Origin of the sequence: Corynebacterium sp. LK2537 (assembly GCF_040946485.1) — a bacterium.
Lineage (GTDB): Bacteria > Actinomycetota > Actinomycetes > Mycobacteriales > Mycobacteriaceae > Corynebacterium.
Window position 1 is genome coordinate 1 of sequence record NZ_JAYWLQ010000001.1, and the last position, 55,576, is coordinate 55,576.

The window sequence follows — 55,576 nt, forward strand, 5'->3', positions numbered from 1 at the left end:
GATGGTACTGCAACCGGGAGGTTGTGGGAGAGTAGGTTACCGCCGACACCAAACGAAAAAATAACTCAATAAGTAAAGGCGCTCGGTAGGGCAGTCACCCGATGACTGTCTTACCGGGCGCTTTTTCATGCCCGCACCAGGCTTGCCGGTTCTTGGCCCACGTGGTGTTAGTTCACCCCGGGTGCGGGTTCATAACTGAGCGCCCGGGCCTAGTAGAATGGGCGGGTATTAGTTTGCTGTCGCGATGGTAGAAATGGATTTAGGTATGTCAGACAACGAAGGTGGCCGTAAGTCTTTTGATTCCGCCGGCGGTGAGCGTCGCGGCGGTGGCCACAAAGGCGGTCGCAAGCCCTACGGGAAGCGCTCGGAAGGCTCCCGCGATGAACGCCGTGGCAACGGCGGCAACCGGGGCGGTCGCAAGCCGGCCCACAAGGGCCGCGGGGGCAAGTCCAATTCCCAGCAGCGCCGTAGCCACCCGCAGCGCAGCGGCTTCCGCGAGGAGCGTCTGAACCAGCGTATGGCCGATCCGGATCTCCCGAACGATATCGACGTGCGGGACCTCGACCCGATGGTTCTGCAGGACCTGAAGGTGCTGTCCAAGGACAACGCGGAGGCTGTTGCCAAGCACATGATCATGGCCGCCACCTGGATGGACGACGACCCGCAGCTGGCCCTGCGCCACGCCCGGGCAGCGAAGAACCGCGCGGGGCGGGTATCCGTGGTGCGGGAGGTCAACGGCATCGCCGCATACCGCGCCCAAGAGTGGAAGGAAGGCCTCTCGGAGCTGCGTGCCGCGCGGCGTATCTCGGGCGGGCCCGGCCTGATGGCCGTGATGGCGGACTGCGAGCGCGGTCTGGGCAAGCCGGAGAAGGCTCTGGAGCTCGCGAAGGAGCCGGAGGCGAAGGAGCTGGACGACGAGTCCCGTATCGAGCTGGCCATCGTCTTGGCCGGCGCCCGCCAGGATCTGGGCCAGAACGAATCCGCCGTGGTGACCTTGTCCCGGCTGAACCCGAACAAGGACGACCGCGGGATTAGCGCCTGCCGTTTGTCCTACGCCTACGCCAACGCGCTCGAGTTGGCCGGACGCAAGGACGAGGCCAAGGACTGGTTCCAGCACACTGTCGCCATTGATGAGGGCGAGTGGACCGATGCCGCCGAGCGCGTAAAGGAAATCGGCTAGATGGCGTCCCTGTTGGAGTCCCACGACTCTTTGCTGCTTGACCTAGACGGCACGGTGTGGGAGGGCGACCGGCCCATCGGCGCCAGCGTGGATATCATCAACGCCTGCGGCCTGCCGTGCGTGTATATCACGAACAACGCCTCCCGGAGCCCCGGGGCGGTAGTCGACAAGCTGGTCGGCATGGGAATCAAGGCTGACGCGGAGCACGTCTTGACCTCGGCCCAGGCCTGCCTGAAGCTGGCCAGTGAAGAGCTGCCCGCCGGCGCGACGGTGCTCGTCATCGGCGCGGAGTCCTTCCGACAGCTGGCCCGGCAGGCGGGCTTTAACGTCGTAACTAGCGCGGACGATAATCCGCAAGCTGTCTTGCAGGGCTTCGATCCCGCTATCGGTTGGGCGGAACTGACCGAGGCGGCCCTGGCTATCCGCAACGGGGCGAAGTTCTACGCCTCCAACCTGGATACCTCGCTGCCGATGGAACGCGGTTTGGCCGTGGGCAACGGCTCCTTGGTAGCTGCGGTATCCACCGCAACCGGTGTCGAGCCGGCCTCCGCCGGCAAGCCCGCCGCGGCCATGTTCACCCAGGCCGTCCAGGGGATTGGCTCTAAGGCCCCGCTGGCGGTAGGTGACCGCTTGGACACTGACATCCAGGGCGGCAACGCCGCCGGGGTGGATACATTCCACGTCCTCACGGGGGTCTCCGGCCCGCTGGCGCTAATCGAAGCAGAAGAAGACCAGCGCCCGAACTTTATCGGCGAGTCCTTGCAGGATATCAACCTGCCGGAAGCCGAGCTGCGGCCTGGCGCCCAGGGCGGTTTCCACGCCCGCGTCGACGGCGAGGACATCATCCTGAGCGCCGGCGATCCGGGGGCCACCCCGGTGCAGGCGCTGCGTACTGTCCTCGAGGTCGCCTGGGCCATGCCGCACTCGCCGCGGTACGTGCGCCCGGTCTCCGACGCGGCCGACCAGGCCACCGGGGCGTGGTGGTAATGGCCCGTCCCATCCCACACGATCCGCGGCAGACCCAGGTCAGCCCGGAGGACGTGGACTCCAAGATCGCGGAGATCTTCAACGAACCGGCTGGGGACCTGCCGGAGGAAGTCGACCAACTCAACAACGCCCACGAGGTCCTGCGTGCGGCGCTGCAGGAGAACTAATGCCACCAGCACGCAGGAGGCTGGACGCGGAGCTCGTCCGGCGGAAAATCGCGCGTTCTCGGGAGCAGGCCGTCGAGATGATTAAAAGCGGCCGGGTCTTCGTCAACGGCTTCAAGGCGGCCAAGCCTGCCACTATCGTGGAGCCGGAGGCCTCCATCCGGGTCGAACACGCCCCCGAGGACGATTGGGCCTCGCGCGGCGCCCACAAACTGCTGGGCGCGCTGGAAGCCTTTGACGTCTCGCTGGAAGGCAAGCGCGTGCTCGACGCCGGGGCATCGACGGGCGGATTCACCGACGTCTGCCTGCGCAACGGCGCGAAGGAAGTGCTCTCCGTCGACGTTGGCTACGGCCAGTTGCTCTGGCGCCTCCAGAACGATCCGCGCGTGAGGGTCTTTGACCGGACCAATATCCGGCACCTGGATTTGGAAACCATCGGCGAGCCGGCCGATGCCATGGTCGGCGACCTCTCGTTTATCTCCCTGAAGCTGGTGCTGCCGGCTATCGTGTCCTGCCTTCAGCCCGGGGCCTTCTTGCTGCCCATGGTCAAGCCCCAGTTCGAGGTCGGCAAGGACCGCCTGGGACAGGGCGGGGTGGTGCGTTCGCCGCAGCTGCGCGCCGAGGTCACGCGCGACATCGCGCTTTTTGCTCAGGAGCTGGGCTTAAGCTGCCGCGGTGTGTGCGCCTCGCCGCTGCCGGGACCGAGCGGGAACGTGGAATACTTCCTGCATCTGGTCGCCGATGCGGCACAGACCCAGCCGGGGCAGGCAGAATTGGAATCAATGATCGACAAGGCAATCAAGGAGGGGCCGCAGTGAGCCAGGAGAATTCGGTGTCGCAGCAGCGGGAAATCCTGTTGGTGCCCCACGCCGGCCGCAGCACCAACTTGGCGGCCACGGACCGGGCGGCGCAGCTGCTGGACGAGGCCGGCATCGTCGTGCGCGTGTGCGCCCCGGCCGAGATCCTGCCCGACTTCCCGCACGTCCAGCACACCGCCGCGGCAGCCGAAGGCTGCGAGCTGGTACTGGTCTTGGGCGGCGACGGGACCTTCCTACGCGCGGCGGACATGGCCCGAGCCGTGGACGTGCCGGTGCTGGGGATCAACTTGGGCCACGTTGGCTTTCTGGCCGAATGGGAGGCCGAATCCCTGGACAAGGCCATCGAGCGCGTGGTCTCCCGGCACTACCGCATCGAAGATCGGATGACAATCGATGTCACGGTCACCGGTCCCGACGACGAGTTGATCGGCCGCAGCTGGGCCCTCAACGAGGTCAGCATGGAAAACCTCAACCGTTCCGGGGTCTTGGACGCCATCCTGGAGGTCGACGCCCGCCCGGTCATGGCCTTCGGCTGCGACGGCGTGCTGATATCCACGCCTACTGGTTCGACCGCCTACGCCTTTTCTGCCGGCGGCCCAGTGCTGTGGCCGGAGCTCGATGCCATCCTGGTGGTGCCCAACAACGCCCACGCGCTGTTTACTAAGCCACTGGTCGTCTCCCCGAAATCGACCGTGGCCGTCGAATCAGCCTCCGAAACGTCGGCGGCGTTGGTTAACATGGACGGGTTCCGCGAGATCGCCATGCCACCCGGCTCCCGCGTCGAGGTCGTCCGCGGCGAACGGCCGGTGCGCTGGGTCCGGCTCGACGATCACCCGTTCACGGACCGCCTGGTGTCCAAGCTGCGTCTTCCCGTCGAGGGCTGGCGGGGACCGCAGCGCTAAACGCCCCCACGGAAGGAGTCAGTGATAGGCGTGCTAACCGATATCACCATCGAAGATCTGGGTGTCATCCATAAGTCGAGCGCCGAGCTCGCCGATGGCCTGACAGTACTCACCGGTGAGACCGGCGCCGGTAAAACCATGGTGGTCACCGGCCTGCGCCTGCTGGCCGGCGCCCGCGCGGACGCCTCCCGGGTGCGCAGCGGGGCGAAGAAAGCCGTCGTGGAAGGCACCTTTGCTACCCCCTCCCAGCGCGCCGCCGAGATCGTGGAGGAATCCGGTGGACAGCCCGACGACAACGGCGAGTTCATCACCACCCGTACCGTCTGGGCAGCCGGCCGCTCCAAGGCCCACCTGGGCGGGCGGGCCGTTCCGGCCGCCACCCTGGCCGAGTTCACCGGCGAGGTGCTAACCATCCACGGGCAAAACGACCAGCTGCGCCTGCTCGCGCCGGAGCAGCAGCTGGCGGCCCTGGACCGCTCCGACGAGGCGCTGCCCGGCCTGCGCGAGGCCTATACCGAGAAATTCACTGCCTGGCGCAAGCTGGCCCGCGAACTCAAGCGCAAGACCGAATCCCGCCGCGAGATGGCCCAAGAGGTCGACCGCCTGCAGTTCGCCGTCGACGAGATCGATAAGGTCAGCCCGGCGGAGGGGGAAGACACCGAGCTAGTCGAGCAGATCCGGCGCCTCCAGGACGTCGACGCTCTGCGGGACGCGGCCACCACGGCGCTGGCTGGCATCGACGGCCCAGAGGGCATCGAGGACGCGGATGGCGCCGCGGCCGGCGAAGGCTACGCCGAGCAGGAGGCTGCCTCCACGCAGCTGGGTGCCGCCGCGGCGGCGCTGGCTGCCAGCTCGGATTCTCAGCTGCAGGCGCTGGGCGAGCGGATGCAGGAGATCACCGCCCAGCTGGCGGATATCTCCGGGGAGCTGGGCCTGTTCCTCGGCCAGCTGCCGGCAGACCCCAACCTGTTGGAAAAGTCCCTGGTCCGCCAGCAGGAGCTCAAACAACTCACCCGCAAATACGCGCCGGATATCCAGGGGGTAATCGCCTGGCGGGACGAGGCCGTCGCCAAGCTGGGCACCATGGATGTTTCCAGCGAGGCGCTCGAGGAGCTGAAGAAGGACGTCGCGGCGGCCGAAAAGGAAATGATTGCCGCGGCGGAAGTGCTGACCCGGGAGCGCACGCGCGCGGCGGGGGACTTAGCGGAGGCCGTGACCCAGGAGCTGCGCGGGCTGGCGATGCCCAAGGCGCGCATCGAGGTAGCCGTCCGGCCGGCCAAATACTCGCGCACCGGCGCGGACGAGGTGGAACTGGCCATGGCACCTAACGACGCCGCCGACGCCCGCCTCCTGGCTAGCTCGGCCTCCGGTGGTGAGCTCTCGCGCGTGATGCTCGCCCTCGAGGTGATCCTCTCCGCCGACACCGAGGGCGGAACGATGGTCTTCGACGAGGTGGACGCCGGGGTGGGCGGCCGCGCGGCTGTCGAGATTGGCCGCCGCCTGGCCAAGCTCGCGCGCAACCACCAGGTCATCGTGGTCACCCACCTGCCGCAGGTAGCCGCCTACGCGGACTCCCACCTGCACGTGGCCAAGGAGGTCTCCGACGAGACCGTGACCTCGGGCGTGACCAACCTGGACCGGCAGGAGCGCATAGAAGAACTCGCGCGCATGCTGGCCGGCCTCGACGACACGGCCACCGGCCGGGCCCACGCGGCGGAATTATTTGACAAAGCGCAAGCGGAAGTCGCATCTTTCCGCGCGCCTTGACCACTTTTGCCCCGGGACAGGGAACAATGCCACACATGAGTTTGTTTTCCCGCAACGACGACCTGCCGGGGCTGCACGGCGCATTGCGCGATTGCACCCCGGGCGGCAAAGGCATGAAGAAGTTCCATGCCGGTGATATTGCCGTCATTAGCGCCGCAGATATCTCCCGCCAGGAGGCCCAGGCCCTGGTGGATATTTCCCCTGCTGCCGTAATCAACCTCAACAAGTTCACCACGGGCGCCATCCCGAATTATGGCCCGCACATGCTGCTCGACGCCGAGGTCGTTCTCCTCGAGGACCTGGGCGAGGCCTTCATGTCGGAGTTCCGCGACGGTAAGAAGGCGCGGATCACCGACGACGGGACCGTGTACCTCGGCGACAAGGCGATCGGCACGGGCAAGCTCGTCGAGCGCGCCGCCGCCGAGGACGAGTTCGCCAACGCCCAGCGCGGCCTCATCGACCACATGGAGGCCTACTTCGGCAACTCCATCGAGTTCATTCACTCCGAGGGCCCGCTGCTTATCGACGGCCTCGGCGTTCCGGACGCGGGATCCGAAATGCAGGGCCGGAAGGTCGTCGTGGTCTCGGACACCGAGGGCCACCGCGGCAAGGTCAAGGACCTGCACAACTTCATTCGCGAGTACGAGCCGTACCTGATCGGCGTCGATGCGGCCGCCGACACCCTGGTGGAGCTCGGGTACAAGCCGGATCTCATCGTGGGCAACCCGGCGGGTATCGCCGCCGAGACGCTGCGCTCTGGCGCGCGCGTGATCCTGCCGGCCGAGCCGGACGGGACCGCCGAGGGCCTGGAGCGCATCCAGGACCTGGGCATCGGTGCGATGACCTTCCCGGCGGCCACCCAGTCCGCGACGGACCTGGCTCTGCTGCTGGCCGATTACCACGACGCCCAGATGATCGTGCAGGTCGGCAACGCCGTGGATCTGGACGACGTCTTTGCCGACCGACCGCACGCCACTCCGGCCGCACTCCTGTCGCGGGTCAAAGCGGGAACCCGCGTGGTGGATGCGGACGCCATCATCAACCTTTACACGGTCAACCGCGGTGGCGGGAGCGCGTGGCTGTGGGCCATCCTGGGCTTCCTGGTCGCCCTGGCGGTCATCGTGCTGGTGGTCGGACTCGGCGGCGACGCCGGCTTCACCGACAACCTCGTCGACACCTGGAATAACCTGGCGCTGACCGTCCAAGGGTGGTTCAAGTGAAAGGCTCTAGCGCAGTTCCCGGCGGCGTCATCGCCGGGCTTGGTTTCGGTGTAGCCGCCGGCGTTGCCCTGGGCGCACTGGTGTTGGCCCCGTCCATGGATACCACCCAGGCCGGAGGCGGCACTAGCGATAGCAGCGACTACGAGAAGGCAGTCCAGGACAAGGAGATCGCTCGCGCCCAGGCCAATTCTTCCGACTCGGTCGTGCGGGAATTTAGCGCGGATACGGTGCGCGACACCCTGAGCGATCGCCCGGTGCTGGTCATCAGCACCCCGGACGCCGCCGACGGCGATCTGCGCGGCCTGCAGTCCCTGCTGCACAGCGCCGGCGCACCGAAGGCCGGCCACCTCAAGCTGACCGAAGACTTCTTCACCCAGGACAAGGCCGACGAGCTCAAGTCCATCGTGGCCAACACCCTGCCTGCCGGGGCGAAGCTGAGCGAGGACAAGATCTCGCCCGGCACGCACGCCGGCCAGGCCCTGGGTGCGGCCATGCTCATGGACCCGGACGACGCCCAGCCGCTGGCCAGCGTCGATGATCGGGCACAGCTGCTGCAGGCGCTGCGCAAGGCCGGCTTCATCGACTACGAGGACGGCACCATGCGCCCGGCGCAGGCGGTGCTGCTGGTGACCGGTTCCGAGAAGGAAGGCTACGCCACGGAGACGCTGGGCACCTTTGCCGAGGCGCTCGAGGAAGTGGGCGGTAACACCGTCCTGGCCGGCCGTGTGGAGCAGGCCGCCCCGGACGGCGTGATCGGCTCGCTGCGCGGTTCCGATTCGCAGGTGTCCACCGTGGATTCGGTGGACCGTTCCTTCGCCCGGATGGCGGCGGTCCTGGCGATCGCCGAGCAGCTCGACGGCGGACACGGCGCTTACGGCTCCGCGGCCTCGGCGGAAGCCGCCGCGCCGGCCAAGCCCGAATCCAACTAGCACGAGAGGGGTACCGTGGCCCACGAATTTACAACGCTCGATTCTGAGTTCCTCCTGGATGCTCCGATCATCGCCGTCCGCAAGGACTTGGTCTCCATGCCGGACGACCACCAGGCCTACCGCGAGGTCGTCGAGCACATGGGCGCGGTCGCCATCGTGGCACTCAACGATAAGGGTCAGGTAGCGCTCATCCGGCAGTACCGCCACTCGGTGGGGCAGCGGCTGTGGGAGATCCCCGCCGGGCTGCTGGACGTCAAGGACGAGCCGGCATTCGACGGCGCCCAGCGGGAGCTGCAGGAAGAAGCCGGCCTCGCCGCCAAAGACTGGGCGGTCCTGGCCGACATAGTGACCTCTCCTGGTTTCTGCGAGGAGGCCAGCCGGATCTACCTGGCCCAGAACCTGCGCGAGGTGGAACTGCTGGACGCGGTGGGCGACGAGGAGGCCGACATGGAACGGGCCTGGGTCGACCTGGGGGAGGCCGTCGATATGGTCTTTTCCGGCCAGGTGGTCAACTCCATCGCGGTCGCCGGAATCCTCGCGGCCTTCGCCTACCAGCAGGGCGGGCGTACCCTGCGCGGGGTCGATGCCCCCTTCGAGCTGCGCCCGACTTCGATCGCGGCGCGCCGGCCCGGCCCCGATCTCAAGAAGCTGTGAGTAAGCAGCGGTGAGTGATCACCACAGCCCGCTGCGCGGGGTGGCGGATACCTGGCTCAACCACCTGGCCGTCGAGCGCGGCGCCGCGGGCAATACGCTGAGCAACTACCGCCGGGACGTCAACCGCTACCTGGAATGGCTGGAGCAGGCCGGGGTCAGCGACCTTCGGGAGGTCACCACCAGCCAGGTCGAGGCCTATATGGCGGATCTGCATCGGGGCTATGCCGGGCACAAGCCGCTGGCCGCCTCCTCGGCCAACCGCGCGCTCGTCGTGGCCCGCGGCCTGCACAAGTTCGCGGTCACCGAGGGGGAGGTGGCCGTCGACGTGGCCGCGGAGGTCTCGCCGCCGTCGACCGGCACCCACCTTCCCGAGCCCCTGTCCGTGGACGAGGTCTCCGCGCTTATCGATGCCGTGCCCCAGGGGCCGGAGGCGACCGCGCTGGATCTGCGCGACCGCGCGCTGCTGGAGATGCTCTACGGCACCGGCGCGCGCATCTCGGAGCTCATGCGCGTGGACGTCGACGAAATCTCTGGCGGCGAAGGCATCCTCAAGCTCGAGGGCAAGGGCGGCAAACAGCGCCTAGTGCCGGTCGGCTCGATGGCCCAGGCCGCCGTAGACGCCTACCTGGTGCGCGGGCGCCCGGCTCTGAGCCGCGGACTAAGCCCGGCGGTGTTTTTGAACACCCGCGGCAAGCGCCTGTCGCGCCAATCCGCGTGGGCGGTTATCCAACAGGCCGTGGGGCGGGCCGGGCTGACCAAGAAGATCTCCCCGCATACCCTGCGCCACTCCTTTGCCACGCACCTGTTGGAGGGCGGCGCGGACGTGCGCACCGTGCAAGAGCTGCTGGGGCATTCCTCGGTGACGACGACGCAGATCTACACCCACGTCAGCGCGGATTCCCTCCGCGAGGTGTGGCGGACGGCCCACCCGCGCGCGTAAAATCAATCAAACAGCCTTGACTGTGACGGTTGGGTGTCGCTGCGTTACGGTCTAAGGGTAATGTGTTAATTACAAGCGTGTAATTGCTAGTTGCGGTACCGGCGTTGCGTGGCGCGCTAGCTAGTCAAGGAAGCAGGTGTGACTGTGAGCGACGATGGTCTGTTCGATGCCTCTGAGGTCGAAGTGGGCTTGACGGGCCGGCCGGTTCGTGAGCTGCCCGAGCCCGCACCCCTTGATTCCCATGGGCCCGCGACCATCATCTCCATGTGCAACCAGAAGGGCGGGGTCGGCAAGACCACCTCGACCATCAACATGGGGGCGTGCCTCGCGGAGCTCGGCCGCCGCGTGCTCCTCGTGGACCTAGACCCGCAGGGCGCGCTCTCGGCGGGGCTGGGGCTGACCCACGACGAGATTGAAGACACGATCTACGACGTCATGCTGGATAGCCAGACCTCTATCCACTCCGCCATCAAGCACACGGCGGTCGACGGCCTGGACCTCGTGCCCGCCAATATTGACCTGTCCGCGGCGGAAATCCAGTTGGTCAACGAGGTCGGCCGCGAGCACACCTTGGCCCGCGCTCTGCGCCCGGTGCGTCGCGACTACGACTTCATCATCATCGACTGCCAGCCTTCCCTCGGCCTGCTGACCGTCAACGCGCTGGCCTGCTCCCAAGGCGTCATCATCCCGATGGAGTGCGAGTTCTTCTCCCTGCGCGGCCTGGCCCTGCTGACGGACACCGTGGAGAAGGTCTCCGACCGCATCAACTTCGATCTGGAGATCCTGGGCATCCTGGTGACCATGTTCGATCGCCGCACCAAGCACGCCCGTGAGGTCATGTCGCGGGTGGTCGAGTATTTCGGCGACAAGGTCTTCGACACGGTCATCACGCGCACCGTCCGCTTCCCGGAGACCTCCGTGGCCGGCGAGCCGATCACCACCTGGGCACCGAGCTCGCAGGCGGCCTCGCAGTACCACAACCTGGCGCTCGAGGTCATTGAGCGCACCAGCCCGTCGCGTGGCTAAGAACGAAGCCGCGGTAGCCGAGGCGCCGGCGGGGGAGCCGGTGCAGCCCGAAATCACCGGCTTCCGGATCGCACTGGATAACTTCGAGGGCCCCTTCGACCTGCTTTTGCAGCTCATCCAGTCCAAAAAGATGGAGGTCACCGACCTCGCGCTGTCTGAGGTGACCGACGAATTCGTCGAATACACCCGCGCGTTGGGGGTGGACGCGGACTTGGACGAGACCACGGAATTCCTCGTCGTCGCCGCCACGCTGTTGGATCTCAAGGCCGCGCGCCTGCTGCCGCGCGGGGAGGTCGATGACCTGGAGGACCTAGAACTCCTCGAATCCCGGGATCTGCTTTTCGCGCGCCTTTTGCAGTACAAGGCCTACAAGCAGGTCGCGGACCAGTTCGCGGAGTGGCAGCGCCACGCGCAACGGCGCTACCCGCGGGCGGTCAGTATGGAAGAGCGCTTCGCGGATCTGCTGCCCCCGGTTCGGCTCGGCCACAGCCCTGCTAGCTTTGCAGAGCTGGCGGCCAGCGTCTTCCGGCCGAAGCCGCCGGAGGAAGTGGGCATCGGGCACGTGCACCAGGTGGCGGTGTCCGTCCCGGAGCAGGCCGGCAAGATCATGGACACCCTCAAGTTGCTGGGCCAGGCCCGGTGGATGAGTTTTTCGGCCCTCACCCGGGACTGCACGGTATCCATGCAGGTGGTCGGCCGGTTCCTGGCGCTGCTCGAGCTGTATAAGGCCAGGGCCGTCGACACCGAGCAGCCGGAGTCGCTCGGTCCGCTCTCGGTGAGCTGGACCGGGCTAGACGTAGACCCCGCCGTGGTTGCCGCGGCCAACTGGGACTAGGCGGCAACCACAGCGGGGTATTAGGGGCGCTGCTGAATGAACTCGAGCACCTCGGCGGACAGCTGGCGGTCGGCGTAGACGCGCACGTCCGGCTCGTCCGGGTTGTCCTCGGTGCCGACACGGCGGCCCTCCCACATCTTCTCCAACCCGAATTTCTCGGCGATGTGCGAGGAGGCTGGGTGGTTGGTGGTCACGCGGATGGTGATTGGCGCATCCGGGTTAACCCGGCGGGCGGAGTCGATAGCTTGCTTAGTCAGCTCCGTCGCGATGCCCTGGCCCCAATGCTCCGGCAGGAGGCGGTACTTGATGTCCCAGAAGCCACCGGCGCCGTCGACGTATTCGGCGCCGCCGACGCCCAGGAACTCGCTGGGGCGGTCGCGGAAATAGGCGCTCCACGGGCCGAGCTGGTGCTCGGACCAGGAGTCGCTGGCTACTTCGGTCAGCGCGCGCGTGGTGCGGATGTCCATGTGGCGCGCGTTCGGGCGGTGGGTCCAGATGCGGCTGTCACCGTAGACCTTGTGGGCTTCTTCCACGTTGGCCGTCGACAGCGGGATCAGGAGCAGGCGGTCAGTTCGTGTGATCGTATCCATGACACCATGTTATTCACGTCACACGTAGTGTCAAGTGTGATTGGGTAAAGGTTAGATAAACTTTCTTCCCGTGCGGCCTGGGGCGCACCGGGCGTCTAGACTGTGGCGCATGGATTTGCCGATGATTTCCCAGCAGCGCTCCCGCCTGGAATCGATCTTGCTGGTGCTGGACGCGCCCGCGCCGGTAGAGCAGCTGGCCGCGGCACTGGGCGAGGAGACCACGGTAGTCAGCGACTTGCTGCGGGAGCTGGCGCAGGAGTATGACGCGCGCGGCTCCGGCATCGACGTGCGCGAGACCGCCGAAGGCTGGCGGCTGTACACCCGCCCCGCCAACGCCGCGGAGGTCGAGCGCTTCGTGCTCGACGGCGCCCAGTCCAAGCTGTCCCGGGCCGCGCTGGAGACCCTGGCCGTCGTGGCCTACCGCCAGCCGGTCACCCGCGCCCAAGTCGCCGGCGTGCGCGGCGTCAACGTCGACGGCGTGATGCGCACGCTCACCCTACGCGGGCTCATTCGGGAGCTACCGGAGGAGGACTTCGAGGGCTCCGCCCACCGCTACGAGACGACCGAACTCTTCCTCGAGCTTTTGGGCATCGACTCTCTTTCCCGCCTGCCCGACCTGGCCCCGCTTCTGCCCGACGTCGACGCCATCGACGAGGAGTACTAGGCCCGCGGCCCGCTCGCGGCGTTTAGCGTGGTCTGCGGGCGCTGGGGTAGCATGGCGGGGTACCTATTCAACTGCATATATCGAAAAGGATGCACCTGTGAATCCACCCGCTCGCCGCGATGGCACACCGGACAAGAAGGAGCGCGTCGACGAGATCATCGTCTCGAACGCGAAACCGGCACGCCATCAGCACGTATCTAAGAAAGACCGCGCCGCTACCGCGCAATCGGTAGCCGCGGAGCTCGGCGCTGACTGGCTGTATGCCGACGAAGACTCCGCGGATTCCGCCGCGCCCGCCCAGCAGGGCGAGCGCCTCCAGAAGGTCCTCGCCAAGGCCGGGGTCGCCTCCCGTCGCCACGCCGAGGTCCTCATTGAGAAGGGCCGCGTCGAAGTCAACGGCAAGAAGATCACCCGCCAGGGTGTGCGCGTGAACCCGAACGTGGACATCATCCGCGTGGACGGCACCCGCGTCAACGTCAACGAGGACATGGAATACTTCGTGCTCAACAAGCCGCGCGGGGTCCATTCCACCATGGCCGACGAGATGGGCCGTCCCTGCGTGGGCGATCTGATCTCCGAACGCGTGGCCGCCGGCCAGCGGCTTTTCCACGTCGGCCGCCTCGACGCCGACACCGAGGGTCTGCTGCTGCTGACCAACGACGGGGAGCTGGCTAACCGCCTGATGCACCCCAAGTACGAGGTGCGCAAGACCTACCTCGCCACGGTGCTGGGCGAGGGCGATAAGAAGCTGGTGCGCGCGCTCAAGGAAGGTATCGAGCTCGACGACGGGGTCGCCAACGCCGATTTCGTCCAGGTCGTGGACAAGAACCAGGGTTATTCCCTGATCCGCCTCGAGCTGCACGAGGGTCGCAAGCACATCGTGCGCCGCATGCTCAAGGCCGCCGGCTACCCGGTCCAGCGCCTGGTCCGCACCAAGATCCACACGGTGCAGCTGGGTGAGCTCAAGCCGGGCAAGATGCGCGCCCTCAACGACAGTGAACTGACCAGCCTGTACAACGAAGTGGGGATGTAGATGTTAAGCAATATGCCCAACGACGGCCTGCTGCTGGCCGTAGACGGCCCGTCCGGCACCGGCAAGTCCAGCACCTGCCGCGAGCTGGCCAAGCGGCTTGCGGCCAAGTACGTCGACACCGGCGCCATGTACCGCGTGGCGACCCTGGCGGTCCTGCGCGGCGGCGTGGACCCGGCCGATGCGCCGGCGGTCATCGAGGCCACGAAGGACCTCCCGCTGGAGGTCTCTGACGACCCGGACACGACCGCCGTCTTCCTGGGCGGGGAGGACGTCTCCGGCGAGATCCGCGGCGACGAGGTCACCCGCAACGTTTCGGCGGTCTCGGCCATCCTGGAGGTTCGCGACAACCTGGTAGCCCTGCAGCGCAAGCTGGCCCACCAGGCCCACCGCGCCATCGTGGAAGGTCGCGACATCGGCACCGTCGTGCTGGCCGACGCCCCGGCGAAGGCTTACCTGACCGCCAGCGCGCAGGTCCGCGCTCAGCGCCGCCACGACCAGAACCTGGCCGCCGGCCGCCAGTCCGACTTCGACGCGGTGCTGGCCGACGTCGAGCGCCGCGACGCCGCTGATTCCTCGCGCGCGACCTCGCCGTTGCGCCCGGCCGACGACGCCGCCGTCATTGATACCTCCGAGCTCACCCTCCCCGAGGTAGTCGAGCGTTTAGTGCAGCTAGTAGAGGAGTCCCGCCATGACTCATAACCCCAACGACAACGACACCGAGTTTTTCTACCCGCACGGGCAGACCCCGGATGCGCAGCCGGCCGAGGACGGCCTCGAGCGCGACCCCCACGAGGGGTGGGCGGCGGCCGACTTCGACGCCGAGGACTTCGACTACGACTTCGACGACTCCGAGTTCGGCGACGCCGACTATGGCGACGAGGAGGATCCGGAGACCCCGCTAACGGAAGAGGAGTGGGCCGAGATCGAGGCCGCCTACGGGATGGGCGGCCAGCAGTACGACTCGGAGGCCCTGTGCACCGTGGCCATCGTCGGCCGCCCAAACGTGGGCAAGTCCTCGCTGGTCAACCGCTTCCTGGGCCGGCGCGAGGCCGTCGTCGAGGACCACCCGGGCGTGACCCGCGACCGCGTGTCTTATATCGGCGACTGGAACGGCCAGCGCTTCCTTGTCCAGGACACGGGCGGCTGGGATCCCAACGTGAAGGGCATCCACGCGGCCATCGCCCGCCAGGCCGAGGTCGCCATGGAAACCGTCGACGTCATCGTCTTCGTGGTCGACACCAAGGTCGGCATCACGGAAACCGACTCGGTCATGGCGCGGCGCCTGCAGAAGTCCGAGGTCCCCGTCATCCTGGTGGCCAACAAGTTCGACTCGGACAACCAGTACGCCGACGTCGCGGAGTTCTACGGCCTGGGCCTGGGCGATCCGTGGCCGGTTTCGGCCCAGCACGGCCGGGGCGGCGCGGACGTGCTCGACGAGGTCCTGCGCCTGTTCCCGGAGACCCCGCGCTCGCACTCGATTACCGCCGGCCCGCGCCGCGTGGCGCTGGTGGGCAAGCCGAACGTGGGCAAGTCCTCGCTGCTGAACAAGTTCACGGGCGAGAACCGCGCGGTCGTCGACAACGTCGCGGGCACCACCGTGGACCCAGTCGACTCTCTGGTCCAGCTGGACCAGCAGCTGTGGCGGTTTATCGATACCGCCGGCCTGCGCAAGAAGGTCAAAAACGCCCAGGGGCATGAGTACTACGCCTCCCTGCGCACCCGCGGCATCATCGACGCGGCCGAGGTCTGCGTCATGCTGATCGATGCCTCGGAGGAGATCTCCGAGCAGGACCAGCGCGTGCTCAACATGGTCCTCGAGGCCGGTAAGGCCCTGGTCATCGCCTTCAACAAGTGGGATCTGATGGACGAGGACCGCCGCTACTACCTGGATCGGGAAATCGACCAGCAGCTGGCGCACCTGCCGTGGGTCACCCGCATCAACATCTCCGCGGAGACCGGGCGCGCGCTCCAGAAGCTGGAGCCGGCCATGATCGAGGCCCTAGAGAGCTGGGACCAGCGCGTGACCACCGGTCAGCTGAACAACTGGATGCGCGAGGCGATCGCGGCCAACCCGCCGCCGATGAAGAACAACCGCCTGCCGCGCGTGCTCTTCGCCACCCAGGCCTCGACCCAGCCGCCGACCATCGTGCTGTTTACCACCGGCTTCCTGGATGCCGGCTACCGCCGCTACCTGGAGCGGAAGTTCCGCGAGCGATTCGGCTTCCACGGCACCCCGGTCCGGATTGCGGTGCGCGTGCGCGAGCGCCGCAAGAAGCGCTAAGCGCGACGCAGCAGGAAAGCGTCGGTGTGGTAGCGCAGCTGCACCGCGTCCTCGTCGCGCAACCCGGTGTGCTCCCGCAGGTACCAGTTGAGGTTGTGCGTCATCCGCTGGTGGATCTTCTCCCCGTTGCGCAGCCAGTAGGCCCGGGTGTGCATGAGCTGGTGTAGCTGCGGCGGAAAGAGCTCCTGGTAAAACGTCGTGCGCAGCTCGCGCTCGATGACCCAGGGCGCGGCCAGGGCCGGCAGAAATCCCGGCTTCTGGACGTCGCCGCTGTGCATAATGCGGGCGAGCCGCAGCAGCCAGGGATCGTCGGTGACGTCCAGGGTGTTCCACACCAGCAACACGTGACCGCCGGGCCGGACGATCCGGTCGAACTCCGCGCAGGCCGCCGGCACGTCCACCCAATGCCAGGTCTGCGCCGCCGCGACGGCGTCCACGCTTGCCTCCGGCAGGGCAGTGGCCTCGGCCTTGGCACGCCACGTAGGGACGGCGAGGCGCTTATTGAGCACCCGCGCCATGTCGGCGGAAGGATCGACGGCCCAGACGCGCTCCACGCCCGGCACCGCCGCCAGCAGCTGGGTCAGCTTCCCCGTGCCGGCTCCGACATCGACAACGGTGGAGTGGCCGGCCAGCAGCTGCGCGACCTCAGTCGGATAAGACGGACGCACGTCGTGGTAGGTGCCGGCGCCGTGCCCGAAGGCCCGGGCCGTGGCCGTGCGGTGGGCGGCCCCACGGAACTCGGGGCCTTCTTTTTCCGAGGGGCGGCGGTACGACGGGAAATTGCGCGGGTCAGGCTGAGTGGACATCGCTAATAAACTTACCTGTTTCTCAACTTCCCTTATAGAATGGATGCCTATGTCTAGTCTCCCAGCTCCCGGCGACCAGCGTTGGCTGTTGAAGACTGTCTTCTCGCAGAAGCGGCGCACTATCCCGGCCGCGGTGCTGATGGCCGTGACCTTCGTGTGCAACGGACTGACCCCGGTGGTCATCGGCAAGGCCGTCGACGACGCCATCGCCCGCAGCTCGCTGATCGCCCTTGGGGTCTGGATCGCGGTGCTGGTCGGGCTCTTCGCCGTGAATGCGGCGGCGAGCTGGACCTCGCGGGGCCTGTTTAACTGGGCGATGTTGCTCATCGCGCACGAGCTGCGCATGGCGGTCACGGACCGGATCACCCACCCGCGGGGCATCGGCGGCCGCCGCCGCACTGCCGGCGAGCTGCTGTCTATCGCCTCGACGGACACCCAGCGGGTAGCGAATGCGGTGTTCATGACGGTCTTTCCCGTCGCCGAAATCGTCTCCATCATCTACGTGGCCATCATGGTGGGGGTCATCTACCTCCCGCTGGGCCTGGCCGTCCTTTTGGGAGGGCCGATTATCGTCTGGTGCTCGCTGACGGCGGCGCGCCCGCTGCGCAAGCGCTCCAGCGTCCGCCAGGCCGCCCTGGCCCAGGCGGCCGCCACGGCCACCGACGTGGTGGAGGGGCTGCGCATCATCAAGGGCATCGGCGCGGTGGATCCAGTCCGGCGCCGCTACGCGGAGGCCTCCGATAACGCCTACGACAAGACCATCTACGCCAATGCCGCCCAGTCGCGCCTGAACGCGGTGACCAACGGCATCGGCAGCCTCTACGTCATCGTCGTCGGCTGCGTGGCCGGCTGGCTGGCGCTGCAGGGGCATGTCAGCGTGGGTGAGCTCATCACCATCATCGGTTTGACCCAGTTCATCATCACCCCGATGACCATGCTGGGCCGCAATATCGCCTCGCGCTGGGCCGCCGCCCAGGCCAGCGGATCACGGATCGTCGACCTCCTAAGCCAGCCCGCGGAATTCTCCGCCGCCGACACCGCGGAACTGCCGGCGCTGAGCCCGGGCATCCACGTGGTGACCGGTGAGGTCCCGGACTACCTGGTCCGGCTGCCGCGCGAGCGCTACCTGGTCGCACCGCACCAGGCCGATATCTTCGACGGCACCGTGCGCACCAATGTTTCCGGAGACGACGAGGCCGCCGCCCGGGCCCTGTGGGTGGCCGCGGCCGAGGAGATTCCCGGTGGCATGGACCGCGCGGTGGGCGAGAACGGCGGACACCTGTCCGGAGGCCAGCGCCAACGCGTGGCCCTGGCCCGCGCCATCGCGGCGGACCCAGAAGTCCTCGTGCTTATCGAGCCGACCTCGGCGGTGGACTCGGTCACCGAGGCCACGATCGTCGAGCGCGTTGCCGCCGCCCGCGCCGGCAAACCGACGGTGGTCTACACGTCCTCACCAGCCTGGCTGGCCCAGGAGGTGAGCGCCTAATGCAGTTCCCGAACGCCACGTGTCCGCAGGTACGCCGCTGCGTGACCGAAAACGTGAAGGCCATCCCCGGGGCGGGCTGGCGGCTGATCCTGGCGCTGGTGGTCTTAAGCGCCGGCGCGGCCGCCAATATCCTCATCCCCATCTGGCTGGGCCGGATCGTCGACGTCGTCATCGCCGGCCAGCCGGAGCGCCTAGGCCAGCTGGCCGCGCAGTTGCTGTGCGCGGCGGTTGCCGCCGCCGTGCTGGCGGCGCTGGGCTTTTACCTCATTTCGCGGGTCACGGAAAAGATCATCGCGCAGCTGCGCCTGCAAATGGTCTCCACGGCCGTCGGCCTGCCCACCCACCGGGTCGAGGACGCCGGCACGGGGGACCTGGTCTCACGTTCTACCGACGACGTTGCTGAGCTATCTGCTGCCGTCACGGAAACCGCGCCGGTGCTCAGTAACTCCGCCTTTTCCATCGTCGCCACCGCCATCGCCCTAGTGACCCTGGACTGGCAGTTCCTCCTGGTCGTCGCCTGCGCCGCCCCGCTGTACTTCTTCGCCGCGCGGGCCTACCTTCGGGTCGCGCCCGGCCGCTACGTGGCCGAGCGCGAGTCCATGGCGACCCGCGCCCGTCGCGTCCTCGAGGTCATCCGCGGCAGCGCGACCGTGCGGGCCTTCCGCCTGGAAGACAAGATGCACGACAAGGTAGGGCAGGCCTCCTGGCAGGTCGTCGAGCGCGGCTATAAGGCCCGCCGCACGATGATCACCCTGCAGTTCTGGATGACCATGGTCGAGCTGGTCATGCTCTGCGCGGGGCTTATCGCCGGCTACCTAACCACCCAGTCCGCCGGCCTCAGCGTCGGCGCGGTCACCGCCGCCATGCTGATGCTCATCCGCCTGCGCGGCCCGTTGCTGGGGCTCATGCGCATTCTGGACACCGTCCAGTCCGGATACGCCTCCCTGTCACGCATCGTGGGCGTGGTCATCGATCCGCCGCGGCCGGTGACCGCCGCGGGCGCACCAAGCAGCCGCGGCGAGGTCAAGATGGATAGCGTGAGCTTCGGCTACGGCGACGGCTGGGCGGTTAAAGACGTCAGCCTGCGCGTGCAGCCGGGACAGAAGATCGCCCTAGTGGGCGCCTCCGGCGCGGGCAAGACGACCGTGGCCGCCCTGGTCGCGGGCCTGCGCGTCCCGGACGCCGGCAGCGTCACCGTCGACGGGGTAGAGGTCTCCGCGCTGTCGGACCGCGAGCGCGTGGCCCGGCTGGCGCTGATCTCCCAGGAGGTCCACGTCTTCTCCGGCACGCTGCGCGACGACCTGGCGCTGGCGGCGCCTGAGGCCAGCGATGCCGAGATGCAGGCCGCGCTTGACCGCGTCGGTTTCCCCGAGCTGGTGGACGGCCTCGATACTCAGGTCGGCGCTCGCGGGCAACAACTGGACCCGGTCGCGGCGCAGCAACTCGCCCTGGCTAGGATTCTTTTGTTAGATCCAAAGGTGGTTATCATGGACGAGGCAACCGCGGAGGCCGGCACCTCGGGCGCGGCGGTGCTCACCGACGCGGCCCAGGCGGTCACGCAATCCCGATCCGCGCTCGTCGTCGCCCACCGCCTCGATCAGGCCTGCGATGCCGACGAGATTCTCGTCATGGATGGCGGCCGGATCATCGAACGGAGCAGCCACTCGCAACTAGTCGCCCGCGGTGGGCAATACGCCCGCCTGTGGGCCGCATGGAAGAAAGGCCGGGATAAAGCGCAGTGAAACCCATCCTCCGCTCAGTAGCAGCGGTGACCGCCGGTGCCGCCTTGTTGGCCGGGTGCTCGACCGAAGGCACCCTGGACGAGGAGGCGCCCGCTACCAGCTCCCGGGCGTTTAGCGACCTGGGTATCCCGCGTTCAGCGCCGCTGGACGGGCCGGAACCCGGTAGCTTCAAGGAGATCAACCTGCCCTCGGGGCGGACCTACGTCCTCGCGGTGCCGGAAGACTACGACCCGGGCAAGAAATGGCCGCTGTTGATGTCCTTCCACGGTTGGAAAGAATCCAGCTGGAATAACTTTAAGTACACCGATTTCCGGTACGCGGAGGCCATATCCGTCTACCCGCAGGGCAAGAACGGCGCGTGGTCTCCGGCCCCTTACGCGGACACGAAGGGGACGGAGGACATCGCCTTCGTCGAGGAGATCCTCGACACCGTGCGCGCCACCTACACCATCGACGACGAGCGGATCTACGCTACCGGCATGTCCAACGGCGGCGGCTTCGTGGCGTATCTCGCCTGCCAGATGTCCGGGACCTTTAAGTCCATCGCCAGTATCTCGGCCGCCTACTACGAGGCGATCCACAAGGACTGCGCCGACGACCCCGTAGGGCGCTTGGACCTGCACGGCACCAACGATCCGGTGGTCAAGTACTACGGCGGCAAGCGCCACGGCACCCGCTACAACTCGGTGGCGGATGTCCTGGCCCACGACGAGGAGCGCAACCGCTGCAGCTCCCGCATCCGGACCGAGCGCCTTGCCAACTCGGCCCTGTTGCAGACCTGGAGCGGCTGTGAGGAACCGCTGCAGCACATCCGCATCGGCGGCGGCAAGCACGTCTGGCCCGGCGGCGCCTACGACAAGGACGCCAAGGTGGGCAAGGGCTTTGCCACCGACAAGGTGCTCGACTTCTTCGGCATCCCCGGCCGCCCCGAGGGCACGCGGGAGACCTAAGCGCCCCAAAGCCCGCGACGCCACGCAGAGTCGCACAGGGCGCGCATCGATCGCTAAAGGGCCCTAGGCGAACCTAGGGCCCTTGGGTTTTTCGCAGCGCAGTCTTCTTGCCCACGCGGTGACAGCGAAGCTCTGTCTTAGGGGAGAGGGGCTGTTTTAGGTGAACAGGCCCCAGACCGCGGCGGAGATGGTGATGATACCGAGGACCACCACGAACCAGTTGGTCCAGCGGCCACGGAAGCGCTTGAGGGCGTCGATGCGGTAGATGGCCCAGATGGGCATCAGGTAGAGGATAGCCGCGATGAACGGGCCGCCGATGCTCTCGATAAGGCCCAGGATGTCCGGGTTCAGCACGGCCGCAATCCACGTGGTGACGAAAATGAGCGCGTAAGCGATGTTGGTGATTTGCTGGTGCGTGGTGCGCTCGGCCAGGGACGGCGAGATCTTCTTGAGGATGTAGCGCGCGCCCTCCGTCGTACCCAGCACGTGGCCGAAGTAGGAGGAAATAATCGCGAGGATGGCGATGACCGGGGAGAGGTAGGCCAGCACCGGCACACCGGAGATATTCGCCAGGTAGGACAGCACCGGGATGTTCTGCTCGCGGGCCTCCTGCAGGCCGTCGGCGCCCAGGGCCAGGGTGCAGGACCAGACGAAGAACATGGTGAACACGGTCAGCATCAGGGCAGTGGCCAGCAGGACCTTGGAGGCGTTCTCGTGGGACTTGATGCCCCACTGACGCTGCATGGCCAGGGAGAACTGGGAAATGGCCGGGGAGTGGTTAAAGGAGAAAACCAGCACCGGCAGAATCATGATGATGCCGCCGATAAGCGCCAGCGAGTTGCCGGAGTCGACCTCCATGAAGCTTTGCAGGTCCCACTGCGGAATGAGGTAAATCGACACGCCCGCCAGGCACAGGATGAGCGGGTAGACGATGAACTGGGTCAGGTACAGCATGAGCTTCTCGGAGAAGGCGAAGACCAGGGTCATCGCGCCAATGAGAAGGAAGGACAGCAGCACGCGGTTGATCTGCGGCCCGTTGAACTGGTTGACGATGAACGAGTCCACCGTGTTGGTAATGGATACGCCGTAGATCAGCACGATCGGGTAGATCGCGAAGAAATACAGCACGGAAATAACCAGCCCGATCTTCTTGCCGAAGTAGTCCGTGACGACGACCGTGATGTCCTCGCCTTGGCGCGGGGAGACGCACATGATGCGGGCGAGCGCGCGGTGGGACAGGTAGGTCATGGGTGCGATGAGGATGGTCGCAATCAGCAGTGGCCAGAAGCCGAAGCTGCCCGCGTTAATCGGCAGGAAGAGGATGCCCGCGCCTACGGCGGTGCCGAAGAGCGAAAAAGCCCAGCTAGTGTTGACGGTCCGGCCGGATGCCTGGGCCGGGGCAGAAGAGGTCATGAATAGATCTCCTTGTAGGGGAGGTAAAACGGTGCAAAACGACATCAGCAGCGTAGGAGCCAATACCTTGGGAATTACGCTAACACTTGGGAATGGGCGTGTTTGGTCTTTGGAAACAGAAGGAAACTCACCCCTCAATTTGGGGGTAAATAATGTCAAGCTTTCCGAGTTCGGCAACCGCCCGTAGCCAGGGCTACACCCGAGGGTTAGGTGCAATTTCGGGCCGACAGTTATGAATTTGTTGCGGCGCACGGTGGGCGAGAGCCAAAGAAGTCTGTACGATCGGTAGCGGCCGGTCAAACGGTCCAGATAAGTGAAAATTTAAGCAGTCGAGATACTCGAAACTATTAGGAGTAAATACAATGGGTTTTATGGACAAGGCTAAGGACGCACTGAACTCTGACAAGGGCAAGGAAGCTACCTCCCAGGGCCTGAACAAGGCAGAGGACTTCGCCAAGGACAAGCTGGGCGAGGACAAGTCCGACCAGATCTCCGACGTCCGCGGCAAGGTCGAGGATCGCCTGGGCACCGGCAACGACGAGCAGAAGGGTGAGGACGAGAAGTAAATCGTCTCGCTCAACAACCGCCGTGGCAACGTGGTTCCGCGGCGGTTTTTTCATGCGCAGCCGACATGTTAACTATGTTACTTTTTGCTAACTACTGGGTGGACCCGTGGATTTAACCGCTAGGCTAGAGCTTGTGGCTATGTCTCAGGATTCATCCGAAGTCGCAGCCTTATCGAAGACCGCTATTGTCCGACAGGCGCTGCGAATCACCGCGCACCTCGGCGAAGCTCAGCTCTCGCTCGAGCGAGCGGCCTCCTACGCGGGCGTGGATCCTGCCACGGCGCAAGCGATCTTCCAGGACACCCCGGGGCTCATTCGCGAGCTCAACGACCACCTCAACTCGCGCCTGCGCGCCCTGTGCACGGAAGAGGACGCGCGGTTGCCAGAAGGAGCGTGCGCGGTCGAGCGACCGCGGGCGAACATGAACTCCTATTTCCGTTTCGGCCAAGAAGAGCCCGCCGGTTTCGCCGCGTTTATCGCCCTGCGCTGGGACGGCGAGCCGGCCATCCAGTTCGAGGAGAGCCCGAACCAGGCCGAGTGGCAGTGGTCCTACGCCGAGATGCTTCGGCGCACCCGCGCGGTATTGGTCGAATACGGCGCGCCCCGCAGCGTCGACTTGTTGAACCGCTATTCTCTGACGGCGCTGGCTGTCGTCCATGGGGCTTCCCACATGTGTGTCTTTGGCGCCGCGCGGCACCTGGCCCCGGCCGGACGCCGGCACACGATGACGCGGGTTTTCGATGTTTTCATCACCGGGCTGGAATACGAGCTCGACGGCCACACGCAGTGCTGCATCGAACCGGTTAATTTCCGTCCCTCCCAAGCTTTTTCCCCGGTGCCACCGGCCCGCCAGTTGCCGCGATCGACCGACCAGGAAAGGACTGTAGCGCGTTACCGCGGCGGGGTCGAACTGTTGGCGGCGTCCACCACGTTTGACGTCTCCATCGAAGAGGCCGCCGAACAGGCGGGTCTCGATCCGGCCGAGGCGCGCCGGCTCGTCGACGGCGACAACCGCTTCGACGCCCAGATCGAACGCTTCCTGGACCACCAGTGCCGCGAGGCAACAGAGGTATTCCTGAGCAATCTCCGCGCGGACGCCAGCCCCTTCAACCGCATCAAAGCCCTGGGCGCCGGCTACTTGGGCCTCGCGCTGTCGGACCCGGCCGGTTTCCTGGCCATGTCGTGTATCGGCTCCGGCTCCATCATCCCGTCCACCTTCGGGCTGGATGGGAAGGCCGAAAGGCTAGGTCCCACGCTGCGCTTCCTCGTGGAGCAGGTGCGCGACGCCATGCAGGACCACCCCGAAGCGGGAAATACCTGGGCGCTCTACACCTATTCCATGGCGCTGTGGTGCGCGGCCCACGGCATGGCGCACCAGTTCTCGGTCGGTTCCTTCCGGCACTTATCGCTGGAAGAAAAGCTGCGTTCCTCCAGCCACATCATGGATCTGGCGCTCATCGGCGTGGCTAAATCCATCGGCCTCGAAATCCCCGCAACCGCGTGCCATCGGCACGACTAAGAGGGCGCTAACCCGCCGGCCAGAGGGTGCCCACGCGGCTGGTCTGCACGCAGACGGGATCCGCTCCCTCCGGCAGGTCGACCGTGAGCTCGGTCCCGCCGCCAGTGACCTGAACAAAGACTTGGTGGAGCCCGGCGCGCAGCGGCACCTCGGTTCGCTCGCCGCCTAGCGACATCCCCGCGGTGGCCTCCTTGCCGGCCAGGTAGTTCAGCTCCACGACCCACTCGCGGTCCAGCAAGGGGCCGTCCAAGTCCATCGTCAGCTCATGCCCAGAACCCAGCTCCTGCCCGCACTGCTCAATGCCGGCGTGCCCGGCCCCTGGGGCGGGGCCGGGCGTGGTGTTGCGGGCGGGATGGAAATCGGCCGGGACAATATGGCCGTCGCCGCCGACGACACCTGGCTGCTCAGTCCACGCCGCGATGTTTGCACCGGGCAGGATCCTGCTCAGACGGTTGTGCGGGTAGGCGACCGGCAGCAGGACCTGGGTGTCGACCTCTTGGTCGAGCTGCGGGCTGTCACGTCCCGCCAATTCCTGTTCCAGACTGGCGAAGTACTCGCGCGCGGGCTGCTGCGACCACGCCGCCGAATAGGTCAGGGTGCTGGCCACACTCAGGCAGGCCGCGACCGCCCCCAAGGCCAGGAGCATTCTTCCCAGCCCAGTAGCTATCCGCAACCCGGGGAAGGCTAGCGCGGCGGCGATGACGAGGAGGACGCTGGCCTCCGAGAAATGTCGCAGCGTCTGCACGATTTCCAGGGCGGTGTCCTGCCCGCCGCGCCCCAGGCTCACTGCGGCTAGGCAGGCCCCGACGTAGCCGCCGCACAGCAGAAAACCGATAAGGCCGCGGCGGCTGCGGGTGCTAAGCGCCAGGATGATTGCTGCCGCGAGTGCCCCGAGGACAACCATGGCGACCGTGGGAGACGCAAAGGGCGGGCCCGGGTGCCACCTGTCCCAGGACAGGGGCCCACCGGCCGCGGCCGGCAGGAAACCGCGCAAGAAACCGTGCTGCAGGGTCTCTACCAACCCGAGGCTATCGGTGCGGGGGAAGTCCACGCGTAGGGCGTAGACGGCGGCCCAGGCTACGCCGACGCCCAGCGAGGGAAGAATACTGCGCCGGCACCCCAGGAGGAACCAGAAGGCCGCGAGGAAGGGGAGGGCCAGTAGCATGCGCTCGCTGAACAAACAGCCGACCAACACACAGAGTGCCGCGGCCCAGCCGGGCGCCCACGCCGGCCGGCGGCTGTGATCCCCGCCCGCGCGAGCACCGCCGAGCACGCACGCGGTCGCGGCGGCCATCGCCGCTTGCAGCGGGAGGAGGTTGATCGCCGCGGACAGCCAGCTCGTGGCCGGCAGGTTGAGCGGGCACAGGCAATAGAGGACGAAGGCGAGCAAGACCGGCCACCCGCCACGCAAGCGATGGACGAGGTAGCCCACCGCGCCGAGGACCGCGGCGTTGAGCAACCCCAGGACGCAGAGCGCGGCCACCCAATTGAGATCGCCGGCCGCGGCCACCAGCCGCATAATCCCGCGGGCGCCCGGCATCAGGTGCCCGTCGTGGGGCGCAAAAAGGCCGGCCTCCGGAGCCTGCGCCAGGAGGATGAAATCGTCCCAATAGAACCAACCGCGGGCGGCAACGGCCATGCGCACGATCCATCCCAGGATCCCGATGCTCAAAAGAGCCCAGAGCTGGTGGCGGCTAGTACGCATAATGACGGTCATTCTAACCGGCTGCTGTGCTGCCGCCCCGGAACGTGGCCGTCCAGCGGGCAGGAAACTGAGTCAATAATCCCGGCCGACATGACAAAGGCCCGTGCGAAAGCACGGGCCTTTGTGGTGTTTGTCGGACTAACAGGATTTGAACCTGCGACCCCTACACCCCCAGTGTAGTGCGCTACCAAACTGCGCCATAGTCCGCCGTTGCTTGTTGCAACGTTGACTAAGGTTACAACAGTGTCATTGCGCTAGTCGAATCGCCTGCACATCCGGGGTGGGCGCTGGGCAAGCTCGCGGGCCTAGTTACCGCTGGAGTATATCCAGCGCCCGTTCTGGCGGCTAAAGCTGGAGCGTTCGCGCTGCTTGCCGGTGGCCGCGCCCTTGTAGAAAGCCTCGAATTCGACGACCCCGTGATCGTCCAAGGGACCGCCGGCCACGGTGTCCAGAATGTCCAGCCGATAGAAGCGGATGGAATCATCGGCGAGGTTGAGTTCGCTGGGGCGGGTGAAAGGATCCCAGGTGGCCAGCAGGTAATCCTCGTTGCCGGTGACGAAGGCGCTAAACCTAGATCGCATGAGGGTCTCCGCGGTCGGCGCCGGCTTACCAGCGTGGTACTGCCCGCAGCATTCGCCGAAAGTCAGCCCGGTGCCGCAGGGGCAGCGGGCGTCGTCGGCTAGGGGACGGTGAAGGCTCACTTGTCCTCATCCACCAATCGGGCGTTGCCGATGAGTTTAAGGATCTCCGCCTGGCGGGCGGCGGCCAGCAGCGCCTTCTCCTGGCCGGCGTCCAAGTCGCCGAGAAGCTTGATGGAGCGGGTGAAGGTCGCCCCCTCGCCCTGGGTGACGGTCACGTGGACATCGTCGAGCTTCATGCCGCGGGCCGCGGCCTTGATGGCCTGGGCTGTGCCGGCGGCGACGGCGGACATCAGCAGGCCCTCCGGGGTAAAGCCCTGGCCCTTGCCGCCGTCGGCCTTGAGACGGTCGGAGGTCACGGAGCGCTCGTTGTGGCGCACGACCACGCCCATCTTCGTGCCGTAGGCCAGGTGTGCTTCGGCGGCATCGGCGGCCACGACTGGAGGCTGGTTATCCGGCACGATGAACTGTTCTGCCCACGCGCCGATGAGATCGGCGGCGCGCTGGGCGGCCCCCTGCTTGGTGATGAGGTGGTCGGCCTTGTCGAGGGCAACCAGGGACTTCGGGTAGCGGGTCACGCGGAAGATGTTCTGGGCGTTGTCGATGCCGACGGTCTGGTCGATGGGCGAGTGCAGCACCATGAGCGGCTTGCGCAGCTTGCTCAGGTAGTCGACCGGATTGGTCTCCGCGAGGTCCTCGAGGAAGCCGCGGGAGATCGTCAGCGTGCGCCCGCCCAGCACGACGTCGACGGCCCCGTTGGCGTCGACCTCACCGATCTTGTCGGCATAGTGGAGGACCGAGTGGGCGGGATCGAAAGGCGCGCCGATGGTGGCGACGGCGCGCAGGGACGGGATACCGGTGGCGGCAGCCGCCAGGGAGGCCGCCCCGCCGAGGGAGTGGCCCATGAGCAGTTGCGGGGCGTGGTAGTTTTCCGCCAACCATTCCGCCGCGGCCTGGATATCGGCGACGTTCTGGTGGAACGTGGTATCCGCGAAAGCGCCTTCCGACTGGCCTAGGCCGGGGAAATCGAAGCGCAGGGTGGCGATTCCGAAGTCGGTGAGCTTCTTGGAGGTGCGGGACGCGCCCGGGGTGTGGCGCGAGCCGGCGAAGCAATGGGCAAAGATGGCGAAGGCTTCCGGCGGGGTGTCGGGGAAGTCTATAGTCCCGGCCATCTTCAGGCCGGTGGACGACGGTAAGGTGACGTTCACTGATTGCATGCCTATAAGGATAACGAGGCGACTGCGCACGAGCTACTGCGGGTTTATTAGAGTTGAAGGGACCGACGTTCGAGGAGGATGCCACAAGACCATGGGCGCATTTGATTGGTTCTGGAAAGCGATGGGCGCGCAGTCTGAGCGCAACGATAAAAAGTCGAAGGCGGTAGTAACGAGCGCGGAAGATTCCGTCGCCTCGCTGCGCGAGCTGGACGACGCGGCGGTGGCACAGGCCGGCCGCGACGCCATCCGCGGTGGGGAAGTAGCCGACAAGCCGGCCTTCCTGGCCGCGCTTGCCGTAGCCGCCGAGCGCCGCCTGGGCATGTCTCCTTTTAACGTCCAGTCCCAGGCCGTGCTGCGCCTGCTGGAAGGCGACGTCATCCAGATGGCCACCGGCGAGGGCAAGACCCTGGTGGGTGCCATGGCCGCCACCGGCTTCGCGCTGACCGGCAAGCGCGTGCACGTGGTCACCGTGAACAACTACCTGGCCGGCCGCGACGCCGAGTGGATGCGCCCGCTCGTCGAGTTCTTCGGCCTTTCGGTGGCGCCGGTGACCGAGAAGATGACCTCTGACGAGCGCCGCGCCGCCTATCGCAGCGACGTCATTTATGCCCCGGTCAATGAGCTCGGCTTCGACGTGCTGCGCGACAACCAGATCACCGAACGCGAGCAGACGGTCCAGGCCCGCCCGGACGTCGCGCTCGTGGACGAGGCGGACTCCGTGCTGGTCGACGAGGCCCTGGTCCCGCTGGTGCTGGCCGGTTCCGAGCCGGGGCAGGCCCCGACCGGGCAGATCACCGACGTGGTCGGGCACCTGACCGAGAACAAGGACTATATCGTCGCTGAGGACGGCCGCACGGTCTCCCTGACCGACGAAGGGGCCCAGCGCGTCGAGAAAGCCCTGGGGATCGACTCGCTGTATTCGGAAGACAACATCGGCACCATCCTGGTCAAGGTCAACCTGGCGCTGCACGCCAAGGCGCTGCTCATCCGCGACATCCACTACCTGGTGGCCGACGGGCAGCTGCAGCTTATCGATGCCTCCCGCGGCCGCGTCGCCGATCTCCAGCGGTGGCCGGACGGCCTGCAGGCCGCGGTCGAGGCCAAGGAGGGCCTCGAGGTCTCCGAGGGCGGGCGCATCCTCGACACCATCACGCTGCAGGAGCTCATGCGTCGCTACCCGACGGTCTGCGGCATGACCGGCACGGCGGTCGAGGCCACCGACCAGCTGCGGCAGTTCTACGACCTGCGGGTCTCGGTCATCGACCGGAACAAGCCGTTGATCCGGGAGGACGAGCCCGATCGCATCTACTCGACCATCGCGGAAAAGAACCGCGCCATCGTCGGCGAAATCCAGCGCCTCCACTCCGCCGGCCAGCCGATCCTGGTCGGCACCCACGACGTCGCCGAATCGGAGGCGCTCGCCGCGGCCTTGGAGGAGCTGGGCATCCCGGTCAACGTCCTCAACGCGAAGAACGACGCGGAGGAAGCCCGGATCATCGCCGAGGCCGGCGAACGCGGCCGGGTGACCGTGTCCACCCAGATGGCCGGGCGCGGTACGGATATCCGCCTGGGCGGGGCGGACGAGGCCGACCACGACGCGGTCAGCGAGCTGGGTGGCCTAGCCGTCATCGGCACCTCGCGGCACCGCAGCTCCCGCCTGGACAACCAGCTGCGCGGCCGCGCCGGCCGCCAAGGAGACCCGGGCCGCAGCGTCATCTTCGTCTCGCTCGAGGACGACGTGGTCCGCCAGGGCGGCGAGGACGAGTCCTTGTCGGCCCGCCCGGATGCGGACGGACGCATCGAGTCCAAGCGGGTACGCGATTTCGTGGCCCACTGCCAGCGCGTGACCGAGGCGCAGCTGCTAGAAATCCACGCCCAGACCTGGAAGTACAACCAGCTGCTGGCCGACCAGCGCATCATCATCGACGAGCGCCGCGCAAAGTTGCTGGACACCCCGCAGGCCTGGGAGGAGCTTGCCCAGCGGGCGCCGGAACGGGCCGCGGAGCTTTCCGAGGCCGGCGTGAGCGAGGCGGCTCGCGTGCGGGCGGCCCGGGAGATCATGCTCTACCACCTGGATCTCGGCTGGGCGGACCACCTGGAGCACCTCGACGACGTGCGCGAGTCGATCCACCTGCGCGCGATTGCCCGCGAGACGCCCATCGATGAGTACCACCGCATCGCCGTGCGGGAATTCAAGGACCTCGCGCAGCGGGCTGTCGAGCAGGCAGTCGAGACATTCCGCACAGTCCCGGTCGACGAGGCCGGGGCGCACCTAGCGGACGCGGGTCTGGCACGCCCGAGTGCCACCTGGACATATATGGTCTCGGATAACCCCCTCGCGGGGGCAGGCAACTCCGCCTTGAGCAGCATAGGTAATCTGTTTAGGTAGAAGGCCGCTCGCGCGCCGCGCGAAGTCGCTATTATTGGAATAGTTAATTGAGAGCCACCAACCGGAGGTAAAACAATGAGTGAGAACAACGGCACCTCGGAGCCGCAGGTCGAGACTACCTCGGTCTTCCGCGCTGACCTGCTGAAGGAAATGGAAAACGGCGCGGCGGCAACCTCGGAATCCGGCGCCACCGGCGCGGACCAGCTGCCCGAGGGCCAGGCCTTGTTGGTGGTTAAGCGCGGGCCGAACGCGGGCGCCCGCTTCCTGCTGGACCAGGACACCACGACCGCCGGCCGCCACCCGGAGGCCGACATCTTCCTGGACGACGTCACGGTCTCCCGTAAGCACGCCGAGTTCCGCAAGCAGGACGGCCAGTTCGAGGTCGTCGACGTGGGATCGCTTAACGGCACCTACGTCAACCGCGAGCCGCGCAACAGCCAGGTGCTCGAGGTAGGCGACGAGATCCAGATCGGCAAGTTCCGCCTAGTTTTCATTGCTAACCAGGACTAGTACCCGGACCACCGTCGGGACTCAGTCCACACCGCGCAGGCGTTAGGCTCCCGGGCCACAGCCAGGGAGCTTCCGCAGCGCCGGCTTGTAGTGTCACGCGGAGCGGACCGCTCCCGTGGCCCAGAAGACGGCTGCGAACGCGCGGTATCAACCGTTTGTTTTAGGGAATTGGCGAGTAAGGCACAGTGAGCGCAGTACCAAAGAAGACCCAAGCAGCAGGGCAAGCTGCCAAGAAGGCGAAGACCATGTCCATCGGCGTGGTCCTGGGGAAGTTGAACCAGGAATTCCCCGAGGTCACCGTCTCCAAGATCCGTTTCTTGGAGGCAGAGGGACTTATCACGCCGCAGCGTACTGCGTCCGGCTACCGGCGCTTCACCAATGACGACGTGGAACGCCTGCGTTACATCCTGACCACGCAGCGCGACAACTACACCCCGCTGAAGGTCATCCGCCAGCAGCTCGAAGCCATGGACTCGGGCGAGGTCACCGCGATCGTCAGCGCGGGCCAGACCGAGACCCTCGTCAGCCCGGACAAGTTCCGCGCCCCGGTTGTTACCCGTCTGACCGACGGGGACGTGGCCTCGCAGGCCGGCTCCGATCAGAAGACAGTGGCTCACCTGGTCAAGCTGGGCCTGCTCGCGCCGGACGAGTCCGGCTATTTCACGGCTGACGATGTCGCGGTGGTCCAATCGGTCGAGGCGCTGCGCGCCTTCGGCCTCGACGACCGCCAGTTCAAGAGCCTGCGCAACAATGCCCGTCGCCAGGCCGATCTGATCTCCCAGGTCACTAGCCCGGTGGCCAACTCGAAATCGGACACCGCTAAGCTGCGGGCGGAAGAAATGTCGCAGCAGATGACCGCGCTGGTGGTTTCCCTGCATGCCACCTTGGTAAAAACGGATCTGCGCAAAGAGTTTTAGTCGATCGGCGCCGCGGGATTCGCGGCGTGCGGACAAGGAGGACGCGTGGCCCGGATAGCCCTAGAGTTTTTGGGCATACACATGCTCGAGCCGGAGGAATTCCTCTGTGCTCTGTTCCGCTGGAACGCGGGGGAGCGGGTCGTGCCGGTGTGGATGTCGCCGATTGATGGCGCCCGCGTGGCCGCGCACCTGGCCGGGGCGCAGAGCCGCCGGCCGGATACCCATGAGCTTCTCATCGAAGTCCTGAATGAACAGGGCGGCCTGGAATCTGCGGTGGTGACTAGCTACCACGAGGGCGTATTCATCGTGGAGCTGACTACCGGCGACGGCGCGGTGCTGGACTCGCGCATGTCGGACGCGCTCATTTTGGCCGACCACTTCGACGTTCCCATTGAGATCGAGGAAGAAGAGCTTAACCAGGTCGCAGTATTTGTGTCCGCCGAGGACCTGCATCACTACGTGGGGGTGGAGGAGACTACCCCCGGCGGCTCGACCTCGGAAAACTTTGACGAAGCCTCGGACGGGCCGGATTCGGCCTCCGGTGACGCCCAAGCCGACGCCGATTTTTCCGCGATGATGCAGCAGCTCGGCATGACGGAGGACGATTTCCGCGCCCTGGATCCGGACGACTTTATCGAGCCGGGTAGGGATTCCGCCGGTGAGAGCTCCGAAACCAGTGGGAATACTGGTGTAGGTGAGACTGAAGATACTGATGTGACTCGTGATGAAGAGGATGGCGAAGGAAACAGCGGTTCTTAAGTAACTGATGTGAAATAGGGTGCTCCCGAGTTAAGGGAACGTCTAAAGTTAAACTCGAGGTTTAAGTTTCGGCGTGTTACGCCAGATAACGCTTGACTCTTGCCTAGGCTTGACTTTAAATAAAGCATTAGGGCTTCCCCCAAACTTCAATGGAGTAATTACGTGAGCATCGAAGAAGACATCTACGCACACGAGGACAACGGAACTTACGTTCAGGAGTCCCTGTTCGACCTCGGCCCCGACGAGCAGGTCGGCTACCGCGTGCCAATTGCCTGCCAGGTCGCCGGCATCACCTACCGCCAGCTCGACTACTGGGCACGCACCAACCTGGTCAACCCGTCCATCCGCACCGCCCGCGGTTCGGGCTCCCAGCGCCTGTATTCCTTCCGGGACGTGCTGGTCCTCAAGATCGTCAAGCGCCTGCTGGACACCGGCATCTCCCTGCAGAACATCCGCCTGGCCGTGGATTCCCTCCGCGACCGCGGCGTCAACGACCTGGCGGAGCTGACCTTGGTCTCCGACGGCAAGACCGTCTACGAGTGCCGCTCTAACGACGAGGTCATCGACCTGCTCTCCGGCGGCCAGGGCGTCTTCGGCATCGCCGTCCCGGGCATCATGAAGGAGCTGTCCGGCACCATCTCCTCCTTCCCGTCCGAGCGCATCGACGTCGAAGACAACGTCGTCGGACTCGACGAGCTGGCCGCCCGCCGCCAGCGCAAGTCCTCCTAAGAAGCTCTCCTAGCCCGGCTTCATCCGGGCCACTCACTTGGCTCCCCAGCCGTCGCTCACGCGGCCGGGGAGCCTTTTGGCGTGTGCATAGAGGAATAAAGCCCCCGCCCGCCGGTAAGGCGGGGGAGGCTGCAAGTGGCAAGCGGGGAAGCGTGTTTAGTCTAAGCGCCTCGGCAGGGCGCTCGCGCTGGCTATTTCACGCCGGCGGCCGTGCCGATGGCTCGGTTGACGGCGTTGGCGTCGTCGGCGCGGTCGACCTTTTCGAAGTAGTCGGCGGCGTCTTCCAAGGCCTTATCGACCTCGCCGTCGCCCAGGTGCACCACGGAAATCTCCACGTTGCTGTCCTTGGCGGAGGCCAACTGGCTGGCGAAGTCCTCGTCGGCCAGCGCGTCGTCGGTGCCGGTGGTCACCAGCACGACGCGGGCGGGCGCATTGGATTCGCGGGCATAGTCGGCGGCGTTGTTCGCCGCGGCGACGATGGCGCTGCGGGTCTGCGGCACGCCGCCGGTGCCGAAGTTGTTGACCACGCTAGCGGTCTCGCCGGCGTCGCTAAAGCCCAAGTTCTGGCGGTATCCGACGGTAGCCGTGGCGGAAATCGGGGAGGAGTAGTTCCACAGGGACACGGCCTTGTCCTCGCCACCGACGCCCTCGGCGGCCCCGGCCACGCCGCCCGCCGCAGCGTCGAAGTACGGGGCCATCTGATCCGAGGTATCCAGCAGGAAGAGCGTGGCCTCCGGAGCATCCGGGGCAGTGGCGCCGGCGGCCGCGGCGGTGGACGCGGCCGCGCTTTCCGAAGCGGGCGCGGAGGATTCCGCGGAGCTTGGAGCCTCGCTGGCCGCGGAGGACTCAGAGGCGGCCGGCTCGTCGGTGGCGGTCTCCTCGGCGGCCTGGGTAGTTTCCTGAGCGGCCGTATCGGTCCCGTCGCCGGTGTCGTCGTTGCCGGTGAACAGGTAAAGAAGCAGGCCTAGCACCACCAAAATGACTAGGACAATGACGGCGATGAGCCATCCGGTGATAGCGAAGTTGTTCTTGTCGTTGGCATGACGGGCCATTTCGTCTTCCTCACTTGTGGTGCTTGCGGGGCCACGACGCTCAGTCCGCAGGACCAAGCGTGCTTAGCTGCCCAGTCTAGTGGCTTGGGCCTGCTCAATGAGTCCGACAAGCCGCTGGCGGATGGGTTCGGCCCGCTGGGCCAGCGCCCGCTGCCGGTGCACGTATTCTGCCTTGCCTTCCGGGGTCTCGATGGCGACGACGCCAAAACCCCAGGAACGGCAGTCGTACGGCGAGGCCTCCATGTCCAGCACGCGGGCATCGACGGCCAGATCTAGCGCGTCCAAGAAGACCTCCCCGGGGACGAGGGGCCCGAGCTTCCACGCCCACTTGTAGAGGTCCATCGTCACGTGCACGCAGCCGGCCTGGTCGTTGTTCGGCTGCTCCTGCCGGTTCAGCGGCCGGATGTTGAGCGGCCGGGCCGGGGGAGTAAAGAAGCGGAAGGCGTCGTAGTGGTTGCATTTGAGCCGGTGGGACTCCACCACCGCATTGGTGCCGTCGGCGCCCAAGCGCAGGGGCAAATCGTGCCGCGGGGAATCGGTGCGGTAGACCATCGCCCACTCGTGGAGGCCGAAGCAGTCGAAATTGACTGGGTTGCGCGCCGACTGAGTAAGCAGGCGGTGGATATAGGACACGGAGTCGCCCCGGCGGGCCCAGAACGCCTCGAGATTAAGCCCGACCGTACCCTCCGCGTCGCGGTGATAATCCCGCCATTCGGCGTGGGGCGGGTGGCCGGCCAACCGGGTACCCACCCCGGGATGCCAGGCCCGCAGGTGGCTGGGGCGGACCGGATAGTACTGGAAAAGGAAGTCGTAGACCGGATGGTAACTGCCCGGGTGGCGGAACCGCGCCATACGGTCATCCGCCCGTGCCTCATGGGCAGCGAGTAGTTCCTGCCACTGTTGCGGGGCAAGGACTTCGGCCATGGTCTACTTCCTCCTCGGGTTCTTCCTATCGGCGCCGGTGCGCTTGTTCGTCCGGGTGGAGCCGGCGGCCGTCTTCCGGCCCCGGCTGCCGCTGCCGCGGCGCGGGCGCGGCTTCTTGGTGCCGGGCTGGCGCTCAGCGGAGCTCTTGCGGGCCTTGCCCGAGCCTGCCTGCGGCTGCTGACCCGGCGGGGGCAGGGGAGTCCCAGGCGGGTTGGTGGCCCCGGTGACCTCTACCAGGCGCGGGTCGTGGGCGGGATCCGCGGAGTCGGAGAGATCGATGACCGTGGCGTCCACCCCGGCCTTGCGGAGCAGCTGGGTGATTTCGTCGCGCTGCTGCTCCATGCCCAGGGTGACCACGGTACCGGACTCGCCGCCGCGAGCGGTGCGCCCGGCCCGGTGGAGATAGGCCTTGTGCTCGGCGGGCGGATCGACGTGGACTACCAAGGATACGCCGCTGATGTCGATGCCCCGGGCGGCGATGTCGGTGGCCACCAGCACCGGCACGCTGCCGTCGCGGAAGCCCTCGATGGCGCGGGTGCGCGCGCCCTGGCCCTTGTCACCGTGCAGCGGCTGGGCGTTGATCCCGTTGCGGCGCAGCTTCTTGGTCTGGCGGTCCACGCCGTGCTTGGTGCGCATGAACATGATGGTCTTGCCGGCGCGGGCGGCGATGGTCAGGACCACGTCGTTGCGCTGGGGCCGATCGCCCACGTAAAAGGCGTAGTGCTCCATGGTGTCGACGGCGGCTTCCACCGGCGCGGTGGAGTGCTCAACCGGCGAATCTAGGAAGGTGTTGACGACTTCTTCGACGGCGGCGTCCAGGGTGGCCGAAAACAGGAGGCGCTGCCCGTCCGCCGGGGTCAGGGCTAGGAGCTTTTTCACCTGCGGCAAAAAGCCCATGTCGGCCATCTGATCGGCCTCGTCCAGCGTGGTGATCTCCACCTGGGACAGATCCAGGTAGCCCTGGTTGATGAGGTCTTGGGCGCGACCCGGGGTGGCGACCAAGACGTCGACGGGGCGGGCTAGCTGCCGGATGTGGTTGTTGATGTTGACGCCGCCGACCACGGCGAGGGTGCGGAGGTTGAGGCTGGCCGCCAGGCCGTCGAGGCGCTCCTGGATCTGGGTGGCCAGCTCCCGGGTCGGCGCTAGGATGAGCCCGCGGGGCTTGCCCGGGCGCGAGACGCCCTTGCCGCCCAGGCGGGCCAGCATCGGCAGCCCGAAGCCCAGGGTCTTGCCGGAGCCGGTCGGGGCGCGCCCTAGCAGGTCCTTGCCCGCTAGTACGTCGGGGATGGTGGCCGACTGGATAGGGAAGGGGCTGTCCATCCCCTGCTGGGCCAGGGTGTCGACGAGGGCGCGAGGTAAGCCGAGATCGGCGAAAGTAGTCATAAGGTGCTTTAGTCTAGCACCGCATGACTAAAAGACGACTAGTCCCACTGGCTCAGGCTGCGGTCACCGGACCACTCGAGGTGGTAGGTGCCCGGCTTGTCGGTGCGCTGGAAGGTGTGGGCGCCGAAGTAGTCGCGCTGGCCCTGAATCAGGGCGGCTGGTAGGCGCTCGGCGCGCAGGGAGTCGTAGTAGGACAGCGAGGAGGCGAAGACCGGTACCGGCAGGCCCAGCTGGGTCGCGGCGACGACCACTCGGCGCCAAGCGGAGATGAGCTTGCCCAGCTCGTCCTGGAAGTACGGCGCCAGGATGAGCGCCGGCAGCTGCGGGTCGGCGTCGTAGGCCTCGCGGATGCGGTCCAGGAACTTCGCGCGAATGATGCAGCCGCCACGCCAGATGGTGGCCAGGTCCCGCGGGTCGACGTCCCAGTTGTGCTCGGCGGAGCCGGCCTTGATCTCGTCGAAGCCTTGGGAATAGGCGATGAGCTTCGAGGCGTAGAGCGCGCGGCGGACGTCCTCGATGAACTCAGCGCGGTCAAGGTCCAGCGACTCGAAGGTGGCCTCGGTACCGGCCGGCAGCCCCGCGTCCTGGGCGGCGGCGCGCTGCGCGGTGGACGAGGACAGTGCGCGAGCGAAGACGGCCTCGGCGATGCCGGTGATCGGCACGCCCAGCTCCAGACCGTTGATGGCGGTCCAGCGGCCGGTGCCCTTCTGGCCGGCAGCATCCACGATGACGTCGACCAGGGGCTTACCGGTTGCCGGATCGTCCTGGGCCAGGACCTCGGCGGTGATCTCAATCAGGTAGGAATCCAGGTCGCCGGAGTTCCACTCGCGGAAGGTCTCGGCGATTTCGTGCGGGCTCAGCCCGGCGCCGTAGCGCAGCAGCTGGTAGGCCTCGCCGATGACCTGCATGTCGGCGTATTCGATGCCGTTGTGGACCATCTTGACGAAGTGGCCGGCACCATCGGGGCCGATGTGGGTCACGCACGGGGTGCCGTCGACCTCGGCGGCGATGGACTCCAGGATCGGGCCCAGGGTCTCCCAGGACTCGGCCGGCCCACCCGGCATGATGGAGGGGCCGTTCAGGGCGCCCTCCTCGCCGCCGGAGATGCCGGCGCCGACGAAGTGGCGGCCGCGGGCGGCGACTTCCTGCTCACGGCGGATGGTGTCGGTGTAGTTGGCGTTGCCGCCATCGATGATGATGTCGCCGTCATCCATGGCGCTGGCCAGCTGGTCGATGACCGCGTCGGTGGCGGCGCCGGCCTTGACCATGATTATGGCCTTGCGGGGGCGCTCCAAGGAGGCCACGAAGTCTTCAATGGTCTCGGAGGCGATGAAGCTGCCTTCACCCGCGTGCTCGTCCATGAAGGCGCGAGTCTTTTCCGGGCTGCGGTTGAACACGGCCACGGTGTTGCCATTGTGGGCGAAGTTGCGGGCGAGGTTAGACCCCATCACGGCGAGGCCAACGACACCAATCTGGGCGAGATCCTTAGATTCAGTCATGCCGCCTAGATTACCGCATAGACCATCGGCACAGCCGAAAGACTAGATTGGGAAAGCATGAGTGCTAGCGGACAACCCTTAAACCCGACTCACGAGCTAGAACAGCTGCTGTACGGGGCCCACGAAACTGCCCTGGATACCGCCCAGCTGGCCACGATCAACCGGCAGCTGACCGGCCTCGACGCCACCCTGGGGATCACCTACACGGTCATTCGCAACGGCGAGGTGCGCGCCACCATGGCAGTCGATGCCCGTCACCACCAGCCGTGGGGCGTGGCCAACGGGGGCGTGTACGCGTGCTTGACGGAATCGGTCGCCTCGGTGGCCGGCGTGGTCGCCGCGCGCCGGCCCGTCGTCGGCGTCAACAACAACACCGACTTCCTGCGCCCGGCCAGCTCCGGCACGCTGACCGCCACGGCCACGCCGCTGCACCTGGGCCGGCGCACCCAGCTGTGGGGCGTGGACATCTGCGACGAGCAGGGCCGGCTGATGGCCCGCTCCCAGCTGCGGACGATGCCGCTGGGAGGCTAGCGCCCTAGAGCCAGTTGTTGCGGCGGAACCACCAGAACATCAGCGCCACAATCCCGACCATGACCAGCAGCGCGATGGGGTAGCCGTACTCGGTGTGCAGCTCCGGCATGTGGTCGAAGTTCATACCGTAGATACCGGCGACCATCGTGGGCGCGGCGGCCATGCCGACCACGGCGGAGATGGTGCGCATGTCGGAGTTTTGCTGCATGGACACCTTCGCCACCGAGGCATCGATTAGCGAGGTCAGCCGCTCATCGAAGGAGGCGACCTCGTCGCGGACCACCAGCTCGTGGTCGTTGACGTCGCGCAGGTAGGAACGGATCTTTTTGGGGATCAGGTCCTTGTGGTCGTTGACCATGGCCTGCAGGGCCGTCGACAGCGGCGCGACGGCGTGCTTCATCTCCAGGATCTCGCGCTTGAACATGTAGATGCGGTCGATGTTGAACTGCGCGCCCGGGGTGAAGACCTCCTCCTCGACCTCATCGACCTCGGTCTCGAGCAGGGTAGTGATCTCCTTGTAGCGGTCGACCATCATGTCCAGGACCTTCCAGGCCAGCGCGATGGGGCCGAGCTCGACCAGGTCCTGCTCGTCGTTGATGCAGTGGGCCAGGTTGGGCAGCTTCGCACCGTGGCGGACGGTGATGAGGAATTCGTAGGCGACGATCATCTGGATCTCGCCGGTGGTAATGATCTGGCGCTTGTCCTTGACCTCGTTGTGGTCGCGGTAATTGACCGAGCGGGCCACCACGAAGAGCTGATCGTCGTAACGCTCCAGCTTGGGGCGCTGGTGGGCCTGGACCGTGTCCTCCACGATCAACTCGTGGATATTGAACTCGCTGGCTACCTGGGTCATCTGGCTTTCGTACGGCTCGTGCATGCCGACCCAGATGAAGCCACGCCCGTATTCGCGGAGGGCTTCTTGCGCTGAGCGCGGGGTGTACTCACCCGGCAGGGCCTCGCCATCGACGAAGACCCGGCAATGCTCGATTGCCTCTTCGACGGGGACCTTGAACTGGGTGACCTCGGGTTGCGACAGCTTTTTCTTGCGGGGCCGAAGCGGGTTGGGCACATTTGCCATGGCGGCCTCCTCCTCGTGGTCGGGCAGTAGTAGCCGCTCTGTGCGGCGAATAAAGTGTAGCGCGAAACCCCGCCCTATAATGAAACCTATGCCTACGTGGAAAGAACTGACGACAGCCAACCCCGCTCATTCCCACAACTACGCGCGGCGTTGGAAGCTGATGGAGGCCCAGGGCAAAGACATCAACGGCGAAGCACGCCTCATTGATGCCATGGCTGAGCGCGAATCCAAGATTCTCGACGCTGGTTGCGGCACCGGCCGCGTCGGCGGCGAGCTGGTCCGCCGCGGCCACGACGTCCTGGGCGTCGACGTCGACCCCGTGCTCATCGAGCACGCGGAGCACGACTTCCCGGAGGGCCGCTGGGCGGTAGGGGACCTCTCCGCCGAGGAGATCCCCGAGTCCGGCTTCGATCTGGCCGTCTCCGCGGGCAACGTCATGGGCTTTCTGGCGCCGGAGGGCCGGGAGCCGGCACTGCGCCACATCTTCGAGGCGCTGCGCCCCGGCGGCCGCCTGGTGACCGGCTTCGGCGCCGGCCGCGGTTGGGAATTCGCCGATTTCATCGCCCAGGCCGAGCAGGTCGGTTTCCGCGTGGACAACCAGTTCAGCTCCTGGGACCTCAAGCCCTTCGGCCCGAACTCGGCCTTCCTGGTCGCCGTCTTGACCCGCCCGGGCGCCGACCTCATCCAGTAGCGGTTCTACCGCCCCCGGTTAGAAGCGCCGGTCGGCTTGGTCGAAGAAGGCCAGCTCGGCCAGGCTGGCACGGTAGAAGGCGTCGAAGGCGCGCTGGCGCTGGCCCTCGGTGGCCTCCTCCAGGGCGTCCTCGACCATCTGCAGGGCACGCTGGGTGCCTTCCACGAAGTCGGGGCCCGAGTACATCTGCAGCCACGCGTGGAAGGGGTGATCCGCGCGATCCTGGGTCAGCAGGTGCCGCCCGACCTCGGCGTAGAGCCAGTAGCACGGCAGCACGGCCGCGGAGGCGACCGCGTAATCCTCGGTATAGGTCGTGGCCACCAGGAAATCCGTGTAGGCGCTGGTGACCGGGGAGGGGCGGTCGGTGGTTTCCCCGCCCAGCCAGTCACGGTGTAGCTCGGATTCGGCAACCAGGACCTCCGCCGCCCCGGCGGCCCAGAACTGGCGGTCCTGCGGGTCCCGGGCGAGCGCGCCGAGCCGCCCCAGGGCAGTAGAGTAGTGGCGCAGATAGATCGCGTCCTGGGCCACGTAGACGCTGAAATCGTCAGCGTCCAATGTGCCGTCGCCCAGGCGGCTGATAAACGGCAGATCAACTAAATCCTTCCACAACCCCAGGGTTCCGGCCCAAAGCGCCGCCGTGTGCGGTCCGGCCGCCGGGATGACCGGCTGCGGGGCGGGCTGGGAATCCGCCGCGGCATAGGCGGCGGCAAGGTCCACGGCCGGCACCGGCTCGGCGCTCGCCGCCCGGGCCAGGCGGCGCTGCCTGTGCCCGTGGTCGACCGGCCCGTGGCCGCGGCCCACCGCCAAGGCGTCGGCGTTGGCGATCGCCTCGTGCAGCCAGCGGGTGGACCACTCCAGACCCGCGGCGAGCCCCTCGCCTTGGCCCAGCCGAGTGGCCAGCGCCGAGGACAAGGAGCAGCCGGTCCCGTGCGTGTTCTTGGTCGCCACCCGCGGGCAGGACACGCGGTGGATAAGGCCGGTGCCATCGACCACGGCGTTATCCGCACGGTTGTCGCGCAGGTGCCCGCCCTTGACGATGACCGTGGTCCCGGTGCGCTGCGCCCAGCCCTGGGCCATGGCCACCGCCTGGTCCACGTCGGTGGCTTCCTCCTCGGGGCTTAGCCCGCACAGGACCGCCAGCTCCTTGAGGTTGGGCGTGACGCAATCGACCCGGCCCGCCAGATCGAGAATCGCGGCTTCGGCTTTCTTTTCCAACAGGCGATCCCCGGAGGTAGCCACCATGACGGGATCCAGGACGACCGGCGTGCTACTCAGCGTGGCGATGAATTCGCGGACGATGTCGATAGTCTCCGGGGTGCCCAGCATGCCGATCTTTACCGCGTCGATGTCCACGTCGGCGGCCACGGAGGCCAGCTGGTCGCGCAGCACCTGCGCCGGCGGGGTGAAGATGGAGTCCACACCCTGGGTATTCTGCGAGACGATCGCGGTGGTCACGGCCATGCCGTAGCCGCCCGCGGCGCTAATCGCCTTCAAATCGGCGTGCAGGCCCGCCCCGCCGGTCGGGTCGGTCCCGGCGATAGACAGGACGCGGGCAACGGGCAGCGGCTGGCTAGGCCGAGTGCCAAGTGGGTAGACGTGAGTCATGGTTGTACTCCTATCGAGCAATAAATTGAGCGCAGCATTGAGCGCAGCATTGAACGCTGGGCGTGCAAAAGCCGTGCGCAGTGCGGCAGAGGGCGGATTGACTAACGGCGAAAGGCGGCGACGAGTTCGCTCGCGGCGGAGGCCGGGTCCTCGGCGGCCATGATGGCGGAGACCACGCAGACTCCGGCGAAGGCGCTGCCTTTCAGCTCCGCGACGTTGTGGGCCTTCAGCCCGCCGATGGCTACGGCGGGCATCCCAGCCTCCTTGGCGCGGCCTGCCAGGGTTGCGGCAGCCTCGACCCCGATGCCGGCGGGCGCGTTCGCCTTGGTGGCGGTGCTAAAGACGGGCCCGATGCCGAGAACGTCCGGGCGGGCCGCTCCCGTGGCGCTGAGTGCGGCGTCGAGCTCCTCCTCGGAGCCGACGGACAGCCCCACCAGTGCATCGTCGGCCAGCAGCGAGCGGGCTTCGGCGACACTGAGATCGTCTTGGCCGACGTGCAGGTGGCAGCCGAGCTCGGCGGCCAGCTCCACGCGGTCGTTGATAAACAGCGGGATCTGGCCCAGCTCTTCCTGCAGGCGGCGGGCGTAGGGGAGCAGCTCGGCGTCGCTGGCTTCCTTGTCCCGCAGCTGCACCACGGTAGCACCGCCGCGGCAGGCGGCCACGGCGATGTCGGCGACGTTGTCCCGGCCGCCGGCTAGCCCCGGGTCGGTGACGAGGTAGAGGCTCCAGTCGATCGGGCTCATGCCAGTTCCACGGGCTGGAGGGCGCTGTAGGTGATGAGATCCTCGGGGCCTAAGTCGTAGAGGGCGTCCATCCAGGCGACGGCGAAGCTGCCGGGCGACTGGGCCTGTTGGTAGGCCAGGGAGCCGGCCACGGACACGTGGGCGTGCGCGGCGATGACCGCGGCGAGCGGCGGCTGACCGGTGCCCAAGTAGGCGGCGGTGATAGCGCCCAGGCTGCAGCCGGTGCCGATGACCCGCTGGAGTAGCGGCACGCCGCCGGCGAGCTCCCAGGCCTCTTCCTGGGTGACGAGGACGTCCTTCTCGCCGGAGATAGCCACCACGCCGCCGGTGCGCTGTGCCAGCGCCTGGGCGGCGGGCAGGGCGGCGGTCGCCGTGTCGGTGGCATCGACGCCGCGGCCGCCCTCGCCCAGCTGTGCCAGCGCAATGATCTCGGAGGCGTTGCCACGAATGGCCGCGGGCTTCGCGTCTACTACTGAGCGGGCGAATTCCGTACGGGTGGACAGGCCGCCGGCGGCAACCGGGTCGAGCACCCACGGGTTTCCGGCCTCGTTGGCACCGGCGATCGCCTCGCGCATGCCCTCGTACTGGGCCGCGGACGGGGTGCCGATATTGATGAGGATGCCGTTGGCCAGGCGCGCGAACTCGCGGGATTCCTCCGGGGTATCGCACATGGCGGGGCTGGCGCCGATCGCCAGCAGCGCATTAGCGGTGACGTTCGTGACGACGGTATTGGTCAAGCACTGGACCAGGGGATTGCGCTCGCGCACAGCGGCGAGAGCAGCGCATACTGCTTCCTTCACAACACTTTCCTTCGCTAGTTCTAACTAAGAGCAGGTTCCATGGGTATGTTCTCAGCCGGAATCAGTCCTTCCGGCACCCCAATGTTGTGCCGTCCACCCTAACAGAGCCGGACCCGGAATTTTTCTGGTTTGGAAGAAAACACCCCCAACGGGGAACGCGACCAAGGCCAGTGCAGGCTCCTCAGAACACAGCTACGAGCCGCTAGGGACAAAAAAGAACCCCGCCGCGGTACGCGCTGGTGAGAAACCAGCGCGCACTTGCGGCGGGGTTAAGGTGCGGGTGCTCGGCGGCACCGCACGCGGGGGCTCTTTAGGCCTCGGAATCCTTCGTCTTCTTGGCCAGCGCGTTGCGGGCGGTGCGCATCTGCTCGGTGATGGCGAGGTTACCGCGGTCGCGGGTAAACGCGTTGGAGATCCAGTTGATGAAGGTGACGAAGCGGTTGCGCATGCCGACCAGGTAGGTCGCGTGCAGCGCCAGCCAGCCCAACCAGGCGAAGATGCCGGTGAACTCGACCTTGCCCATCTTCACCACGGCGTTGAAGCGGGAGATGATCGCCATGGAGCCCTTGTCGAAGTAGTCGAAGGGTTCCTTCTCGTTGGCGGTGGACTCCTCGTCGACCTTGGCGTCGATGAGGCGGCCGACGTGGGTACCGCCCTGCATAGCGACCTGGGCCAGGCCCGGCAGCTTGTTCAGGTTGATCATGTCGCCGATGACGTAGACGTTGGAGTACTCGCCCACGGTCAGGTCCTCGTTGACGGAGACGCGGCCGGCGCGGTCGGTCTCGACGCCGGCCTGGTCGGCGACCATCTTGCCCAGCGGGGAAGCGGACACACCGGCGGACCAGATCTTGGTGGCGCCGGTCAGGGTGGTCTCGGAGTCATCCTTGGTGTTCTTGTAGGTGACGGTGTCCTGGTCGACGTTGGTGACCATAGCGTTCAGGCGGACGTCGACGCCGAGCTTTTCCAGCGTGCGCTGGGCCTTGCGGCCGAGGCGCTTGCCGAACGGCGGCAGCACCTGGGGAGCGCCGTCCAGCAGGTAGATCTTGGCCGAGGACGGGCCGTAGGTGGAGAAGGCGTCGGTGAAGGTACGGTTAGCCAGCTCAGCAATCTGGCCGGTCAGCTCCACACCGGTCGGGCCAGCACCGACGATGATGAAGGTCAGCAGGCGTTCGCGCTCAGCCGGATCCTCGGTGAGCTCGGCCTGCTCAAACGCGGAGACGATGCGGGAGCGCAGCTCCAGAGCGTCGTCGATGGTCTTCATGCCCGGGGCGAACTCGGCGAAGTGGTCGTTGCCAAAGTAGGACTGGCTGGAACCAGCTGCCACAACCAGGGAGTCGAAGCCGTAGGTGCGGTGGAAGTTATCGTTTTCCGCGGTCACCGTCTGGTTCTCCAGGTCAATGTTGGTGACGGTGGCGTTGACAAAGTTCGCGTTCTGCTGCCCGCGCAGCATCTGGCGGGTGGACGGGGCGATCTCGGAAGCGGAGATCATGCCGGTAGCCACCTGGTAGAGCATCGGCTGGAACAGGTGGTGGTTCTTCTTGTCGATGATGGTGATATCGACTTCCGTGCCTTTAAGCTGCTTTACGGCGTTGATGCCGCCGAAGCCAGCGCCAATAACGACGACGTGGTGACGTCCTCCATTGGGGCGGTAAGGGGTTGCTGACATGTAGATGACTACCTTCCTAAATGCTTGAACTAAGTACCTACCGTTGAACATTGTAAACGCTACTCCCCGGAACAGATAGTTTCACCCCGATATAAACCAGGGGTCTCGGCATGGCACCCGGGCCGCGGGTGGTTTCGGCATTAATCTAGGAACGATTGGACTGAACGCGAGGCCGCCTACACAGCGTTTTTGCCCCACGTGGCGCGTGGTGTCCGGGCGGCGTCAGGATTGGACTTTTGAAGGAAATGGCCTTGGAGCATACTGCGGCTATCGATGCCGAGCAATGGCCAGGCGTAGCCCGCGTGCCCAGCGGCCGCCTGCTAGGCCTGCGGGCCCGCCACGCGGAGGCAGATTTTGCCCGCGCATGCGACCGCGCTGGCCTGGTCCTCGATGCCGAGGACCCGGAAGAACTGGACCTCAAGGTCGAATACGACTCCTTGTTCGCGCGGATTGCGAGTTCCGGCTGGCTGGGCTTGGCCGAGTCCTACTTGGCCGGGGAGTGGACCACGCCCAACTCGGACAAGCTGGTGCACGTGCTTACCCGGCTGGTGCAGTGCGGTTATTCCCCGAAAACACCTACCGCGCCGGTGGCCGCGTACGAAGGCGGGGAGATCCCCCAGGAGCTGTTGGCGCTCTACGCCGGTGACAGCGTGAGCCACCAGGGCGGAATCTTCGCCACCGGCGTGCCGACCACCACCCGCCAGACGATCGACCGGCAGGGCAAGCCCGTCGATACCGAGCAGCACAACCGCCGCGGGCTGCCGGCCGGTTCTCATTTCGTCGATGTGACCACCATGACGGAGCCCCAGGCGGTCGACCGCGAGGATCTCAGGTCGGCCCAGACGCGGGCGGCGAACTGGCTACTCGATGCCACCGGCGTCCGCGCCGGCTCGCATTGCCTGGTCTTTCCTTCCTCCGGCGCGCGAGCCGCAGTGGAGGCGGCCGGGCGCAAGGCGACCGTGGATCTGCTCTCTGCCGATCCGGACAGCCTGCGGCCGCTGGAGGAGTTCTTCCTCCTCGAGGGCGCGGATGACTCCGTGCATTGCCAGCTTATCGACGCCCCGATTCCCGGTCCTCGCCAGTGGCGCGGCCGCTACGATTCGATTATCAGCGTCGAGCTTTTCGAGGCGCTGACCCCGCGGCAGCGCGCCGACTATATCGGCACCCTGGCACGGCTGCTGATCAGTGGGGGAAAGGCAGCCGTCCAGTCCTTGGTCGCCACCGAGCACATGACTCCGGCCGCCCGCTCAGCGTGCCAGGTCCTGCGCGCCTATATCTGGCCGGGCCTGGAGTACCCGACGGTCGCCGACGTGCACAAGGCCTTTGAGAAGAACGGACATCTGCGGATCATCGGGGAGACCCACACCGGTTCGCATTACCGCGAATCCATCACGCAGCAGCGCTCGTTCTTCTCCGGGCGCCTGCGGGAGGCGGCCGCGGCCGGCTTCGATCCCGTCTACCGCCGGCTCTGGATGTTCCAATTCGCCCTCCGCGAAGCCCTCCTGAAGGCGGAGATGCTCGACTCGGTCCAGTTCGTCGCCACGCACCGCAGCCGTGGCGGACAGCGCTAGCTCACGGCCACCTATTGTTTACCCTTTAACGGGGTAGGCTGTCCGCAGCTAGTTGCGCGACGGCCTTAATGGCCAGCTAGGCTAAGATAAATGAGTCAAGAACTGGATTTTTACGACCCGACAGGGGAGATCGAGGACGCCGACGGCGGCCCGGAGCTAGTGATTGAGCGGGAATTTCACCAGGGCCCGTCCGTGATCTGGGGCTACCTGACGGACACCAAGGATCTGGGTCGTTGGCACGGGGAGTGGACCAAGGAGTCCGACAGCCCCGAGGGCCACCCGTGCTACTTGGTCGACCACGTCGGCCGCACCAAGGATGTCCACATCGAGGTCACCGAGAAGGTGAAGCCGGAATACCTGCGCTTTGAGGTCAGCTTCGCCAACCGCCCGAACGCCTGGATGGATCTGCGCCTGACGGACACCCCGGATGGCTCCGAGCTCGAACTGCGCCACGGCCTGGCCGGCCTCGAGGACCGCGCGGAGTTCATCGGACCGATGTGGGAGTTCCTGCTGGACCGCCTCATGGCCGCAGTCTCCGGCGACGACCCGGACATCCTGGAATGGGAAAGCTATTACCCGAACCAGTCCGAGTACTACACGCTCGACAACAACCAGTAGGCCAACCACTTGGGCGACTGCGTGCCGCAAGCCGCCGGCACGCAATACCGCCGTTTGTAGAAATGGCGGGGAGTGGCCCCGGATCTAAAATGACATAATGTACATTATCGGACAATAACGTATATCGGGCGTTCACCAAGGCTAGCCCGGTTCGGTTCTACGGACTCGTCAACGACGGTCGCTTGTTGCGACTCTCAGTGTCACTACGCCGACAACCTCTTCGTGGCACTCGACGCCGCCAATGCTCCTGTGACGCTCGTTGGCCCGGCTAAGTCGTAAGCCATCCAAATTGGGACGCAGGGTCCTGCGGACATCTCCGTGCCTTACCGAGCCCGGGCGGCAGCCTTCTTAGCCCCTAAGCTCTCGTGGACAACCTCGGTCTCATGACCTATTCCGCAGGAGATCCGCAGATCTAGACCCCTTCACCCCTAGGGGGGGAAGTTCGCCCTATTAACGTCACTGTGACTTTAATAGCGGGAATATCAGGGGGGACGACCGATCACCCTGTCGGCGCCGGATCCCTATTTGATATCCGGGAGGCCTTCGGCATGCCTCCGGCAGATCTCCCGGGCCCCGGTATGGCGGGCGCGCTACTTTTTCTTCTTGTTCTGGTAGGCCTGCTGGAGCTGCCAGCCGGTCAGGCCAGCTAGCGCGATGGCGATGACCATGACGAGCCACATCTTCTGCGTGGCCACGAAGATGGCGAAGCCGATGACCACCACGAGGCGGAACCACAGCATCGGAATCATGCGTTCGGTCAACATTGTGGATCCTCTCGTTCTCGTGTGGCGCCCGCAACTTATGCGGCGGGCTCTGACTGTGGTCGATGTATTGGGTTAAGTGGCGAAGAGCGGAGCTTTGTCCGTAAATTACTTAGTTTGCGAAAGGAACTAATCCTGCTTCTCGAAGGAGATAAGGATGTTCACGTCGCCCTCCTCGGCCACCTTGGCGGCCAGGAACTCCGGGGTTTTCACGTTGTAGTCAAGGCGGTTGATTGGGATGGTACCGCCGATAACCAGGTGCTCGCCGTCGCGGAGGACGTCGAAGTCCTGCTTGATTTCCTGGGTAGCGTCCTTGATGGTCAGCTCCCCTTCCATGGTGACCTTCCCCTTGGTGCCGTCCTCCGGCACGCCAGACAGGTCTACCGGCGCCGTCAGCTTGAAGAAGGCCTCGGGGAACTTATCGGTCTCGAAGAGCTTGGACTTCATGTTCTGGTCGCGCACCTTCTTATCGGTGGTCAACTCCTCCATGAGCACCTTGATGGAGCCCTCGGTCACCTCCTGGTCGGTGACCTCGATCTCGCCGTCGACGGCCGTGGTCGAGCCCGAAGTCAGGCGGCGTTCTGCCGGTAGCACCTCGTTGAAGCTAAAGCCCACGGAGGTAAGATTCGGGGCCGTTCCGTCGCCAACGCGCCACTGGCCGTTGACGTCGGTGCTGGCCTCCTTCGCCCGGGAGTCATCGAGCGGCTCGGTGGTCACTCCGGGGCCAGCGATCATCGAGTAGATCAGCGGGCCCAGGCCCACGATGGTCAGCCCGATAATGAGGATTACGAAGACGCTGATCACCAGAGTCCGGTTGTAGAAAAGCTTCTTTAACATGGCGTTTTACCTTAACTCCTCTAGGTGGCGGGCCAAGGCCACCATCTCTTCGCATAACTGGCTGATTTCGCTGGCTTCGGCACCCTCCTGGACGGCGGTCTGGATATCCTGCGCCCCGCAGCGCAGCTCGAACAAGCCATCGGCAAGTTCGGCCGCGCTCTTGGGCGACATGATAATCGCGTCCTCCGGGATTGTAGTCCCCGAGACCGCGTTGCGCTGCTCGTAAGCGCGCTGCTTGCAGGCCGCGCTGCAAAACTTCCGGGGTCGCCCCCTGCCGTTTTGGTCCATTTCCTTATTGCACCACTGACAAGTGATCTTTGTGCGGGAATGAGCCGAAGTACGCATCACGGTAATCCACCTTAGCCCATTAACCCCTACCTGGGAACAATCACACCGCGTTCTTCGTTATACTGTTAGGACTGGACGCGGGAATAGTAATCTCCCCGCACCTTCATAGGTAAATTTAGTAAAGGATGATGTTGCATGGCAGATCGCGTACTCCGTGGCAGCCGAATGGGCGCCGTTAGCTACGAAACAGATCGCGACCACGACCTTGCGCCCCGCCAGATGGTGAAGTACCGCACCGAAGATGGCGACATTTACGAGGTCCCCTTTGCCGATGACGCAGAAATCCCCGAGGAGTGGATGTGCAAGAACGGCAAGGTAGGCACCTTGGTCGAGGGCGAGGGCGTGGAGTCCAAGCCGGCTAAGCCGCCGCGCACCCACTGGGACATGCTGTGCGAACGCCGCTCCCTGGACGAGCTGGACGAGCTCCTCGAAGAGCGCATCCAGCAGCTGCGCAAGCGCCGTCGTTCCGCTGCCCGCCTGCTGCGCGAGCAGCAGGAAAAGAAGGATAAGAAGTAACTCCTCGCCCGGGCGAGCACTCCCCGAGCCATAGAAAAACCGCCTGCCACTGATCCAGAAGGGTTCAGGGCCGGCGGTTTTTCTTTGCGCGTCTATTTCACGGTGGCCGCGCTATTGATGCGCTTACCCGTAGTCACGCTGAAGCAATGCAATTGGTTGTGGTCCACGGTGGCCACGACCCGGCTGCCCTTTTCCGGCGCGGTCCGCGGCTTGGCGCGCATGACTAGCTCGTTGCCCGTGGGCGAGGCGGCCTCCTCTGTCGTGGCCCCCGAGCTGAGCTCACTGCCGCCCGGGATCTGGCCGTAGAGGTAGGAATCCGCGCCGAGTTCCTCGACCAGTTCCAGGTCGAACGGGATATAGGCGCTGCGGGAGGCCTCCTCTTCGCCCTGTGCGACCAACTGCAGGGCCTCGGGACGCACGCCCAGGATGACCTGCTTCTCTCCGGCATCGGCCAGGGCCTGGGCGGCATCGTCAGGCAGTTGGATCCAGGCCTCACCGGAGGACGCGCGGCCTTGGGCGTCGACGGTGAACCGGCCCAAGTTCATGGCCGGAGAGCCGATGAAGCCGGCCACGAAGGTGGTCTGTGGGGCCTCGTAGAGCTCACGCGGGGTGCCGACCTGCTCGAGCACGCCGCCGTTGAGGACGGCGATGCGGTCGCCCATGGTCAGCGCCTCCGTCTGGTCGTGGGTGACGTAGACGGTGGTCACGCCAAGGCGGCGCTGTAGGGCCGCGATCTGAGTGCGCGTTTGCACGCGCAGCTTGGCGTCCAGGTTCGACAATGGCTCGTCCATGAGGAAGACCTGGGGGTTGCGCACGATGGCGCGGCCCATGGCCACGCGCTGGCGCTGGCCGCCCGACAGCGCCTTCGGCTTCCGGTCCAGCAGATCGACCAGGCCTAAGGTCTGGGCGGCCTCGTCGACGCGGCGGTTGATCTCTTCCTTCGACTCCCCGGCCAGCTTCAAGGCAAAGCCCATGTTGTCGCGCACGCTCATGTGCGGATAGAGCGCGTAGTTCTGAAAGACCATGGCGATATCGCGCTCGCGCGGGTCAAGGCTGGTGACGTCCTTGTCACCGATGAAGATGCTGCCCGAGGTGACCTCTTCGAGGCCCGCCAGCATGCGCAGCGTGGTCGATTTGCCGCAGCCCGATGGGCCGACCAGGACGAGGAACTCGCCGCCGGCGATCTCCAAGTCGAAGTCGTCCACGGACGGCGCTTGTGCGCCCGGGTAGGTCAAACTGGCGTGTTTAAAGCTCACGGTAGCCATGGTGTCTCCTCCATCGGCAGGTACGTGCCGAACGATCCGAGTGGAAAATAACTTTTGACTAGACTACCGCGCCCATAGCAAGCCCCGCGCTAGCCGCGCCGCATGGCCTTCCACTGGTGCTTGGCCAGGTTGCCCAGCTCCTCGCCGAAGTTGCCGAGCCAACGCAGCTTGTTGCCCGCCTTGTGCGGCAGGTCGTAGGCGCCGATCTCCTTGAGAGTCTGCTGGGCGATGCGCCCGGTCTCGTGGGCGACGTTGCCGGCCTGCTCCGCGCGGTGCTGCACGCCCCACTTGGTGACCTCGAAGAGAGAATCCTTGACGAAGGAGCCGTCGAGCTTGGACTCGCCGTACTCGCGCTCGGTGAAGGTGATCGGCACCTCGCGGACGTCGAAGCCCATCTTGACGGCGCGGAAGGCGACGTCCACCTGGAAGATGTAGCCGGCGTTCGACAGCTCGTCGAAGTCGAGGGCCTCCAGCAGTTCGCGGCGGAAGGCGCGGTAGCCGGCGGTCATGTCCGACAGACCGGCGCCCAGGGCCACCGAGATGTAGATGTTGCCCAGGCGGGACAGGTACTCGCGGGAGGCCGGCCAGTTGACGGTCTCGCCGCCCGGGATGTAGCGGGAGCCGATCACCAGGTCGGCGCCGTCATCGATAGCTTCCAGCAGCAGGTGCAGCTGCTCCGGGGCGTGGGAGCCGTCCGCGTCCATCTCGCACAGGACCTGGTAGTCGCGCTCTAGGCCCCACTCGAAGCCGGCGAGGTAGGCGCCCAGCAGGCCGCCCTTGCCCTCGCGGTGCAGCACATGAAGGTTCTCATCCTTAGCGGCCAGCTCATCGGCCAGGTCGCCAGTGCCGTCCGGGGAGTTATCGTCCACAACCAAGACGTGGACGTCCGGGGTGGCGGAACGCACGCGGCCGGTGATGAGCGGGAGGTTTTCCAGCTCGTTGAAGGTGGGGATGATGACCAGCGTCGACGCTGAGTTAGCGGTCACGAGTGGGAGACTCCTTCTATTTCTTGGCCCGCGTGGAGCGGGTGTTCTTCTTCGCCCTTGCGGCCGTGGGGCTCGCGGCGGCCGACCGCCGGGATCCGGCAGAGATCAGGGCAGCCAGCGCTAATACTCCACCAATAATAACCATGGCCAGTTCCAGGATCGAACCAAAGCGTACCGCAAGCGTCTCGCCGCTGCGCAGTGGCAGGTCCTCGACCAGGTATTTGGCCTCGAAGATATTCGACTCCTGGCTGACCTTCCCGTCCGGGTGAACGATGGCGGAGACACCGGAGGTCGCCGGGACCACCACCGCGCGGTCGGTTTCCAGCGCCCGCATGCGGCTCATGGCTAGCTGCTGGTAGGTCATGTCGGAAAAACCGAAAGTGGCGTTGTTGGTCGGGGTGGTTAGAATCTGCGCGCCGGACTGCACCGCGGTGCGGAAAGCCTGGTCGAAGATGACTTCGTAACAGGTTGCCACGCCGACTGCGACTCCGGCCATGCTCACCACGCCGTTGCCGTTGCCGGGTTTGAAGTCGCCGGCGAGCTCGACGTAGTCGGACAGCTTGGCGAAGAAATCCCGCATGGGCATGGTCTCGCCGAATGGCTGCAGGTACTTCTTATAGTGCCGGTCGCCGGAGTGCCCGCCGGGCTCGAAGACCTGCATGGTGTTGCGGGCGCCAACCTCGTCGTAGGTCAAGGTGCCGACCATAATCGGTACGCCGACGGCCTCGACCGCGCCCTCGATGGCAGCACGCGCTTCCTCGTCCGTGAAGGGGTTGACGTCGGAGGAATTCTCCGGCCAGATGACCAGGTCCGGCTCGTGGCCGTCGTCGGCCAGCTGCTTGGTTACCCGCACGTGGTTGTTGGGGACCGCGCGGCGCTGGGCGTTAAAATCCAGGCCCATCCGCGGAACGTTGCCCTGCACGGCCGCCACGGTCACCCGCCCGGTCTCTTCGCCGGCCATGCCGCGGGTCCAGCCGGCAACGAAGCTGGCGGCAACAACCGCCACGATGACGCCTAGGGCCGTGAAACGAACGGCGTGGCGCCGCGACCAGACCGCCACGAGGCTCGTGCCAATCAGGCTGGCCGCCACCGTCACCAGCGCGGGTCCGCCCCACTGCACCAACTGCGCCAGCGGCCCGTTGACCTGCCCCCACGCCAGGCGCACCCAGGCAAAGCCGCCGAAGGGCACGGACGAGCGGACGAATTCCACCGCCAAGTACACGAAGGGGAAGGCGAGGAATCCGAAGCGCCAGCGAGCTACCGCTGCCCCACACAGCCCGGTCAGGATGGCATAGAGGCTCAGCGCCGCCGCCAGGGCCAGGTAGGGCGTGTTACCTACCAGCTCCCCGATCCACGGCAGCAGCAGCGCGTAGGTGGCGAAACCGTGGACGAACCCCAGCCCCGCGCCCAAGCGCAGCGAGACGCGCTCCCCGCGCCATGGGGACAGGCTGAAATAGAACAACGCGATGCCCACGCAGGCCATGGGCCACCAATTCAGCGGGGCATAACCGGTATAGACCACCGCCCCCGACCCGGCTGCCAGCAGCCACCGGGCGAGCAGTCGCCACACTAGCGCTTATCCCCCGGCTGCGAGCCGTCCTCGTCGCCTGTATTCCCCGAATCCGGCTCTCCAACGTCGGACGGGTTAGCGTTTTCGGACCAGCGGCGGATCTCTTCTTCCTCGAGCACGGTCGGCTCGTGCGACGCGCCGGCGCCGCCCGCGGGCCCGCCGAAGCTGCCGTAGCTGTCATGCTGCTGCGACATCGGGCTGCGGTCATACAGGCGCACGCCGAAGTTCTCCACCGAACGCAGCAGGCGGAAGGCGATGAAGCCGCGCAGCAGCGCCCGGGTCGGCGGGAACAGGAAGAGCAGGCCCACCAGCGTGGTGAAAAATCCCGGCAGGGTGAGCAGGATGCCGCCGACCATGGTCAGGCCGACGTTGCCGGCGGTCTTGCCCGGGGTATCGTCCTGCATAACGGCGGTGCCGTCCTCTTGGCGCACCACCTTGGAGCTCATGATCCGGCGGGCCTCCCAACCGGCGATCGACATCCCGAAGAACATCGTGGCGAACAAAGCGACCAGCGCCCAGCCCACGCCAATGAGCGAGACCACAGCCCAAAACGTCAGGGTTTCTAAAACCAGGTAGGCAACAAACAGCAGAAACGGCATAATTCCCTAGCCTACCTGCCTGACTGGACAATGTGGAACAGGCGCGAAGGCGGCGATGAGACTCACCCACGGCGGCGGCAATTAGACTACTGCCTATGGCATTGCTGAATTTCTCCCACTCAGGTTCCGCGCCGTCCGCTGATACCCTCATCCCCGGCGGGCTTACCCGCTCGGACGACTGGTTTGCGCTCGGGAAAACGGCCTACGACTTTGCCGACGGCAAGGTTTACCTGGGTGCGTGGAGCCGCGTGGCCCTGCACGGCATCCAGGATCAGGAGGCCGTAGCGCACGGCCTGGGCCAGCTGTCGTGGCCGGGCAGCGCGCATCAAATTCTGGCTTCTCCCCTGTCTGATGCCGCCCGCGAATTCGCCCGCGGGCTCGCCGACCGCTTGGCCGAGGACGGGGCCGTTGGTCCGCCCGGTAGCGCCCGCGTGGCCATCGGCGCTGGGGACGAGCCGTTGCAGGTTGTGCCGGCCCGCTTCCGGGTAGCCTTAGCCGGGTCTTCCTTTACCGTCTTCCGCGGCGCTGAGGAACTGGCCAGCCACGCTGCCCAGGAGGATGCCTGGGAGCACGTCCGGGAGCTTCTTCAGCAAGAAGCCGCCGACGCCGCCGATATGGCTGGCGGGGCCGGCACGGGTGATGCCAACACGGATACCGGCTCGGTCGGGCCCATCGGTTGGCTGGGCGATCACCGCGACGACGGCCTCGTGGATCTGGGCACTGCCCTGCCCGAGGGTGTTTTGCCGGCCGAGTACGCCACGCTGCTGGGCCACCTGGGCGTGCCGATTACCGTCACGCCCTTCGGCGGGCTCGTCCTGCACGGCCTGGCCGAGGGCGACGCCGACGTCGTGCTGCGCGTCCTGGCTCCCCGCGGGTTCATCTTCGACGCCAGCGCGGTCAGCCCGGAGGGCATCATCAGCCCCATGGACTAGCGCGGCATGTGCCGCCAGATGGGGCGCGGTACCAGGGCCATCACCCACGCCAGGAGGCGCAGCGTGCCGGGGATCCACAGTGTCCGACTGGTCAAGGCGCCACCGGCTGCGGCCTTGTCCGCCTCCCCACCGATGGCGTCGACGACGTAGCGCGCCACCACGTCGGGGGTTACGGACAGCGGCGCGGGTTTCATGCCCTCGGTCATGGAGCCGATGACGAAGCCGGGCCGGGCCGTGATCAGCGCCAAGGGCCCGCCGTGCAGTC

General features: G+C 66.2%; 55 protein-coding genes, 1 tRNA gene and 1 riboswitch (1 of these 57 cut by a window edge). Of the genes, 32 read left to right on the forward strand and 24 right to left on the reverse strand.

Features of this window, described 5'->3' with window-relative positions:
• The first annotated feature begins 265 nt into the window (after positions 1-265).
• The 12 genes from VVS03_RS00005 to VVS03_RS00060 all read left to right on the forward strand — a co-directional run bounded on the left by VVS03_RS00005 (position 266) and on the right by VVS03_RS00060 (position 11,422).
• Positions 266-1,180, forward strand: coding sequence for a hypothetical protein (locus tag VVS03_RS00005; protein ID WP_368534053.1), 915 nt, complete (start codon positions 266-268; stop codon positions 1,178-1,180).
• Complete coding sequence (locus VVS03_RS00010) at positions 1,181-2,167, forward strand: HAD-IIA family hydrolase (RefSeq protein WP_368534052.1); 987 nt, start codon at positions 1,181-1,183, stop codon at positions 2,165-2,167.
• The gene (locus VVS03_RS00015) at positions 2,167-2,334 is read left to right on the forward strand and encodes a hypothetical protein (protein ID WP_290226144.1); all 168 of its coding nucleotides are present in this window, start codon (positions 2,167-2,169) and stop codon (positions 2,332-2,334) included. Before VVS03_RS00010 ends, VVS03_RS00015 begins: the two co-directional genes overlap by 1 nt.
• Positions 2,334-3,149 (forward strand): TlyA family RNA methyltransferase, encoded by an 816-nt coding sequence (locus VVS03_RS00020; RefSeq protein ID WP_368534051.1) that lies wholly within the window; start codon positions 2,334-2,336, stop codon positions 3,147-3,149. Before VVS03_RS00015 ends, VVS03_RS00020 begins: the two co-directional genes overlap by 1 nt.
• Before the next feature lie 14 nt (positions 3,150-3,163).
• The gene (locus VVS03_RS00025; protein ID WP_409338389.1) at positions 3,164-4,051 is read left to right on the forward strand and encodes an NAD kinase; all 888 of its coding nucleotides are present in this window, start codon (positions 3,164-3,166) and stop codon (positions 4,049-4,051) included.
• Between the two features lie 30 nt (positions 4,052-4,081).
• Positions 4,082-5,818: a DNA repair protein RecN gene (gene recN / locus VVS03_RS00030; RefSeq protein ID WP_368534049.1), complete on the forward strand. Its 1,737-nt coding sequence runs from the start codon at positions 4,082-4,084 to the stop codon at positions 5,816-5,818.
• 26 nt (positions 5,819-5,844) lie between these two features.
• A complete protein-coding gene (gene steA / locus VVS03_RS00035; RefSeq protein WP_368534048.1) occupies positions 5,845-7,038 on the forward strand; it encodes a putative cytokinetic ring protein SteA in 1,194 nt (397 codons plus the stop codon).
• Positions 7,035-7,967 carry a copper transporter gene (locus VVS03_RS00040; protein WP_368534047.1) on the forward strand — a complete coding sequence of 311 codons (933 nt, stop codon included), beginning with the start codon at positions 7,035-7,037 and terminating at the stop codon, positions 7,965-7,967. Before steA ends, VVS03_RS00040 begins: the two co-directional genes overlap by 4 nt.
• Before the next feature lie 15 nt (positions 7,968-7,982).
• Positions 7,983-8,621: an NUDIX domain-containing protein gene (locus VVS03_RS00045; RefSeq protein ID WP_368534046.1), complete on the forward strand. Its 639-nt coding sequence runs from the start codon at positions 7,983-7,985 to the stop codon at positions 8,619-8,621.
• 10 nt (positions 8,622-8,631) lie between these two features.
• Entirely contained in the window at positions 8,632-9,561 is a 930-nt protein-coding gene (gene xerD / locus VVS03_RS00050; RefSeq protein WP_368534045.1) for a site-specific tyrosine recombinase XerD, read from the forward strand.
• 144 nt (positions 9,562-9,705) lie between these two features.
• A complete protein-coding gene (locus VVS03_RS00055) occupies positions 9,706-10,587 on the forward strand; it encodes a ParA family protein (protein WP_368519434.1) in 882 nt (293 codons plus the stop codon).
• Positions 10,588-10,627: 40 nt separating this feature from the next.
• On the forward strand, positions 10,628-11,422 hold the full coding sequence (locus tag VVS03_RS00060; protein ID WP_368521238.1) for a ScpA family protein: 795 nt from the start codon (positions 10,628-10,630) through the stop codon (positions 11,420-11,422).
• Between the two features lie 20 nt (positions 11,423-11,442).
• Here the strand turns inward: VVS03_RS00060 and VVS03_RS00065 are convergent, their stop codons facing one another.
• Positions 11,443-12,012, reverse strand: coding sequence for a GNAT family N-acetyltransferase (locus tag VVS03_RS00065; protein ID WP_368534044.1), 570 nt, complete (start codon positions 12,010-12,012; stop codon positions 11,443-11,445).
• 109 nt (positions 12,013-12,121) lie between these two features.
• On the opposite strand from VVS03_RS00065, the gene scpB reads away from it, so the two are divergent.
• The 4 genes from scpB (at position 12,122) to der (ending at position 15,990) form a co-directional block, all read left to right on the forward strand.
• Positions 12,122-12,676 (forward strand): SMC-Scp complex subunit ScpB, encoded by a 555-nt coding sequence (scpB, locus tag VVS03_RS00070; RefSeq protein ID WP_368534043.1) that lies wholly within the window; start codon positions 12,122-12,124, stop codon positions 12,674-12,676.
• Positions 12,677-12,773: 97 nt separating this feature from the next.
• Positions 12,774-13,709: a pseudouridine synthase gene (locus tag VVS03_RS00075; RefSeq protein ID WP_368534042.1), complete on the forward strand. Its 936-nt coding sequence runs from the start codon at positions 12,774-12,776 to the stop codon at positions 13,707-13,709.
• Entirely contained in the window at positions 13,710-14,408 is a 699-nt protein-coding gene (gene cmk, locus VVS03_RS00080; protein WP_368534041.1) for a (d)CMP kinase, read from the forward strand.
• Entirely contained in the window at positions 14,398-15,990 is a 1,593-nt protein-coding gene (der, locus tag VVS03_RS00085; RefSeq protein WP_368534534.1) for a ribosome biogenesis GTPase Der, read from the forward strand. The genes cmk and der overlap by 11 nt, the downstream gene beginning before the upstream one ends.
• On the opposite strand, the gene VVS03_RS00090 is transcribed toward der, so the two are convergent.
• A complete protein-coding gene (locus VVS03_RS00090; RefSeq protein ID WP_368521121.1) occupies positions 15,987-16,796 on the reverse strand; it encodes a class I SAM-dependent methyltransferase in 810 nt (269 codons plus the stop codon). The two genes, der and VVS03_RS00090, sit on opposite strands and share 4 nt — an antisense overlap.
• A 49-nt stretch (positions 16,797-16,845) precedes the next feature.
• On the opposite strand from VVS03_RS00090, the gene VVS03_RS00095 reads away from it, so the two are divergent.
• Genes VVS03_RS00095 through VVS03_RS00105 form a run of 3 tightly spaced genes read left to right on the forward strand, consistent with a single transcriptional unit; the run spans position 16,846 to position 20,974 of the window.
• Positions 16,846-18,282, forward strand: a complete 1,437-nt coding sequence (locus VVS03_RS00095; RefSeq protein ID WP_368534039.1) for an ABC transporter transmembrane domain-containing protein — start codon at positions 16,846-16,848, stop codon at positions 18,280-18,282.
• The gene (locus VVS03_RS00100; RefSeq protein WP_368534038.1) at positions 18,282-20,024 is read left to right on the forward strand and encodes an ABC transporter ATP-binding protein; all 1,743 of its coding nucleotides are present in this window, start codon (positions 18,282-18,284) and stop codon (positions 20,022-20,024) included. Before VVS03_RS00095 ends, VVS03_RS00100 begins: the two co-directional genes overlap by 1 nt.
• Positions 20,021-20,974, forward strand: a complete 954-nt coding sequence (locus VVS03_RS00105; RefSeq protein ID WP_368534037.1) for a PHB depolymerase family esterase — start codon at positions 20,021-20,023, stop codon at positions 20,972-20,974. Before VVS03_RS00100 ends, VVS03_RS00105 begins: the two co-directional genes overlap by 4 nt.
• A 156-nt stretch (positions 20,975-21,130) precedes the next feature.
• Here the strand turns inward: VVS03_RS00105 and VVS03_RS00110 are convergent, their stop codons facing one another.
• The gene (locus tag VVS03_RS00110; RefSeq protein WP_368519386.1) at positions 21,131-22,387 is read right to left on the reverse strand and encodes a septum formation initiator; all 1,257 of its coding nucleotides are present in this window, start codon (positions 22,385-22,387) and stop codon (positions 21,131-21,133) included.
• A gap of 371 nt (positions 22,388-22,758) precedes the next feature.
• Here VVS03_RS00110 and VVS03_RS00115 point away from each other — a divergent pair, with 371 nt between their 5' ends.
• Together VVS03_RS00115 and VVS03_RS00120 are read left to right on the forward strand one after the other, a co-directional pair.
• Positions 22,759-22,953 carry an antitoxin gene (locus VVS03_RS00115; protein ID WP_409338326.1) on the forward strand — a complete coding sequence of 65 codons (195 nt, stop codon included), beginning with the start codon at positions 22,759-22,761 and terminating at the stop codon, positions 22,951-22,953.
• A gap of 139 nt (positions 22,954-23,092) precedes the next feature.
• Positions 23,093-24,472 carry a TetR-like C-terminal domain-containing protein gene (locus tag VVS03_RS00120; RefSeq protein ID WP_368521126.1) on the forward strand — a complete coding sequence of 460 codons (1,380 nt, stop codon included), beginning with the start codon at positions 23,093-23,095 and terminating at the stop codon, positions 24,470-24,472.
• A gap of 7 nt (positions 24,473-24,479) precedes the next feature.
• Here VVS03_RS00120 and VVS03_RS00125 read toward each other — a convergent pair whose 3' ends face one another.
• The 4 genes from VVS03_RS00125 to VVS03_RS00140 form a co-directional block, all read right to left on the reverse strand.
• Positions 24,480-26,177 carry a hypothetical protein gene (locus VVS03_RS00125; RefSeq protein ID WP_368521127.1) on the reverse strand — a complete coding sequence of 566 codons (1,698 nt, stop codon included), beginning with the start codon at positions 26,175-26,177 and terminating at the stop codon, positions 24,480-24,482.
• A gap of 133 nt (positions 26,178-26,310) precedes the next feature.
• Positions 26,311-26,384, reverse strand: a tRNA-Pro gene (locus VVS03_RS00130).
• A gap of 98 nt (positions 26,385-26,482) precedes the next feature.
• Positions 26,483-26,878, reverse strand: a complete 396-nt coding sequence (locus VVS03_RS00135; RefSeq protein ID WP_368519382.1) for a YchJ family protein — start codon at positions 26,876-26,878, stop codon at positions 26,483-26,485.
• Complete coding sequence (locus VVS03_RS00140) at positions 26,875-28,032, reverse strand: alpha/beta fold hydrolase (protein ID WP_368519381.1); 1,158 nt, start codon at positions 28,030-28,032, stop codon at positions 26,875-26,877. Before VVS03_RS00140 ends, VVS03_RS00135 begins: the two co-directional genes overlap by 4 nt.
• Before the next feature lie 91 nt (positions 28,033-28,123).
• Here VVS03_RS00140 and secA2 point away from each other — a divergent pair, with 91 nt between their 5' ends.
• From secA2 to VVS03_RS00165, 5 genes are all read left to right on the forward strand, one after another.
• The gene (secA2, locus tag VVS03_RS00145) at positions 28,124-30,421 is read left to right on the forward strand and encodes an accessory Sec system translocase SecA2 (RefSeq protein ID WP_368521128.1); all 2,298 of its coding nucleotides are present in this window, start codon (positions 28,124-28,126) and stop codon (positions 30,419-30,421) included.
• 75 nt (positions 30,422-30,496) lie between these two features.
• Positions 30,497-30,931 carry an oxoglutarate dehydrogenase inhibitor Odhl gene (odhI, locus tag VVS03_RS00150; protein WP_290221697.1) on the forward strand — a complete coding sequence of 145 codons (435 nt, stop codon included), beginning with the start codon at positions 30,497-30,499 and terminating at the stop codon, positions 30,929-30,931.
• Positions 30,932-31,116: 185 nt separating this feature from the next.
• The gene (locus VVS03_RS00155) at positions 31,117-31,848 is read left to right on the forward strand and encodes a MerR family transcriptional regulator (protein ID WP_368519378.1); all 732 of its coding nucleotides are present in this window, start codon (positions 31,117-31,119) and stop codon (positions 31,846-31,848) included.
• Between the two features lie 81 nt (positions 31,849-31,929).
• A complete protein-coding gene (locus tag VVS03_RS00160; protein ID WP_368521737.1) occupies positions 31,930-32,607 on the forward strand; it encodes a bifunctional nuclease family protein in 678 nt (225 codons plus the stop codon).
• Between the two features lie 168 nt (positions 32,608-32,775).
• Entirely contained in the window at positions 32,776-33,336 is a 561-nt protein-coding gene (locus tag VVS03_RS00165; RefSeq protein ID WP_368519432.1) for a MerR family transcriptional regulator, read from the forward strand.
• A gap of 191 nt (positions 33,337-33,527) precedes the next feature.
• Here the strand turns inward: VVS03_RS00165 and VVS03_RS00170 are convergent, their stop codons facing one another.
• The 4 genes from VVS03_RS00170 to gndA all read right to left on the reverse strand — a co-directional run bounded on the left by VVS03_RS00170 (position 33,528) and on the right by gndA (position 38,194).
• Positions 33,528-34,388, reverse strand: coding sequence for a VWA domain-containing protein (locus tag VVS03_RS00170; RefSeq protein ID WP_368534036.1), 861 nt, complete (start codon positions 34,386-34,388; stop codon positions 33,528-33,530).
• Between the two features lie 63 nt (positions 34,389-34,451).
• Positions 34,452-35,312 carry a 3-methyladenine DNA glycosylase gene (locus VVS03_RS00175; RefSeq protein ID WP_368519375.1) on the reverse strand — a complete coding sequence of 287 codons (861 nt, stop codon included), beginning with the start codon at positions 35,310-35,312 and terminating at the stop codon, positions 34,452-34,454.
• Between the two features lie 3 nt (positions 35,313-35,315).
• Positions 35,316-36,695, reverse strand: coding sequence for a DEAD/DEAH box helicase (locus VVS03_RS00180; protein ID WP_368519374.1), 1,380 nt, complete (start codon positions 36,693-36,695; stop codon positions 35,316-35,318).
• Positions 36,696-36,733: 38 nt separating this feature from the next.
• Positions 36,734-38,194: an NADP-dependent phosphogluconate dehydrogenase gene (gndA, locus tag VVS03_RS00185; RefSeq protein WP_368534035.1), complete on the reverse strand. Its 1,461-nt coding sequence runs from the start codon at positions 38,192-38,194 to the stop codon at positions 36,734-36,736.
• A gap of 57 nt (positions 38,195-38,251) precedes the next feature.
• Between gndA and VVS03_RS00190 the strand changes: the two genes are divergently transcribed.
• Positions 38,252-38,725: a PaaI family thioesterase gene (locus VVS03_RS00190; protein WP_368519372.1), complete on the forward strand. Its 474-nt coding sequence runs from the start codon at positions 38,252-38,254 to the stop codon at positions 38,723-38,725.
• 4 nt (positions 38,726-38,729) lie between these two features.
• On the opposite strand, the gene VVS03_RS00195 is transcribed toward VVS03_RS00190, so the two are convergent.
• A complete protein-coding gene (locus VVS03_RS00195; RefSeq protein WP_368534034.1) occupies positions 38,730-39,803 on the reverse strand; it encodes a magnesium and cobalt transport protein CorA in 1,074 nt (357 codons plus the stop codon).
• A gap of 88 nt (positions 39,804-39,891) precedes the next feature.
• Between VVS03_RS00195 and VVS03_RS00200 the strand changes: the two genes are divergently transcribed.
• Complete coding sequence (locus tag VVS03_RS00200) at positions 39,892-40,494, forward strand: class I SAM-dependent methyltransferase (protein ID WP_368534033.1); 603 nt, start codon at positions 39,892-39,894, stop codon at positions 40,492-40,494.
• 18 nt (positions 40,495-40,512) lie between these two features.
• Here VVS03_RS00200 and VVS03_RS00205 read toward each other — a convergent pair whose 3' ends face one another.
• The 4 genes from VVS03_RS00205 to VVS03_RS00220 form a co-directional block, all read right to left on the reverse strand.
• Positions 40,513-42,099, reverse strand: coding sequence for a bifunctional hydroxymethylpyrimidine kinase/phosphomethylpyrimidine kinase (locus VVS03_RS00205; RefSeq protein ID WP_368534032.1), 1,587 nt, complete (start codon positions 42,097-42,099; stop codon positions 40,513-40,515).
• Between the two features lie 101 nt (positions 42,100-42,200).
• Positions 42,201-42,842, reverse strand: a complete 642-nt coding sequence (thiE, locus tag VVS03_RS00210) for a thiamine phosphate synthase (protein WP_368519368.1) — start codon at positions 42,840-42,842, stop codon at positions 42,201-42,203.
• Positions 42,839-43,642 carry a hydroxyethylthiazole kinase gene (gene thiM, locus VVS03_RS00215; RefSeq protein ID WP_368534031.1) on the reverse strand — a complete coding sequence of 268 codons (804 nt, stop codon included), beginning with the start codon at positions 43,640-43,642 and terminating at the stop codon, positions 42,839-42,841. Before thiM ends, thiE begins: the two co-directional genes overlap by 4 nt.
• A riboswitch (TPP riboswitch) is annotated at positions 43,631-43,733 on the reverse strand. (Overlaps the previous gene by 12 nt.)
• A gap of 219 nt (positions 43,734-43,952) precedes the next feature.
• A complete protein-coding gene (locus tag VVS03_RS00220; RefSeq protein WP_290221722.1) occupies positions 43,953-45,308 on the reverse strand; it encodes an NAD(P)/FAD-dependent oxidoreductase in 1,356 nt (451 codons plus the stop codon).
• A 245-nt stretch (positions 45,309-45,553) separates the two neighbouring features.
• On the opposite strand from VVS03_RS00220, the gene VVS03_RS00225 reads away from it, so the two are divergent.
• Both VVS03_RS00225 and VVS03_RS00230 read left to right on the forward strand, forming a co-directional pair.
• Positions 45,554-46,879, forward strand: coding sequence for a class I SAM-dependent methyltransferase (locus VVS03_RS00225; RefSeq protein WP_368534030.1), 1,326 nt, complete (start codon positions 45,554-45,556; stop codon positions 46,877-46,879).
• Positions 46,880-46,969: 90 nt separating this feature from the next.
• The gene (locus VVS03_RS00230; RefSeq protein WP_368519364.1) at positions 46,970-47,497 is read left to right on the forward strand and encodes an SRPBCC domain-containing protein; all 528 of its coding nucleotides are present in this window, start codon (positions 46,970-46,972) and stop codon (positions 47,495-47,497) included.
• 590 nt (positions 47,498-48,087) lie between these two features.
• Here VVS03_RS00230 and VVS03_RS00235 read toward each other — a convergent pair.
• The 3 genes from VVS03_RS00235 to VVS03_RS00245 all read right to left on the reverse strand — a co-directional run bounded on the left by VVS03_RS00235 (position 48,088) and on the right by VVS03_RS00245 (position 49,266).
• Positions 48,088-48,261 (reverse strand): hypothetical protein, encoded by a 174-nt coding sequence (locus tag VVS03_RS00235; RefSeq protein WP_368519363.1) that lies wholly within the window; start codon positions 48,259-48,261, stop codon positions 48,088-48,090.
• A 126-nt stretch (positions 48,262-48,387) separates the two neighbouring features.
• Positions 48,388-49,095: a YceI family protein gene (locus VVS03_RS00240; protein ID WP_368519362.1), complete on the reverse strand. Its 708-nt coding sequence runs from the start codon at positions 49,093-49,095 to the stop codon at positions 48,388-48,390.
• A gap of 6 nt (positions 49,096-49,101) precedes the next feature.
• Positions 49,102-49,266 (reverse strand): hypothetical protein, encoded by a 165-nt coding sequence (locus tag VVS03_RS00245; RefSeq protein WP_368519361.1) that lies wholly within the window; start codon positions 49,264-49,266, stop codon positions 49,102-49,104.
• A 312-nt stretch (positions 49,267-49,578) separates the two neighbouring features.
• Here VVS03_RS00245 and VVS03_RS00250 point away from each other — a divergent pair, with 312 nt between their 5' ends.
• The gene (locus VVS03_RS00250; protein ID WP_296203648.1) at positions 49,579-49,959 is read left to right on the forward strand and encodes an RNA polymerase-binding protein RbpA; all 381 of its coding nucleotides are present in this window, start codon (positions 49,579-49,581) and stop codon (positions 49,957-49,959) included.
• 92 nt (positions 49,960-50,051) lie between these two features.
• Here the strand turns inward: VVS03_RS00250 and VVS03_RS00255 are convergent, their stop codons facing one another.
• The 4 genes from VVS03_RS00255 to VVS03_RS00270 all read right to left on the reverse strand — a co-directional run bounded on the left by VVS03_RS00255 (position 50,052) and on the right by VVS03_RS00270 (position 54,379).
• Positions 50,052-51,224, reverse strand: coding sequence for an ABC transporter ATP-binding protein (locus VVS03_RS00255; RefSeq protein ID WP_368519360.1), 1,173 nt, complete (start codon positions 51,222-51,224; stop codon positions 50,052-50,054).
• A gap of 89 nt (positions 51,225-51,313) precedes the next feature.
• Entirely contained in the window at positions 51,314-52,210 is an 897-nt protein-coding gene (locus VVS03_RS00260) for a polyprenol monophosphomannose synthase (protein WP_368534029.1), read from the reverse strand.
• 16 nt (positions 52,211-52,226) lie between these two features.
• The gene (gene lnt, locus VVS03_RS00265) at positions 52,227-53,780 is read right to left on the reverse strand and encodes an apolipoprotein N-acyltransferase (RefSeq protein ID WP_368521133.1); all 1,554 of its coding nucleotides are present in this window, start codon (positions 53,778-53,780) and stop codon (positions 52,227-52,229) included.
• Positions 53,780-54,379 (reverse strand): FxsA family protein, encoded by a 600-nt coding sequence (locus VVS03_RS00270; RefSeq protein ID WP_368521134.1) that lies wholly within the window; start codon positions 54,377-54,379, stop codon positions 53,780-53,782. Before VVS03_RS00270 ends, lnt begins: the two co-directional genes overlap by 1 nt.
• A 95-nt stretch (positions 54,380-54,474) precedes the next feature.
• Here VVS03_RS00270 and VVS03_RS00275 point away from each other — a divergent pair, with 95 nt between their 5' ends.
• A complete protein-coding gene (locus VVS03_RS00275; protein ID WP_368519356.1) occupies positions 54,475-55,311 on the forward strand; it encodes a hypothetical protein in 837 nt (278 codons plus the stop codon).
• Here VVS03_RS00275 and VVS03_RS00280 read toward each other — a convergent pair.
• Positions 55,308-55,576, reverse strand: the end of a protein-coding gene (locus VVS03_RS00280) for an SDR family oxidoreductase (protein ID WP_368534028.1). 541 nt of this gene lie beyond the right edge of the window; 269 of the gene's 810 nt are visible here — the last part of the coding sequence; its start codon lies off the right edge, out of view; its stop codon occupies positions 55,308-55,310. The two genes, VVS03_RS00275 and VVS03_RS00280, sit on opposite strands and share 4 nt — an antisense overlap.

What these genes read in the sequence shown, in the direction of transcription:
- VVS03_RS00005 (WP_368534053.1), top strand. Translation starts at nt 266, where the DNA reads ATGTCAGACAACGAAGGTGGCCGTAAGTCTTTTGATTCCGCCGGCGGT.
- VVS03_RS00010 (WP_368534052.1), top strand. Translation starts at nt 1,181, where the DNA reads ATGGCGTCCCTGTTGGAGTCCCACGACTCTTTGCTGCTTGACCTAGAC.
- VVS03_RS00015 (WP_290226144.1), top strand. Translation starts at nt 2,167, where the DNA reads ATGGCCCGTCCCATCCCACACGATCCGCGGCAGACCCAGGTCAGCCCG.
- VVS03_RS00020 (WP_368534051.1), top strand. Translation starts at nt 2,334, where the DNA reads ATGCCACCAGCACGCAGGAGGCTGGACGCGGAGCTCGTCCGGCGGAAA.
- steA (WP_368534048.1), top strand. Translation starts at nt 5,845, where the DNA reads ATGCCACACATGAGTTTGTTTTCCCGCAACGACGACCTGCCGGGGCTG.
- VVS03_RS00065 (WP_368534044.1), bottom strand. Translation starts at nt 12,012, where the DNA reads ATGGATACGATCACACGAACTGACCGCCTGCTCCTGATCCCGCTGTCG.
- scpB (WP_368534043.1), top strand. Translation starts at nt 12,122, where the DNA reads ATGGATTTGCCGATGATTTCCCAGCAGCGCTCCCGCCTGGAATCGATC.
- cmk (WP_368534041.1), top strand. Translation starts at nt 13,710, where the DNA reads ATGTTAAGCAATATGCCCAACGACGGCCTGCTGCTGGCCGTAGACGGC.
- der (WP_368534534.1), top strand. Translation starts at nt 14,398, where the DNA reads ATGACTCATAACCCCAACGACAACGACACCGAGTTTTTCTACCCGCAC.
- VVS03_RS00090 (WP_368521121.1), bottom strand. Translation starts at nt 16,796, where the DNA reads ATGTCCACTCAGCCTGACCCGCGCAATTTCCCGTCGTACCGCCGCCCC.
- VVS03_RS00095 (WP_368534039.1), top strand. Translation starts at nt 16,846, where the DNA reads ATGTCTAGTCTCCCAGCTCCCGGCGACCAGCGTTGGCTGTTGAAGACT.
- VVS03_RS00100 (WP_368534038.1), top strand. Translation starts at nt 18,282, where the DNA reads ATGCAGTTCCCGAACGCCACGTGTCCGCAGGTACGCCGCTGCGTGACC.
- VVS03_RS00110 (WP_368519386.1), bottom strand. Translation starts at nt 22,387, where the DNA reads ATGACCTCTTCTGCCCCGGCCCAGGCATCCGGCCGGACCGTCAACACT.
- VVS03_RS00115 (WP_409338326.1), top strand. Translation starts at nt 22,759, where the DNA reads ATGGACAAGGCTAAGGACGCACTGAACTCTGACAAGGGCAAGGAAGCT.
- VVS03_RS00120 (WP_368521126.1), top strand. Translation starts at nt 23,093, where the DNA reads ATGTCTCAGGATTCATCCGAAGTCGCAGCCTTATCGAAGACCGCTATT.
- VVS03_RS00125 (WP_368521127.1), bottom strand. Translation starts at nt 26,177, where the DNA reads ATGCGTACTAGCCGCCACCAGCTCTGGGCTCTTTTGAGCATCGGGATC.
- VVS03_RS00140 (WP_368519381.1), bottom strand. Translation starts at nt 28,032, where the DNA reads ATGCAATCAGTGAACGTCACCTTACCGTCGTCCACCGGCCTGAAGATG.
- secA2 (WP_368521128.1), top strand. Translation starts at nt 28,124, where the DNA reads ATGGGCGCATTTGATTGGTTCTGGAAAGCGATGGGCGCGCAGTCTGAG.
- odhI (WP_290221697.1), top strand. Translation starts at nt 30,497, where the DNA reads ATGAGTGAGAACAACGGCACCTCGGAGCCGCAGGTCGAGACTACCTCG.
- VVS03_RS00160 (WP_368521737.1), top strand. Translation starts at nt 31,930, where the DNA reads ATGCTCGAGCCGGAGGAATTCCTCTGTGCTCTGTTCCGCTGGAACGCG.
- VVS03_RS00170 (WP_368534036.1), bottom strand. Translation starts at nt 34,388, where the DNA reads ATGGCCCGTCATGCCAACGACAAGAACAACTTCGCTATCACCGGATGG.
- VVS03_RS00175 (WP_368519375.1), bottom strand. Translation starts at nt 35,312, where the DNA reads ATGGCCGAAGTCCTTGCCCCGCAACAGTGGCAGGAACTACTCGCTGCC.
- VVS03_RS00180 (WP_368519374.1), bottom strand. Translation starts at nt 36,695, where the DNA reads ATGACTACTTTCGCCGATCTCGGCTTACCTCGCGCCCTCGTCGACACC.
- gndA (WP_368534035.1), bottom strand. Translation starts at nt 38,194, where the DNA reads ATGACTGAATCTAAGGATCTCGCCCAGATTGGTGTCGTTGGCCTCGCC.
- VVS03_RS00190 (WP_368519372.1), top strand. Translation starts at nt 38,252, where the DNA reads ATGAGTGCTAGCGGACAACCCTTAAACCCGACTCACGAGCTAGAACAG.
- VVS03_RS00195 (WP_368534034.1), bottom strand. Translation starts at nt 39,803, where the DNA reads ATGGCAAATGTGCCCAACCCGCTTCGGCCCCGCAAGAAAAAGCTGTCG.
- VVS03_RS00200 (WP_368534033.1), top strand. Translation starts at nt 39,892, where the DNA reads ATGCCTACGTGGAAAGAACTGACGACAGCCAACCCCGCTCATTCCCAC.
- VVS03_RS00205 (WP_368534032.1), bottom strand. Translation starts at nt 42,099, where the DNA reads ATGACTCACGTCTACCCACTTGGCACTCGGCCTAGCCAGCCGCTGCCC.
- thiE (WP_368519368.1), bottom strand. Translation starts at nt 42,842, where the DNA reads ATGAGCCCGATCGACTGGAGCCTCTACCTCGTCACCGACCCGGGGCTA.
- VVS03_RS00220 (WP_290221722.1), bottom strand. Translation starts at nt 45,308, where the DNA reads ATGTCAGCAACCCCTTACCGCCCCAATGGAGGACGTCACCACGTCGTC.
- VVS03_RS00225 (WP_368534030.1), top strand. Translation starts at nt 45,554, where the DNA reads ATGGCCTTGGAGCATACTGCGGCTATCGATGCCGAGCAATGGCCAGGC.
- VVS03_RS00230 (WP_368519364.1), top strand. Translation starts at nt 46,970, where the DNA reads ATGAGTCAAGAACTGGATTTTTACGACCCGACAGGGGAGATCGAGGAC.
- VVS03_RS00235 (WP_368519363.1), bottom strand. Translation starts at nt 48,261, where the DNA reads ATGTTGACCGAACGCATGATTCCGATGCTGTGGTTCCGCCTCGTGGTG.
- VVS03_RS00240 (WP_368519362.1), bottom strand. Translation starts at nt 49,095, where the DNA reads ATGTTAAAGAAGCTTTTCTACAACCGGACTCTGGTGATCAGCGTCTTC.
- VVS03_RS00245 (WP_368519361.1), bottom strand. Translation starts at nt 49,266, where the DNA reads ATGTCGCCCAAGAGCGCGGCCGAACTTGCCGATGGCTTGTTCGAGCTG.
- VVS03_RS00250 (WP_296203648.1), top strand. Translation starts at nt 49,579, where the DNA reads ATGGCAGATCGCGTACTCCGTGGCAGCCGAATGGGCGCCGTTAGCTAC.
- VVS03_RS00255 (WP_368519360.1), bottom strand. Translation starts at nt 51,224, where the DNA reads ATGGCTACCGTGAGCTTTAAACACGCCAGTTTGACCTACCCGGGCGCA.
- VVS03_RS00270 (WP_368521134.1), bottom strand. Translation starts at nt 54,379, where the DNA reads ATGCCGTTTCTGCTGTTTGTTGCCTACCTGGTTTTAGAAACCCTGACG.
- VVS03_RS00275 (WP_368519356.1), top strand. Translation starts at nt 54,475, where the DNA reads ATGGCATTGCTGAATTTCTCCCACTCAGGTTCCGCGCCGTCCGCTGAT.